Raw genomic sequence first — 57671 nt, 5'->3', positions numbered from 1 at the left:
CAGATCCAACGTCACCGACAGCTACCTTTTCTGATTTCGAGGAAGATGGAGAATATAATTTTATCTGGCTGAATGGCGAAGTAACAGACACGGCCAAAGTAATAGTAAGCAGACCTTTTGCAGGAATTGACCTTTCCATATGCGGTGTTCATAGCGGAGTTTTAGAGGGCAATTATGATCAGGGCACCTGGACAGCCATGGCCGGAAATCCGGCAGGTGCTACCCTGGGCGGCACGGTAAATGGTGTGGCGGATATTGACTTTACACCTGCTGCTGATGGTAATTTCTTTTATATTTATACTATTAACAGCTGCCCGGATACCGTTAAGCTCTCCAAGGCTCCTAAACCGGTTGCAGGGAATGCCAGCAGCGAATTATATGATTGTACTTATCAGCAATCTTATTTCGGTGAACTAATTGCACCCGGCGCATCACCCAATACAGGCGCATGGTCAATATATTCCGGACCGGGTTCAATCACCACTCCGACAGACTCTGTTACAGGGATAGGTTCATTGTCACAAACCGGAGACAGTACGGTAGCCATATGGGTGGTTACAAATGCTAAGGGGTGTCGTGATACTGCCTATACAATAATTAAACCTATCATATACGATACTGCAATGGTTTCAAAATATGGGAACGAATATTGTCTGACATGTCCGGTGCAAAACAGCGGAATGTTTAGTTATTATGATTTAAACGGAAAATTACTGGCAAGGGTAACTGACAGTGCTGACGCAGTTTCAATAGGGAATACTACCTTTTGCGGACAACTCCCCTATAATGTAGCGGGAGATCCGCAGGTAAGCGATGTAGGATCGGTGGAAACATGGCTGACCGGTGTGGGTGAATTGCCGCAACCATTCCTGCCGCGTGCTTGGAATATAAATACCACAACGGATGCTCCAATGGAAATCAAATTGTATTTCACAGACCAGGAAGTGGCAGCTTTACAGGGTGCAACTTTGAGCAACGGGTCGTATTTCTATTTTGAAACAGCGCCTGAATTATTACTGATTGCTTATCCAAACAACAGTGATACATTTATTCCGGCGGGTTCTCCAAACGGGGTTGTTTATCATCCGACATTTACAAGAGTGGATGGGTACTGGCAGGCTGCTTTCAGAACAGGACAGGCAGGAACATTTTATCTGTATCCTTCATATTATGAAAATACCGGATTGCCGGTAGAATTAATCAGTTTGCAGGCAACCGGGCTGGAAAAGGAAATACGAATAGATTGGGCAACTGCTTCTGAAAAGAATAACCTGAGATTTGAAATTGAAAGAAGTGCTGACGCCATCAATTTTAAAAAAATAGGAGAGATTGCCGGTGCCGGAAATTATAAAGGCTTTCATAACTATTACTATATTGATGAATATGTAGAATTTGGAAAACGATATTATTATAGATTAAAACAGGTAGATTTTGACGGTGCTTTCACCAGAACTAAGATAGTTTCGGCAATGATAAACGCTGAAATAAAAGTCAAGTTGAGCGAGTTTATGCCAAATCCATCCAGGGGGCATTCAACAATACGATTTAACAGTGTAGAAGATATGGATATCAACGTAAAAATATTTACGGTGGAGGGAAATATGGTGCAGCAGTCCGTTTATTCAGTAAACAAGGGTGATTCAGAACTACGATTTGATTTAAGTTCATTGGTAAAAGGATTGTACCTGGTTCAGTTTAACTATCTTGATAACATAGAAACCAGAAAATTGATAAAAATAGAGTAGGGGCTGTATCTGAAAACAGAGGTATTGAGAGATAATTTGATTGATATGTACAAATTAAAATTATTTCACATATCACCACATATATTTTTCCATATCTTTATTCTTATGCTATTTGTATTTCCTTGGTTTCTGATCGCGCTGTTGTCTCTTGCTGTTCCGGTTATCATTCATCTTTTCTATTTCAGAAGATTCAAGAAAGTCTATTTCTCCGATATCCGGTTTCTGAAACAGGTGCAGGAGGAAAAATCGACCATCGAAAAACTCAAGAAGCGGCTGATACTCGCTTCCCGCTTGCTGGCGTTATTGTTTTTAATCCTGGCATTCGCGCAGCCGTTCATTAGCAGCCATAAGAATAAGCTGAATCAGGGAGATGCTGCCGTTTGTGTCTATATAGATAATTCCTATTCGATGGGACTGAAGACCGGCGGCGAGGCTGCCCTGGGTGTGGCGAAGGCGAAGGCTAAAGAAATTGTAAATGCCTTCAACTCCGGCGATAAATTCGCGCTGCTCACTAACGACCTCGAGGGTGCCCACCAGCGCTGGATGCAAAAACAGGATTTTCTCGATGCGGTGGACAAGGTTGAATTGAGCCCGAATACCAAAACCGTGGATGAAATCTCCCAAAAACAGGCCGCCTTATTTCAGTCGCTGGGGACCAAAAATAAATTGGGTTTCTTCATTTCCGACTTTCAGAAAAACATGCTGACCAAGGCGGAGGATACCACCTATACTGCGCACTTTCTCGATATACAGGGCAATCCCGAAAAGAATATTTATGTGGATTCCTGCTGGTTCGAGCAGCCGGTGTTTACGATGAACGCCAACAATAAGCTGATTGTCCGTTTAAAGAATTCCGGCAATACGCAGGCCGATAAGATGCGGGTTTCCGTCAAGATCAATGACGCCGTCAAGGCCATTGATGATGTCAGCATCCCTGCCGGCGGCGCTGTGGTGGATTCGTTCAACATTGCCGTAATACAGCCGGGCTGGCAGCGCGGCGAAATCTCCTTCAATGATTATCCGATTACATTTGATGATAAGTTCTTTTTTGCCTTCAACGTGGATGTGAATGAAAAAGTATTGTCGATAGAGGACACGGAAACACCGGATAATATTGCGGCTGTCTTTTCCAATGATGCACATTTCGTTTTTGACAAAACCAACAAGGGGCAGATTGATTACTCAGCGTTTAAAAATTATTCCCTGATTATCCTCAATCAACTTGGCGAAATCAGTTCGGGGCTGTCGGCGTCATTAAAAGAGTATCTGGAGAATGGCGGCAATATCTATGTCATTCCGGCGGTGAATGCGAATATAGTGTCGTATAACGCATTCTTGTCGGGCAGCAATACAGGCACCTACGGTGAAGTGCAGACAAGGCAAGGTGAAGTCACCCGGATAAATCTGAATGAAGATGTATTTAAAGGGGTTTTCAATCAGCTCCCGAAAAATGTGGAGACACCCAAAATAAAGAAATACTATCCTGTGGTGGCTGCCTCCGGTGCCAATCAGCGCGAACTGCTGTCAACGACGCTGAATACGCCGCTGGTATCTAAGTTTGACGCGGGCAAGGGTTTCATTTACCTGCAGGCGGTGCCTTTGCAGGCGGACTTTTCCGATCTGCAGGCCAAGGCCATATTTGCACCGATGGTGTATAACTGTGCCGTGTACAAAAAAAATAATCAGCCGGTTTACCATGTCATCGGCAGGGATAATTTACTGGAGCTGAAGAATGAGTATGCCAACGGCGAAAGTGTCTATAAGCTGTCCAACGGCAAAAATGAATTCATTCCGGAAAACCGTTCGGTGGGAAACACCGTATTGCTGAGGGTGAATACCACGCTGGCTTCCGACGGGCACTATGTCATCTCTGCCGGCAATAAAAATCTCGGTATCGCCGCCTTTAATTTTGACCGTACAGAATCCAATCTGGTGTTTGCTGCAGTATCGGATCTAAAAGCGATGTTCAGCCGGAAAAACCAGCTGGTGCTGGACAATACACGGGCGAATCTGTCTGCTTCCGTAAAACAAATAAAAGACGGCATCTTATTATGGAAACTTTGCGTAATTTTGTCCTTAGTATTCCTGCTTGTAGAAATTTTACTGATTAGATTCTGGAAATGAACCGATACCTGCTCAAAAATATCACCATCCTGGACCCTTCCTCTGAATATAATGGGAAAACGACAGATGTGCTGATAGAGCATGGTAAAATCAAAATTACTGCCGATTCGAAAGATGCAGAAGCAATCGACTTTTCCGGCTGTCATCTCGCTCCGGGATTCTGTGACCTGTATGTCCATATCGGCGATCCGGGCTTTGAATACCGCGAAGATATCGGGTCGGTGGCTGAAGCGGCACTGTCGGGCGGTTTTACCACCATTTGCGCCATGGCGGATAATCATCCGATCACCCAAACCAAAGCCCAGGTGGAATACATCCTGAATAAGGCGAAACATACTGCGATAACCATATTGCCGGTAGGTGCCGTTACTGAAAATTTCGACGGCAAGACGCCAACGGAAATGCTCGACATGCACCATGCCGGTGCGGTGGCATTTTCAGATATTCCACACAGCATTAAAGACAGCGGAGTCATGCTGCGGGCATTGCAGTATGTGCAGCCGTTTGGCGGTCTGGTGATGACATTGCCGTTTGATCAGACGCTGGTAGGTGACGGACAGGTGAATGAGAGTGAAATTTCCGTACGTATGGGCATGAAGGGTATAACGAACCTTTCTGAATATGCCGCCGTGCAGCGCGATATTGAACTGCTGAAATATACGGGTGGCAAGCTGCATTTTGCGGGCATCTCCACCAGGGAAAGTGTGGATAGCATCCGACAGGCGAAGAAAGACGGACTGAAAGTAACCTGTTCGGTATTCGTGCATCATCTGGTAAGCGATGAGAATGCCGTGAAAGGTTTTGATTCCGGCTATAAGGTATTTCCACCTTTGAGAACGGCGCACGACCAGGCCGCATTGGTAGAAGGGCTGAAAGACGGTACCATAGACTGTATTTCGACACAGCATACGCCGCTTAATATCGATGGGAAGAATGAGGAGTTTGAAGTGGCTTCTTTCGGGATGATTGGATTGGAAACCGCATTCGGGCTTTTGAACAAAAAACTGGAAGGTGTGATCACCAAAGAGAGGCTGGTGGATGTATTGTCCGTCCATCCTGCGGAAATCATACGGCCCGATAAGAAGAACGAGGATTTTGCAATACTGGATTTTAATACGGAGTGGACGTTTACGGAGAAAGATATACATTCCAAATCAAAGAATACGCCGTATATAAACCAACCCTTGAAAGGAAAGGTAAAGGCCGTTTATGCCAAAGGGAAATTCACTTTACTTTCCTGATGACCGGATAATGAGATATGAACGAACTACCCCAAAATAACACAAGAGGTGTATTGAGCGGCATCACCATTACGTTGTTTTCAGCATTGGTATCTGCCCTGTTCTTTGCTGCCTTTTTCACACTGGCTTATGTAAAGAAACTACCGTACGGACGTCCGCAGGCTATGATTCTGCAGATGACTTCCATTGTGGTAGTGGTGGGCATGACACAGTTTCTTTCGAGGAAAATACAGGGGAATAAACTTTCCCTTATGCAGGGATTTTTAGGCGGCTGGATGGCCAGTCTGGTATTGGCCATTTTTATCAGTACATTTTACACCATATTTTCTAAGATGACGGGAACCCAACTGATGCCCAAAGGAGCTTTTGCCATTGTGATGATGTTATACAGCGGGATAGGAATAATATTTTCACTACTTTTAGCCATTGTTTTAAAGAAAGAATAAACTTGAATATCAGTATCGTCATACCGTTGTTGAATGAAGATGAATCGCTGCCGGAATTATTTGCCTGGATAGAGAGGGTGATGGCCGAGCATCATTTCTCCTACGAAGTGATTGCAGTAGACGATGGCAGTAAGGACAATTCCTGGCAGGTGATAAAAACGGCATCTGAAAAGAATCCGGCTATCAGAGGAATACGCTTTCAGCGCAATTACGGCAAGTCGGCCGCCTTACAGGTGGGCTTTGAAGCGGCGCAGGGCGATGTGGTCATCACGATGGATGCGGACCTGCAGGATTCGCCGGATGAAATACCGGAGCTGTATAGGATGATTGCGGAGGATGGTTATCACCTCGTTTCCGGATGGAAGAAAAAACGCTACGATCCCATAACCAAAACGCTACCGACTAAATTATTCAATGCGGTTACCCGTTCCGTGTCCGGTATTCATAACCTCCACGATTTTAACTGCGGGCTGAAAGCCTACCAGAAGAAAGTGGTAAAGAGTATTGAAGTGTACGGCGAAATGCACCGCTATATTCCGGTCATCGCCAAATGGGCGGGATTTGACAGGATAACGGAAAAGCCCGTACTGCACCGCGAACGCAAATACGGAACCACCAAATTTGGCATCGAACGTTTTGTGAACGGGTTCCTGGATCTAATGAGCATTACTTTTGTAGGAAGGTATGGAAAACGTCCGATGCATATATTCGGAACATTGGGCGTATTGTCCTTCTTCTTTGGTATTCTAATTCTGATATACCTGACGATTACAAAAACCATTTTTGGTATTGTCGGTATGACGAACAGGCCTATCTTTTACTTGGGTATCTTAACGATAATCGTCGGTACGCAGTTATTTGTTGCCGGATTCCTGGGCGAGCTGGTGGCGCGCAACGGAGCCGACAGAAACCATTATCCCGTCAGCGATAAGGTTAATATGTAGACAGTTCTGCATACACCGGAAAATGATCTGAAATAGTATTGTTCACTTTCTCAAATTGGTGCACTTCGATGTACGGAGACGTAAGGATATAGTCGATTCTCAGAAACGGAATCTTTCCGTTATAGGTACGTCCAATCCCAAACCCGTAATCCAGGAAGGCGTCTTTCAGATTCTTCGAAATGGTGTTGGAGACATACGAATTAGGCAGGTCGTTGAAATCTCCGCACAGGATGACAGGCTTTGTTTGTGCATTTAAAAACGCTCTTAATTCGTCTGCCTGCTGTGCTCTTCTTTCAAACGCTCTCTTTAGTTTCAGGATAATACTTTTTGCCCCATGCTCATTGACATTTTGCGTCGAACGGAATTCTTCAATCGTCTCATAATCCCGGCTGCCAAAGTAGATGGACTGCAGATGGACATTCACAAACCGGATAACGGTATCGCCGATTTCAATATCGGCATACTGGCCTCTGAACGGCCTTTTCCCGTAGCCGGTTTTAAAGGATTGTTTGATGATTTCCCCATGATTTTTAATGGGAAATTTGGAAAACAAGGCGATGCCCCATTCATCGGTGTTGCGCAGCACGAGTTCTTTGGTAAAATAGTAGTGTGTATATCCCATCTGTATCAAATGCTGTATGGTGCTGAACTCTGCCGTGGTATCGTTATAGAATTCCTGGAAACAGATGACATCCGGATTCTTTTCATGGATGGTTTCAAATATCTTTTCTTTGGAATGGATGTTCTCACTCCAGTTGTACAAATCAAAATCACGCACGTTGTAGGACATTACTTTAATATTGTGTGCAGATTTGCTTTTTTTAGGTTTCCCGATGTTGGTTGCCGTCAGTCTTAGTATCTGAGGCATGCAGGCTGCAAGTGCCAGGCAGGAAATCACGGCAAAATATCTTTTTCTCAAGATCCAGATGATGATGAAAAGGATATTGACAAATAGCAAGAATGGCAGCAGCATGCCGACAAATGGAAAGAACCATATCTTTTCAGGACTGATATAAGAAGCTGAAAGGCTTATCAGCAGAAGCACCACAAAGACAACATTGGCAGTTCGGGAGGAGAAGGATAATAGCCATTTTAAAAACTTCATTCGATCGTTTGAAACTGAAATATAATCAAAAATTGATATGCAAACTCAGTCCTCCTGGCTGATTTTAAATAAAAAATCTTTTTCTTCCTTGGTCAGGCTATCGTAGGTGGAACGATTGATCTTATCCAAAATGGCATCTAATCGTTCCTGTTTACTGATGGTATCCAGATGCGTCTTGTTTTTTTGTGTATTCACTTTTTCTTTGTTGTGTTGTCCTGAAGTAAACGCATATTCTTTCTTATGTACGACTTTCAGTTTGGATTTCTTTTTAAATAAGTTGGGAAGAAAATCTGTTGCCATGTAAAATGATTTGGATAAATCATTTCCATTCTGCAGCTGTTTGATGAAAATGAATCCGAACAATGCGCCGCCTAAATGTGCGATATGCCCGCCGGCATTCCCGTTCTGGATATTTATAATGTCCAGCACCACATAAACCAATGCAATCCATTTTATTTTTACAGAGCCGAATAAGAACAGCATCAGTTCCATATTCGGTGCAATGGTCGCCGCGGCAAGTACGACAGCCATAACGGCTGCAGAAGCCCCGATACAGGTAGCGCTTCCCAGCACGGTATTAAAGACCGGAAAGATATTGTAAAACAGGATGTACAGCAAGCCGCCAAAGATGCCTCCGAAAAGATACAAAGGCAATAGTTTAGGTTTGTCGATCATATCCTGCAATATCTGGCCGAACCAATACAAGCCCAGCATATTCCATAAGATATGCCAGAAACTTTCATGCACAAACATATAGGTAAGGATACCCCACGGCTGATGTGCTAACTTCGGGAAGGACGCATAAAGCGATAGCCAATGGGTTAATTCAAAGGCACCCTGTTTTTGTGCAAAAAACAAAACCAGCTGGACAAGGTTGATCACCAGAAACACGGCGATATTGACAAGGATTAATTTGATTAAATCCGTGCCGTACCTGAACTGCCATTTTATATCGTCCCAAACGGAATTTCCGTACATAGGCTGTTGGTTAACTCCTGATTAAAATAATTAGTAAAAAGTTTCCTTACTGGTTTTATTCCAAAATAAAATTAATAAAAATCCAAAGACCGCGCCACCGATATGCGCATAATGCGCCACATTATCCAGTCCATATTGTGCAAAAGCGATATCATACGCTATGATGACCAATGGGATCATATATTTTGCCTTGATAGGCACCGGAATGAACAGGAACATCAGAGGCGTATTGGGGAATAAGTAGCCGAATGCTGCCAGCAGGCCATAAATGGCTCCGGAAGCACCCACCACACCGGAATAATAGATGGCGGACAGATTCTTGATGGCGTCTGCGCTTAAGGTTAAGTTGGCGATACTCTCATTGTTGAACATGATCGTACCGGTATAGTTATACGCCATGATCGCGTTGATGGCTAAATGAAAGAAAATGGCTCCAAAACCGGAAAATAAGTATAGGAACGCAAATCGCTTGCTGCCCAGTACGCGGTCATTTTCTAATAAGGCACCAAAGTTAAACAGGGCATACATGTTAAAGAAAATGTGCAGGAGCCCGCCATGCGTAAACATGTGCGTCACCAACTGCCAGGGCTTGAAATCCGGGTTGGACGGATAGTGCATGGCAAACAGTCCTGTCAGGTTCGGATATAACAAACAGGCGACAAACACCAGTACATTCAAGAGTATCAGGTTCTTCACAACAGGACTCATGTCCATTATTCCGCCAAATCGTCTGAATTGATTCATCTTCGTAGTATAAAATAGTTCACTTTAGGGATTAGGAATTAAATTTTCGTTCAATTTCATCAAAAGAATATTGTGTAAAAGTAGCTAATCCAACCGGATTGATGTTGGGCTGCTCGCAGGCAAACAATTCATCTATCAGTTGCTGCATGGACGCCTTGTCCAACAATTGGCCCGACTTAACGGCGGTCTGATAGGCTAATGTTTTTGCAATATTCTTTCTTTTGTCAAAGCTGTCCGTTTTACTGCTGTTTTTATAGTCTTCTAACAATCTTTCTATCAGTTGGTTTTCGTTCTCATCTTTCAGATCACCCGGCATGCCGTGTATCACAAAAGTAGTTCCGCCAAAAAATTCAATGTCAAATCCCAAAACTCTCAGTTCCGGCAATATTTCCTGCAACATTGCAGCATCGCTGCCGCTTAATTCCAGTGTCTTGGGAAATAAGGTCTGTTGGGAAGCTGCCGGCTGATTGGATAAGTTCTGCAGGTATTGCTCGTACAATACACGCTGATGTGCCTTGTGCTGGTCTATCAGGATAAATCCGCTGCGAATTTGGGTTAAAATATAGCGTTCGTGTAATTGTATCGGCTCGAAACGTTCATTTTTAAAGGGGTTATTGGAGATCTCATTCTCACTTTCCAACGCCTCCAGCTGATCCATCTTACTGCGTATCGTTACGGTTCTTTCTGCCGTTTCTTCGTCGATTTCATATAGTTTTTTCCAGCCATCAAAACCTCCCGTTCTTTCCCTCGGAAAATCCTTCTGATGTGTGGCGGGAATATCTTTATCAAACGGCGAATGATACGAGCCTCTGGTGTTCGTGTCCGAGTTTAATTTGGACTGCACTACTTTAAACGGTTGTTCGTTATACACTCGTTCATCCACCAGTTGATTGAAATTAGATTCGTGTTCGAAATCTATGGTCGGCATTACACTGTATTGGGAAAGTCCGTGTTTGGCAGCGGCGTTCAGCAGTAACCAGATGGATTTTTCATCTTCAAACTTTATTTCCTGTTTGGTAGGATGTACATTGATATCAATGGCACCCGGTTCAATGTCAATGAAAAGGCAATAGAAGGGAAAGTTTTTATCCGTTATCAAACCATCGTATGCCTTTGAAATGGCATGATTTAAGAAATTATTTTTGATGAACCGGTTGTTCACAAAGAAGAACTGCTCTCCCCGTGTTTTCTTACTGAGTTCCGGTTTCCCAATAAAGCCCCGAACACTTACATAATCTGTCAGTTCTTCTATCGGGACTAATTTTTCATTGTAACTTTTCCCAAAGATGCCCACTATCCGCTGACGAAGATTACCGGGATTGAGGTGATAGATTTCTATGCCGTTGTGGTGCAAGGTAAAGAAGATGTCCGGATTGGCCAATGCCACATGGATAAATTCATCCAGTATGTGCTTGGTTTCTATCGGATTCGATTTCAGGAAATTCCGGCGTGCCGGAACATTATAAAATAGATTTTTGACGGAAATTGAGGTGCCTGCATTGTGCGAACAAGGTTCCTGTAATACCACTTTTGAACCCTCGGCAATCAGTATCGTTCCAATTTCTTTGGTATGTAATTTTGTTTTGAGTTCTACCTGCGCCACAGCTGCGATGGATGCCATCGCTTCTCCCCGGAATCCAAAGGTATGCAGGGCGAACAAATCTTCAATTTTGGTGATTTTTGAAGTGGCGTGCCGTTCGAAGCACATACGGGCATCGGTTTCACTCATGCCACAGCCGTCATCCACCACCTGTATGAGTGCACGGCCGGCGTCTTTTACAATTAACTGAATGTTTTTAGCGCCTGAATCCACACTGTTTTCCAGCAATTCTTTCACCACAGATGCCGGGCGCTGAATCACTTCACCGGCGGCAATCTGGTTGGCAATGGCATCGGGCAATAATCGTATGATATCAGACATATAGTTCACACAATATTACAAAATTGTAAGCGTTACCACGTGTTAAATGCTGTTATTTGGGGCATTAAATTATCATCAAAACAGGTGTTTCCACCAAAGTGTAAAGTTTGCCGGCAGGAAAGAAATGAATTTTAGTATGTTTGGGCAACTTTAGGACTGATTATTGTAACGGTTTATAAGATGCAAGGATTGAAATGTAAAATACTGTTTACCGTTTACTGTTTACTGTTTATCGCCTGCTCTTATGCAGCCGATCCTCCTTATTTAAAAGATACATCGAATGCCTGGGTAGATTCCCTGCTGAAAAATATGACGCTGGATGAAAAAATCGGCCAGTTGTTTATGGTGGCCGCCTATTCCAATAAGGATGAAGCCAGTTATCAGTCAGTAGACAAGTACATTAAAGACTACAAGGTGGGTGGGCTGATATTTTTTCAGGGAACGCCCCAAAAACAGGCAGAGCTGACCAATCGTTACCAGGCGGAAAGCAAATCACCGCTTTGGATAGGGTTTGACGGGGAATGGGGTTTAGGCATGCGTCTGGATAATACCATTTCGTATCCTCGGCAGCTGACCCTTGGAGCCATTGATAATACGGAGCTGATTTATGATATGGGTAAAGAAATTGCCCGTCAGATGAAACGCATCGGTATCCATATCAATTTCGCGCCGGATATTGACGTCAACAGCAATCCGAATAATCCGGTGATCAATGACCGTGCATTCGGAGATAACAAGTTCGGCGTCGTGCGCAGAGGAATTGCCTACATGCAGGGATTACAGGATAATACTATCCTCGCAAGCGGTAAGCATTTTCCGGGACACGGAGATACCGACGTGGATTCTCATAAAGATTTACCCGTAGTCAAACATTCGATGGAACGATTGGAAGCTGTCGAATTATATCCCTTTACACAATTTATCCGTTATGGTGTCGGCAGCATCATGGTATCGCACCTGAATGTGCTGGCGCTTGATGCGGCACCTAATTTCCCTGCAACGTTATCCCCGCAGATTGTTCAGCAAAAATTAATCGATTCGATGGGATTCAAAGGGTTGATTTTTACAGATGCCATGAACATGAAGGGCATTACCAAATATTACCCTTCCGGTACCGCAGAGGTGATGGCCATTCTGGCAGGTAATGATATGATGCTGTTTCCAGATAATATCGATAAAACCATGGAAAAAATTCATTGTACAATATTACAGGATTCCATTATTCCGGAAGAACTGATTAACCGGCGGGTGCGCAAAATATTGGCAGCTAAATACTGGTTGGGACTGAACCGATATGAACCGATAAAGCTCGAGGGTATTAACGAGGATATCAACAGCGAGCAGTCTAAATTCCTGAAGTATAGACTGATGGAGAACGCCATAACAGTAGCCCGGGACAGCGGATATATACTTCCGATATTAAACCTGCAAAAGCGCATAGCACATGTAGGCGTTGGCAGCGGTAAAGAGACGGTTTTCTCCAATACGCTCGATAAATACACACAGGTAGATCATTTTTATATTCCCAAAAGTGAAAGTGCTGCAACATTCAAGGACGTATTGGATACTTTGAAAGGTTACCATCTCGTCATAGCGGATATACAGGATATGAGCCGTTTTGCTTCCAAGAATTTTGGATTAACGGATAACGCTGTTGCATTCTTAAAGCAGCTCAACAGGCAAACCCAGACCATACTGACTGTATTTGGTTCGCCGTACAGTTTAAAATATTTTCAGGATTTCAATACCGTGATTGTCGGGTATAACGAAGAAGAGGAAGCGGAGTCGATAACGGCACAAATCATTTTCGGAGCGCGAGGAGCGGAAGGGATTTTGCCGGTGACCGTCGGGAAGTTTCAATACGGTGACGGCGAATGTACGCAGTCTGATATGCGTCTGAAATACGGCAGCCCGCTCGAAGTGAATATGAACGGCAAAACGCTGCAAAAGGCGGATGCCATCATTTACAAAGCCATTGATGACAAAATATTTCCGGGCGCACAGCTGCTGGTCGCTAAAGACGGCAATGTTGTCTACGAGAAAGCATACGGGTTTCATACGTACGACAATACCATAGCCACCAAAACCACCGATTTGTTTGATATCGCATCGGTGACCAAAGTAACGGCGACCTTGCCCATGATAATGAAAATGCAGGAGCAGGGGAAGCTGGATGTCAATAGAAGACTGGGAGATTACCATTCCTACCCGGAAGGCTGCAATAAAAAAGATATCATCATAAAGGAAATGTTGTGTCACCAGGCGGGTTTGCCGGCGTGGATTCCGTTTTACAAGAATTCATTGGATGCAGCAGGAAATCCCGACAGTTTATGGTATTCCAAGACACAGGATTTGTTGTTTTCCGTCAGAATTTCAGACAGTCTCTTTCTGAAAAAATCGTTTCAGGATTCCGTCTGGAGCATGATTTATAATTGCGCATTATCCGGAAAGGAATACAAATACAGTGACCTGGGCTATTATTTATTGAAACAAATCATTGAGAAAATATATAATGATTCGTTGCAGAACCTGACAAAGAGATATCTGTATGCACCGTTAGGTATGTATCATACACAATACAATCCGAAATGGAATGGATATGATGTCAATAAAATCATGCCGACAGAAATCGAGAAAAATTTCAGGCAGTCGCTGTTGCTTGGAACGGTCCATGACCAGGGCGCCGCTTTGCTGGGCGGTGTTGCCGGGCATGCAGGTGTATTTTCGAATGCAAACGATCTGGCAAAATACTTTCAGCTGTTGCTGAACAGAGGAGTGTATGGCGGATACCGGTATTATCAGCCGTATACGGTAAAGAGTTTTACGTCCAAACAGTTTCCGAACAATCGCCGTGCAATAGGCTTTGATAAACCAACTCCTCCCGGACAGGATGGCCCCACCTGTGACGCCGCGTCACCGGAATCATTCGGGCATACCGGTTTTACAGGCACTATCGCCTGGGCGGACCCGGTGAATAATTTGATTTTCATATTTCTCTGCAATCGGGTATATCCAAGTGCGGAAGTCAACAATTTGGCCAAACAGAACATCCGGCCAAAAATACAACAGGTACTCTATGATGCGATACTAAAATAAATTTAGTACTGAATCACAATCTTTTTATTGAATACCTGATTGCCTTTTTTCATCACCAGCAAATAGAAACCAGGTGAAATATCTCCTACATCCAACTGAGCCGTTCGTTGTCCGGATGTTAATTTTACTTCCCGTATAATTTGTCCGTTCGTTCCTAAAAGCGTCAGTGAGCAGTCTTTAGAATTGTCTGACAGATTCTCGATGATGAGTATGTCTTTGGCCGGGTTGGGAAATACTTTCATGCCATCTAATTCCAACAGTTCAGCCGTGTTGTTGTTACGGATGTCCGTGTAGAATCCGTCAAAACTTAGCTTATCCACAAATAGGGCTGAACCGGCTGCATTTCTGTTGTTCTTCCTGGTGTTGTTCAATGAGATGGCGGCACTATCCGGATAAAGGTCATTATTGTAGAATATGGGAAGTGTGAACGGTATAAACCCCGGAGTGGCATCCGAGCTGATAAATGAGCCGCCACCGATACTCTGTCCGTTCTTTTTCATGTCGATGTTTATCTCCAACGTATCACCGGCTGCCGGGATGTATTTATAATATCCGTTTAGAGAAACATGACGTCCTCTTACCGGGAATCCCCCGCTTTTGTCATTAATAAATGTATTGGTAGACAGGTTGCCTCCTGCTTTCAAGGTATTAAAAGTTATAGTGTTAATCTCTGCAGCATAGTCCTGCGGTGCATTAAAATATGCTTTGGAAACCATGTGTTTGGTGGAGGGATTATCATCCAATCCAATGTATTTTATATAAAACCATCCTCTTGGATTTTCAATGACTTGGGGAAACCATGCTTCAAAATTACTGTTTGCAAATGTCAGGTTGCCCGGATTTAGTATAATATCGTCAATAATCAGGTAGTTGTTGGTAAATCGGCTATAGCCGGAAAACAAATTAGTACTGGCAAAGCCCGAGATGATACTGTCTGCAGTCAATGAGGAGGTGTTATCCAATTTGTGCGAAAATCTTTTAAATATTCCGCCGGAGTTTCCCGTAATCGGAATCATATTATTGCTGATTATTTGCCCGTCCTTCTTCAGGAAAATCAGCATAAAGGCAGAATCTCCGGCTTCGACATAATAATTCAGATAGGCCACTACCGAGTCAGGGCGTCCGACTAGCGGATAGCCTCCTAAGAAACCCAGGTAATCATCCGGAAAACCATTTAATGCAAAGGTCTGGCCGCTGAGCTTGAGTGCGTAATTTCCGGAATGTCCCTGCACACGGCTGAATGAGTCCAGGCCGACATTCCAGTATCGGAGAATATTGACGGTATCCGTTTCCCAATCCTGAAAATCCCAGTTGGGTATTTCCGGGTATCCTGTATAGAATTGGTAGGTATCACCAAAAATAGCTGCATTGCTGTTTGTTCCTTTGAGCCTGAAATAATAAAGACGGTTATTCTCTAATCCATTAACGGTTGCACTGACATAATGCAGCAACGTGTCGTTGATCAGGTTAGGGTTTGCATCCATTGGTACCGGATGAAAAAAGTTTGCCGTAGTGTCGTATTGAAAGCTGAGATTCAGCGGAGCGCTTAATTTATTTGTCACCCCATTTAATGTTGCAGAAGAACTGGTGATTCCCGTTGCAGCGAGTGTTTTGAAAAGGGTGTAATTGATATCTGAATTGAAAGAAATGATCTCCCCGTAATAGGTTCCGGTTGTTGTTTCCGCAATTAATCGGTAATAATATTGGGTTGCCGGTGAAAGATTGGTGATGACTGTGCTGCAGGTGTGGTATAAGGTATCATTTACGGTATATGGCGTGGCGGCAACAACAGTACCTAGAGCAGGAGAGGTGCCGTATTCAAATTTTAAATTCACCGGAAGTAAGAATTTATCAATAGCGCCATTCAGTGTGGCGGATTGGTTTTGGACATATGTAGGGTATAGTGTCTGAACGGTTTTATAGACAACACCGGTAAAAAATGTTACTGTTTCTCCAAATAACAACTCTGTCCTTGCATTTACTTTTAACCGGTAGTAGTAGGTTTTATTAGGCTGCAGGTTTGAGAGTACAGCTGTGATACTGTGTAACAGGGAATCATTCAAGTTGGACGGAACTGCGCTGACCTCACTGCCCAGTAAGGGTGTTGTACCATATTCAAAGCTAAGCGTAACGGGACTTGTAAATTTATTGATTGAACCTGATAATGTGGCGCCCGTTGAGGAAACACTGGTTGGTGATAATGTCTGGTAAGAATACCTCGGCGGATGGGAGAAAAAATTTAAGGTGTCTCCATATACTGTGTCGGACAGTGTCCATGACTTGATGGTAAAATAATGGGTTGTGTCCCGAATCAAATCAAAAGTGATGTATTGGACGGGTAAATAGGAATTGCTGAGAACAGGTTCCGGATAGGATTCTGTATAAGACGCAAATGAGGAATCAGTAGAATACAGGAATGAAAAAAGGCCGGGATAGCCATGTGTATTAATTACAGCCTTAAGCGTGGCCGTTGTGTCTGATGTAACAATGGCTCCGGAGGTGGCAGCGGATGGGGCTTGTATATAGGTGTAAATATGCATAGCGCCAAACTGACCTCCGATAGCTCCAAAGGTTTCATTGGTGAATGCCACCGAATTGAATGTTTGTGACAGATTGGAATGGTTGACCGTGTCAGCTTTCCATGTCATACCGGCGTTTCTGGTTTTAAGAAAAGTAGATTGGTCTCCTGCGATGTAGCCGACAGAATCATTCAGGAAGAATACATCATTCAGGATGCCGCCTGCGGTGTCTTTGATAACAGACCATGACAGGCCTCCGTCAGAACTTCTTAATATGGTGGCATTGATGATATCGCCGCCGCACAGAATGGCTTTGGTGGAACTGATACATTTTACCGCATTAAAATTTCGCCTGACAGGAGCTGTGATTTGGGTCCATGAGTTTCCACCGTCAGTTGTCCGTAAGATGATGCCGCTGTCTCCAACGGCCAGTCCGTTCAGCGCATCTGCAAAACTGATAGATCTCAGCCAATATCCTTTCCGATCCAGTTTTACCGTCCAGGTGGCTCCGCCGTCAATGCTCTTCAGAATGGTTTGAAGGGTATCTGCATCTGTACCGGGTTTCGTTCCGCCCGCAATGAAAAGTGTAGCCGGAGACGTATAGATGATTTTATTAAACTGGCGGTTAATGGGTGCCGGCATCTTTGTCCACGAAACGCAGCCGTTGACAGTTTTAAAGATGGAACCGCTGAAACCAGCCGCATATCCCGTCATACTGTCTTTCAATGCGGTGGATTTAATCCAGGGAGCGATGGCATTATAGCTGAAGTCCCAGAAAAGCCCACCGTTATTGGATAAAAATATATCTGCCAGAGAGTCATTGAATTCGTTGCCTCCGGAAATTTCTATGCGCGTCGTATCGATGATCTTTATATCATTGACATGTCTGCCGCGTGGAACAAATGAGGAATACCATTTTTGCTGTGCTTGTATGAAATTCGAAGTTGATAGGAATAAAAGGAGGAGGAATTTTGTATAATTTTTTTTCATTTGCAATCAGATGTAACAGGTTATCAAAAACGCAATAAGGAAGCATCTATTTCAATACAATAAACTTTTTGGTGTATATTTTCTCTTCATTTTCTAATAGTAAAAAATAGCTTCCAACGGCCAGTTCGCCAACTCTTATCTGAATGTATTTTTGGTTTCTTTCTAACCTGATCTCTTTCAGTACCTGACCCTGGATATTCACAATGGAAATGGTGTAGGCGGATTTGATATTATCACATTCCGCTACAATATAATCACGTGACGGGTTGGGGTAAATCTTTATGCCGGCCTCTTCGAACAGTTCAGGGGGTGTAATCTTGCTCGTTATATCGGTCAGCACAAATCCGTCAAAACTTAGCTTGTCAACTATCAGTGTTGATCCGATGACGGGTGATTTGCTATTGCTGCTTCGAAGGATTATATCTGCAGAGTCCGGCACAGAACTGCTTGTGTAGGTAATCGGTACACGGAATGGGGTAAATTCGGGAACAGAATCCCAGTGGATTATCTGTCCGGATCCGACTAGTGAATCTCCTTTGTACATCCCGACCAGGATGGTCATGGAGTCTTTCCAGACAGGAATGTATTTATAATATCCATTTAGTGTGGTATGTTTCCCCTTAACCGGGAACCCGCCCCAGGAACCACCAATCAGTCCGTTCCGGAGAGATAATTCGCCGCCTACTGTTAAGTTTTGATACCAGGATATATTTCTAATGCTGGCTGCATAATCTTCCGGTTCTTCAAAAAATACCTTTGAAACCATATGGTTTTGAGACGGATCAAGGGTGTCTAAGCCAAAGTACCTTAGGTTAAACCATGAAACCGGACTTTCCACATAGGAAATAAACCAATCCTCAAAATTACTGTTTCTGAATGTGGCGTGTTCCGGCAGAAAAGCAATATCATCAACCGTTATCTCGTTGTTGGTACGGATGGTGTTTTTTTCAAAAAGGTATATCGTTGGCGTAGTTAATATAAAGACAGTGTCGGGTATCACGAATGAATCATAATTGATTTTTGTCACTATTCTCTGGAATGTTCCCGCTGAGTTTCCTGTTACAGGGCAAATTGTCGTCGAAATGGCAATACCTCCTTTCTTTAAGATGACCATCATGCCCGCTGAATCACCGGGTTCAACGTTATATCTTATATACGCTTCAATAGAGTCTGGTATGGTGTTCAGGAAAAGTGAGGTGCCGCCGAAAAACCCATCCCCGATAGAACCAATTACGGCAAAGGTCTGTTTGGATAATTTCAGCGCATAATTACCGGAATGGCCTTGAACGCGTTCAAAGTCTTCATCTATAAGGTTCCATATTTTAGGAACGGTGACGGTATCTCTTTTCCAATGCTGAAAATCCCAATTCGGAATTTCAGATGCACCGGTATACAACTGTCTGGTGTCACCATATGTGGTAATTCCGCCGCTGACGGCCTTCAGCCGGAAATAATATATCTGTTCCTGCTGTAATCCGGATAGATTGGCAGAAATCAGATAAGATCCGGTATCTGTAATGGTCGAAGGGCTGGCCGTTACGGAATTGCCTAATGCCGGTGTAAGTCCATATTCGAAACTTAAGATAACCGGACTAGACAAATGTCTTGCACTTGCATTTAACTGTGCGGAGGTATTGGTGATACGGGTTGCATCCTCTGTATTTAGATAAACATAAGAAAGCCCTGAACGGAAAACAAGTATTTCTCCGTAAAACGGAGATACGGATGTCAATCCCTTTAATCGGAAATAAAATAATTCATTGGGTGGAAGATTTGCCAGCGTGGCTGTAACGGCATGTGGTAAAGAATCGTTTACAGAGGTTGGATTTGCTGTTACTTCCTGACCTAAGAAGGTGGAGGGGCCATACTCAAAACTCAATGTAACCGGAAGCAAGAATTTGTCGATGAAACCGTTTATTGTTACCACTGAATCAATGATATTGGTAGCTGACAGGGTTTGTAATGTCTTAAAGACGGTTCCGGAGAAGAATGTTTGGACTTTTCCATAATAGGTGTTATTGTTGAAAGTACCCTTTAACCGGAAATAATAGACTGTGTTGGAATCCAGGTTGGTGATGTTTGCATATACAGGATGAGAGAATGTATCACTGACAGTTGCCGGAATGGCCGTTATTTCGTTTCCGAAATCCGGACTTGTTCCATATTCAAAGTTGACATTTACCGAAGACGGGAATTTATCTATTTGACCGAATAAAGTAGCAGCAGAAGAGGTGATGTTGGTGGCAGGCAAGGTCTGAAAGGTATATGCGGTCCTAACCGTCCGAAAACTCAGTGTGTCTCCATATGATGTACCGGCTAGTGTACGTGCTGACACATAATAGTAATAAGTCGTATCCGGCAGCAGGAAACTATCCGTGACGGCTAAATTTATAAGGGCAAGTGCATTATTCCTGATGTTATCCGGGAAATAGAATGCATTGTTAAAGGTGCTGAACGTAGAGTCGGGAGAGTAGCTGAAATTGTAGGCGGCAATTTCATGGTGTGTGTCAATACCTGCGCTGAACAATAGATTGAAAGTATCGGTATATCCGGCACCTAATGTATAAGCCGTTGCCAGCTCAGATACGGTATAAACATGTAAATATCCGTCATTGGCACCAATCATACCAAGATTATTATTGTAAAACTCCACACAGTTGAATGTTTGATTGGGAGATGCCCCGGGAACGATTATTTCAGACCAGTTTAATCCGCCATCAGTTGTTTTAAGCAATGTGGAACTGTCGCCCACTATATAGCCGATGGTACTGCCGGTGAATGTAATGTCTTTTAAGATTCCCCCGGCTTCATCATTCAGGACAGCCCAGCTGATGCCACCGTTAGTTGTCCGTAAGATAGTTCTCTTAGAATCCGGATAGTTGCTGCCGCCAACGATGTATCCGGTAGTTGCATTGATAAATCTGACCGCATTGAAATTTCTCATTACCGGCGCTGTAACGGTATTCCAGGTGTTGCCGCCATCCGTTGTTTTCAGGATGGTTCCGTTGTCTCCCACTGCTACTCCAATCAATGTGTCTGTGAAACTAATCCTGTTTAGCCAAAACCCTTTCCTGTCCAGTTTTATATCCCAGGTGTTGCCGCCATCCGTACTCTTTAAAATGGTTTGGACGGTATCTGCCAATGGGATACTGCCTCCGACAATGAAGAGTATTTGCGGCGTGATATAAATTATTTTATTAAGCTCCCTGTTTTGTATAGGTTTTGGAATGACGGTCCAAAATCGGGCGGAATTTTCTGTCTTTAGTATGGTAGCCGAATCACCAACGGCAAATCCTTTTATAGTATCCAGAAATGCCATCGATTTTATCCAGGGCTGCCCCGCTATGTTGTTTACATTTTCCCATTCCATCCCCTTATTACGGGATATCCATAACTCCTGCAGCGATGCGTTGAATTCGTTGCCTCCGCCAAACAAGATATCATCGGGACTTAGGAATTTAAGTGCATTAATATGTCTGCTTCGGGGAACGTTCGTCGAATACCATTGTTGGGCAGATGCCATTTGTGAAACAGCATTACAGATCAGTAGCAGGAAAACTAAAGATTTAATATGCTGTTTTAGATAAACTACATTATCGGAGCATGCTTTCTCGAAGGATAAATCTCTGAAAGGATTCATAAAGATTAATACAAAATTTACAGCTTGTAATTCTAAACAAAGATATCGGATATTTAGTTTAGTTTCTCCTGGATTTGAATACGAATCTGTAAGTTAGACAGATCCGAAACCAAATAAGATGATTTAAGTCAATTTTATGGCAGCTCGGATTGAATTTATAAACGTATATGGATAAATACAGTTCAATTTTTATCATAACATTTGCGTGGTATTCAAAAGATTACGTACATTTATGATATTGCTGACTTTAAATTATTTGTATGAAAAAATTATTACTTTCTGTTCTTTTACTTTTCACCCTTTGCGGATTATTTGCACAGACTTCTTTCAAGTCATATGATTTGGGCGGAGACGATTATGGCAATAACATCGCAAAAGGTAGTGCTGCTGCCTATGTATGCGGAAGCACCAACCTGGCGGGTGCGGGTAGCTATGATCAGTTCCTTGTCAAGGTTGACCCTTCCGGTGTACCCTTATGGCAGGCGCAGTTTGGCGGTGCAGCCCTCGAAATTGGACGAGCATTGGCCGTTAACAAAACCAACGATGGCTTATTCGTTGCGGGAACCACCAACAGTTATTCTACCTCCGGTAAGAGTGATATCAGTGTCACGCTGGTTGATACAGCCGGAAACTATCAGGGAAGCATTGTTTTGGGATTCGACAGCTTGGTGGAATTTGCGAATGATGTCATCGCTACCAGTGACTCTGGATTCCTGATTGTTGGCCAGACACAGGCGAATGGCGACAACAACCACAACAATGTGTTCGCTGTGAAATTCAGCGGACAAGGTGCCCCGCAGTGGATGAAAACCTTTGGAACGCCGTTTGGCGATGATGTAGCATTGAGAGCCGTGGAGATTCCGGGCTTAGGTTACTTTTTGTGCGGCAGCTCTGATGCAGGTACCGCCGGTATGCGGGATGGTTATTTTGTGGCTGTAGATCCATCCGGTGTATTGCAGGGGCAGTTATTGGTTGGAACAGCAGGTGATGATGACGGACGATTTGTAACATTAGCTGATAACAAGCTGATATTTTCCGGTATTACAGGCAGTACCAGCGGGCCTAACAGAAGTAATATTTATATTACTGCATTGAATCCTGAAGACCTGAGCATAGCCTGGTCCAAAGTATATGGAGGTGATTCAGCTACGGCGGTCAGCGGGTTGCGTACAGATCCGTTAGATGGAAATCTGGTGGTTGCCGGACAGTCCAATGCATTTGGCAATGGCGAACAAGGACTCTTGTTTAAAGTCAATGTTACAGATGGAAGTATCGTATGGTCGAAAACATGGGGGACATCCGGTAATGAATTTTTGCAGGGATCTGAAATATTGGATGATGGTACCAACCTGATTACGGGATTCGGTTCTTTCGGATCATCTCCGAGTGACTTCTATGTGGCGCATTCTGATGCGAACGGGGATTTCTGTAATTTTTCCGCCAACACAACCATAAGAGTTTCTGATTACACCCCAACAGTTGCAGGTCCGAGTTTGACAGAGCAGAGAGATTCAATTGTAGAATTTCCTGTTCAGGGACCACTGCTTATGACAAACAGCACGCATAGCGTGACTGTCTTAACGGAATGCAGTACCAGCGCAAGTGAGTACACAGTATCTACCTCTTCTAACCCAATAGCAGGCGGTTCAACTTCCGGCGGCGGAATATATTCGACCGGCAGCAGCGTAACGGTAACAGCTACGGCTAACAGCGGATTTATATTTGTGAACTGGACAGATAATGGGTCTGAGGTAAGTACCGATTCAAGTTACACCTTCACTATTTCTTCCAACAAAAGTCTGGTGGCTAATTTTATGGCCACCTATACGGTATCCACATCCTCCAATCCGCTTGCCGGTGGCAGTACATCCGGAGACGGAACGTATCCGGACGGTAGCAGTGTAACGGTAACAGCTACTGCCAACAGTGATTATACTTTCGCTAACTGGACTGAAAACGGATCAGAGGTTAATACCAATCCTAGCTATACATTCTCTATCACCTCTAATAAGACGTTGGTGGCAAACTTTAATGCCATCACCTATAATATATCCACTTCCTCCAACCCTCCTGCGGGGGGTACCACCTCCGGTGGCGGTACAATTAACAGTGGCAGCAGTGTGACGGTAACAGCTATGGCTAACAGCGGTTATAACTTTGTCAACTGGACCGAAAACGGATCGGAAGTGAGTACTAATACAAGCTATACTTTCACGGCAGCAGCTAACAGGTCTCTGGTGGCAAACTTTGAATCTACTTCCGGGCAGCATCTTCCAACCAGCTTCAAAGCCTATGATTTAGGAGCCGATGACTATGGCAACAACATTGCGCTGGGAGATTTTTCAGCCTATGTCTGTGGAAGTACAAGCCTTGCAGGAGCAGGCGGGTACGATCAATTCTTAGTGAAAGTGGATACAGTGGGTAATCCATTGTGGCAGGCACAGTTTGGCGGATCAGCACTGGAGATTGGAAGGGCATTGGCGGTTAGCAAAACCAACGATGGCTTATTCGTTGCGGGAACCACCAACAGTTATTCTACCTCCGGTAAGAGTGATATCAGTGTCACGCTGGTTGATACAGCCGGAAACTATCAGGGAAGTATTGTATTGGGATTTGATAGCCTGGTGGAATTTGCGAATGATGTCATAGCTACCAGCGATTCGGGATTCCTGCTTGTTGGTCAGACACAGGCGAATGGCGACAACAACCACAACAATGTGTTCGCTGTGAAATTCAGCGGACAAGGTGCCCCGCAGTGGATGAAAACTTTTGGAACACCGTTTGGTAATGATGTTGGACTGAGAGCCGTGGAAATCCCGGGGTTAGGTTACTTTTTATGCGGCAGCTCTGATGCAGGTACCGCCGGTATGCGGGATGGTTATTTCGTGGCGGTGGATCCTTCCGGTGTCGTACAGGGGCAGTTGCTCATCGGTGCAGCCGGTGATGATGACGGGAGATTTGTAACGTTTGCTGACAACAAGCTGATTTTTTCCGGTATAACCGGCAATACCAGCGGCCCGAACAGAAATAATATCTATATCACTGCATTAAACCCTGAAAACCTGAGCATAGCCTGGTCAAAGGTATATGGAGGTGATTCGGCGACTGTAGTGAATGGATTGAATGTAGATCAGACAGACGGTAATCTGGTGGTTGCCGGACAGTCCAATGCATTTGGCAATGGCGAACAAGGACTCTTGTTTAAGGTTAATTCCGCAGATGGAAGTATCGTGTGGGCGAAGAGCTGGGGAACTACAGGCAGTGAGTTCTTGCAGGGGTCTGCTATTATGGAAGACGGCAGCAGCCTGATTACAGGATTCGGTTCATTCGGAGCCTCTCCGAGCGACTTCTTTGTGGCGTACTCTGATGCCAACGGGGATTTCTGTGATTTTTCCGCAAACATTTCCATAAGAGTGTCCGATTATACCCCAACGGTTGCCGGTCCAAGCCTGGCTGAACAAAGAGATTCTGTCGTAGAATTCCCTGTCCAAGGCCCGTTAGAGATGACACACAGCACAAATACCGTGACGGTTCTGGCACAATGTGTATCTACTTCCATCCAACCGAAAGATATAAGCAGGAATATCACATTATACCCAAATCCTACCGATGGCAGATTGTTCATCCGAACGGATGCTCCTCTGACCGCCAACATGAAAGTATCAGTATTCAATATGTTGGGTGCGGAAGTGAAAACGGTAACAATTTCTCCCAATACGAAAGAATTTGTACTGGATATTTCCGGCAATGCGGCAGGTATGTACCTCATTACCTTCAACGACGGTACTACAACTAAAGCAGCGAAAGTGCTGCTGAAATAATCAAATATTGTTGAAGTATAAAAAACGGGATGCACATGCATCCCGTTTTTTATATTAGGAAGCAAGATAGCTCAAACTTCATAATTGAAATTCACCTCACAGCCTTCGCTGCAGTTCGTGCAGATGTCGATTTCTTTTCTGCCTTTCACCAGTTTTGCCCGGAAGTCTTTGTACAGATCATTGTCCCAGATTTCCGAAAACGAATGCGTTTGCAAATCACCCAGCTGATGCTGTGCGTCTTTGTCAAAACAGCAGGGCACCACCTTGCCGTCCCAGGTTATGACACAACTGTGCCATAATTTCCAGCAAGAATTTTCTAAGCTGTTTTTGATGGAATACGTACCATCGCTGTTTTTTTTATAGCGTGAATAGTATTCGTTTTCCGGAATCAGCTCATTTCCGTTTTTGTAATCGTACACCTGAGCCGTTTTCAGGATCACTTCATCCACACCGATCTCTCTGGCCAGCACTTTCAATTCATCTATCTGGTGTTCGTTGGGTTTCACCACCAGAAACTGAAAAATTATGTATGGTGTCTTTGACTGCATTTCTTTTTTCCATTTCACGATGTTTCGCGCACCTTCAATGACTTTGTCCAGTTGCCCGCCCACCCGGTAACTTTGATAGGTTTCCTGTGTGGTGCCGTCGATGGAAATAATCAGCCTGTCCAGTCCGCTTTCAATGGTTTGTTTTGACACAGCATCCGTCAGGTAATGGGCATTGGTGGAAGTGGCGGTATAGATTTTTTTAGACCTGGCATACGTTACCATTTCCAGGAAATTTTTATTGAGATAAGGCTCTCCCTGAAAATAGAAGGTCAGGTAAATCAGTTCTTTGGAAAGTTCATCTATCGTTTTACGAAAGAAACCGGGCTCCAGCATGCCGACGGGCCGGGTAAAGGAACGAAGGCCGCTCGGACATTCCGGACAACGAAGGTTGCACGATGTCGTAGGTTCAAATGAGATGGAAAACGGCTTGCCCAGCTGGATGGGTTTCTTCCGGTATTTGGTGAGGTAAAAAGAACCATAAACCAACCCCATATTCCACACCCTTCGAATGGTCAGTTTCGACAGGAAATTAAGGGTGTTCTGTGCGGATGCGTTCATCGTTTAGAGTCGGGAATCAGGACACAAGATACAAGACATTTGAAGTTTCTTCAAACAAAAAATCGGATGTCAAAACCGGTTTCTTACCGGTTCGTCCGGCAATTTACTGTCTTGGGGCGGGTAATGATTCCTTTTTCGGGATATGCCGTTTGAAATAACGGATAACGAAAAACAGGAACACCACAATTAGTATGCAGATGATGGTGGCGATAATGAATGGAATGATCAGACTCAGGATGCTGCCGGCGATTGCCAGAATATGCTCAACGGTAGCCACCAACGGATTGGCGGTGCCTGCAGTGGTGACGGTGGAGGTAGCCCGTGTCATGGCGGTTCCGGCCTGTATGATGCCGGCACTGCCGCCTCCGACAATGATGGCAAGCCCCCACTTCAGCATCGGGTCTATATCCGGCAGGATGGCGGAAGCCGTTAACAAGGTACCGGCCAGAACCGACGCGGGAGTAGTGATGGTATCCAGGATATTGTCGACAAAGGGAATATAATACCCGCCAATCTCAAAGACAGTAGCCGCCCCGAAACAGATGATGGCAGGGGTACTGCCCATCCACTGGAATCCATCACCTAAGTGCAGGATGCCCATTTTAGTGGCAATTCCCGCTATCAGCAACGGCACAAACACGCGGAACCCGCAGCTGGCACTCAGACCCAGCCCCATTACAAGGCTCAGTAATACTTTGTTGTCGCTGAAAAAATGCAGGGCATCTTTAGAAACGAAATGCATGATGGTGGTATCCATAGTATAAAATTACATTTAAAAGCTATAAACATCAAATGATGCGCCAACATTCCCAAAACGTGTTATCAATAGATTAAGAGAGGTGTTATTAATTTACACTTGAGATGAAAAAGCAAAACTTTTATATTGCTATATTTGTAAAAAATAGTAAGTCATGGAATTGAAAGGAAAAATTTACAAAGTGAATCCCGTACAGACTGGAGAAGGAAAAAACGGCGTTTGGAAAAAGCAGGAAGTGGTGATAGAAACGGAAAACGGTAAATTCCCCAGGAAAGTTTGTGTTGTCTTCTGGACAGAATTGGTCAATGATAATGCTTTTCAGGAAGGAAACGACATTTCAGTGGAAGCGGATGTCGAAAGCCGGGAATATAACGGCAAATGGTATACGGATGTAAAGGCATGGAGAGTGAATAAAACGGAACAGTCTGCCGCGCCACGCAGAGAAAATACACCGCCGCCTGCCTACACCGAAACAGATGTGCCCAATGAGCAGATAGAAGACGACCTGCCGTTTTAGAGAGCGGTATTTGTTTATCAAACTAATTTTGTATTTATCCGGATGTTGGTCGCCTGACCAACTGAAATATTTTTCTTGCCAGTTGCGACAGATCGTTAAAACAGAATTTCTGAACCCTGCTGTTTTCTAACTATCAAATAGAGATTAGAGGTGTTACTTCCAAAAGAAACTTCAATTACATTTTTCACTGAAGTAGGTAATGAAGTAGAATTATTTGGAAGAATGTTAGCCTATGTTTTTATTAATGAAGAATCTTGTATCAAGGAAATTCAAATAAAGACGGATTGTAAGCCAAATAACATGTATTCAACATAAAACGTGATAAATATAAACAATTAAACTTTGTAGCTAAGTTAGAATGCAAAGGATTATATGCAACTGTAAATGTTTTTTGAGAATGTTTACCCTATGTTTACCCCAAAACTAAAAAACGCCTGCAATCCTCTGATATGCAAGCGTTTGGGTTTGGCACCTGTGATCCCGCTGGGATTCGAACCCAGGACCCATACATTAAAAGTGTATTGCTCTACCAACTGAGCTACGGAATCCTGCTTTTTTACAAAAGCGAGTGCAAAGATAGCTTTTTTTCAGGAAATGCCAAGAAACCGAACTAAAAATAACGGGGTTAACGGTTATTTAAACCTCATACCTCTTACAGAAATATTGTAAGGCTCTTCATCTGATTTGGCAGAACTGTTTTTTACGGCATCCGCCAGCACAATGACGGTCTGTCCCGGACTGTTGGTCGGCACCTTGAACGACTTGTCTTTGATATCCAGTAATATCTCCGTACCGTCAGCATCTTTGATGGTAAACCAACACCCTTCGCTCATGCAGCTTTTCGCTACCGTGCCTTCAATCTGGATGTCTGTAGCCGACGGAATACTGTCCAGTTGTTTGGTCAGGGCATCGATGGACACCGGTGATTTCACTTCAAACTGTTCTCCCATATTCCTGGTGGTGCTTTGGCAGGCGAACAGGATACATGCGGTTAATACGTAAATAATCTTTTTCATACACTTAATTTATTGCTTCTTTGCTGATTTGTCTTCCTTTGTCGTAGACTAAAACCTTCACTAAGGTACCTAAAGAATCATACACTTGCACCTTGCCGTCATAAACATCTACTCCGTCACCGATTTCTATCTTGTTGCCTTCGGCAATGAGCGTTCCGTTCGCATGGTATTCCTTTGCATGGCCGTTAACCAGATTGTCCTTAAAGGTCGCTTCTTGTTTAACGGCATTTTTAGGCGATTCATAATATACTTTCCAAACACCATCCCGGGCATTGTCCCTGAACTGTCCCTCAGATTCCAGCCCGCCGTTCTCAAAATAAGATTTGTATGCGCCTTCGTAGTTGCCGACTTTGTAGTTTTCCACTACCATGATCTTGCCGCTTTCAAAATACAGGGTACGCTTTCCTTCCGGTTTCCCATCTGTAAAATTGCTCAGCTCTTTTATCTTACCGCTTTCGTAATAGGAGGTGTAGTTGCCTGTCTTCTGATCCGGCTTATCTTTCAGGGTATAATATTCCTCCAGAACCCTGCCGGCATTGTCTTTGATGACGACCTTCTTTTTATTGCTGCACCCGGCAAAAGTTATTAACACCAACAAAAGGAAAAACCATTTTGTGCTTACATTTAATTTATCTTTAACCTCGTTCATATCTTTTAATATTTATTTTTGACGACTCAAATTTCGTAATAAAATGACAGCAATACAACAAATCATTGAAAATGCCTGGGATAACAGAACGCTGCTGCAGGAATCCGCCACTTTAGCTGCTGTCAATGAGGTGATAACGCTGCTGGACACGGGAAGATTGCGTGTGGCGGAGCCAAAGGATGCCGGCTGGAAAGTGAACGACTGGGTAAAGAAGGCGGTGATTTTATATTTCCCGACTCAGAAAATGGAAACGATAGAAGTCGGCCCGTTTGAGTTTTATGATAAAATCCCATTGAAACGCAATTATGCTGAACTGGGAGTGCGGGTGGTGCCACATGCCATTGCCCGTCGCGGCGCTTTTATTGAGCGGGGGGTGGTGCTGATGCCGTCCTACGTGAATATTGGTGCGTATGTGGACAGCGGGACGATGGTGGATACCTGGGCAACGGTAGGCAGCTGTGCTCAAATCGGAAAGAACGTACATTTAAGCGGTGGTGTCGGAATTGGCGGTGTGCTGGAGCCTGTGCAGGCAGCTCCGGTTATCATAGAGGACAATTGTTTTATCGGTTCCCGTTGTATCGTCGTGGAAGGTGTCCGGGTGGAAGCGGAAGCAGTATTGGGGGCGAATGTCGTGCTGACGATGTCCACTAAAATCATCGATGTATCCGGAAGTGAGCCGAAAGAATACAGAGGGGTGGTGCCGGCACGAAGCGTGGTGATTCCCGGAACGATTCCGAAAGAATTTCCGGCCGGAACCTACCAGGTGCCTTGTGCCCTCATCATTGGCAAACGTAAGGCAAGCACGGATACGAAAACTTCTTTAAACGATGCACTACGTGACTTTAATGTGGCAGTGTAAAGACTAATACAGAGGAGAAGAAGAAAGAGAGGCAAAAATCTCCGCTCTCAAATCTAAATAGCAGATATGACAATTGGTTTTGACGGTAAAAGGTTATACGACAATAAAACCGGTTTGGGAAATTACAGCCGGACACTGCTGCATCGTCTGCTGAATTTTTATCCCGATGAGGAATACAAAATCTTTGTACATCAGAAATATTTTGAAGACAGCCCCTATAAGTATGAATATTTTGTAGAGCGTACCGTCATCTCCGACGCATTCAGCGCGGATTTGTGGCGTTTCAAAGGGGTCGAGAATGATATTCTGCAGCAGGGAATAAACGTCTATCACGGTTTGAGCAATGAAGTGCCTGAACTTCCTTCCACCATTAAAAAGGTTGTGACGATTCACGATGTTATTTTTCATAAACTGCCCAAAACATTTCCGTTCATCGACCGGCAGATGTATGCGTACAAGACCAAGAAAGCCTGTCATATCGCAGATGTCGTGGTGGCGGTGAGCGAACAGACAAAAGCGGATTTGATAGAATCGCTTAAGATTCAGGAAGATAAGATTCAGGTGGTTTATCCGACGTGGAACAGGGAATACGAACATGAATGCAATTATGTGTTAAAGGATGAATATTTTGCGCGCTATGGCCTGCCCAGAGATTTTGTGCTGTATGTGGGAGCCATCAGCAAACGTAAAAATTTCCTGCGGTTGCTGGAAGCGATGACATTGCCGGAAAACCAGGATAAGAACCTGGTAGCGGTTTCCAATGGCGGCGATGAATATGGCGTTGCGGAGAGTTTTATTTATGAAAAGGAGCTGGAAGGAAGGGTATTTTTTCTGAAAGACTTGCCGTGGTACGAGTTGCCGATTATCTACCACATGTCGCAGGGGTTGGTGTATCCAAGTTTGTATGAAGGTTTTGGTTTGCCTATTCTGGAAGCGTTGCGCTGCGGCAAGCCGGTTATCACCAGCAATATTTCTTCCATGCCGGAAGTGGGCGGTGATGCCTGTATCTTCATTGACCCTACGAATGTGGAGGAAATCTCAGCAGCCATCAACTTTATTTATTACAACCTGGATTTGGCGGCTGAAATAAAAATAAAATCACAGGAACAGATTCAGAAATTCAGTCCGGAAAAAATGACGGAGAAGATGATGAATATTTACAAAAGTCTTTAAAACTCCTATTAATCCATTCTGTGGGTGTTAAACACAAAGATATAGAAGCAGCGGTTTCGGCTCTCCAAAACGGACAAACCATTTTGTATCCAACCGATACCATCTGGGGAATCGGCTGTGATGCAACGAATGAAGCTGCTGTCGATAAAATCTTCGCCATCAAACATCGCCCCAAAGAAAAAAGCCTGATAGTATTGGTGGATTCATTGGAAATGCTGAAACGATATGCAGATATCGATGAAGATACCGCCACACTGCTGGATTCAGCGGAGCTGCCCACTACCGTCATTTATTCCTGTCCCAGAAATATGGCCCCCAATGCGGTGAATGCGGATGATACCATTGCGATACGGATTGTCCGCCATCCGTTTTGCCAGGCAATGATAAAAGCATTCGGCAAGCCTGTTGTCAGCACCTCTGCCAATATTTCCGGGCAACCCGCACCTGCTGTATTCAGTGATATCGCCCCCGGAATTATGCAGGCTGCTGACCTGGTGATTGATGAACGATACGATACATCTGTTTATAAATATCCGTCTAAGCTGATAAAAATACTGGACGATAACTCCATTCAGTATTTGAGATAACTTTTCCTGCTACTTGTCTTATATTTACAGCCATGCAATTACAGTTTTCAGAAAGGGAGGTGGAATTACTGCAAATTATTGCCAAAAGCGCTGCGGCGTTGAATGTAGAAGCATTTGCCGTCGGGGGATTTGTGCGCGATAAGATACTCGGCAGAGACTGCAAGGATATTGACATCGTATGCGTGGGAAGCGGTATTGAGCTGGCGATGAAAGCAGCAGACAGTATTATTCCGAGACCCCATGTTTCGTATTTCAAAAATTTCGGGACGGCGCAAATCCGTTTATACGATATTGAGCTGGAGTTTGTCGGCGCCCGAAAGGAATCTTATCAGAGAGATTCCCGCAAGCCCATTGTCGAAGACGGAACCCTGGAAGATGACCAGAATCGCAGGGACTTTACCATCAATGCTCTGGCCATCTGTTTATCGGAAAATAGATTTGGGGAAATTATTGACCCGTTTAACGGGCTGGAAGATTTGAAAAACGGTATCCTGCGTACACCGCTGGATCCGAATATCACATTTGATGATGACCCGCTCCGCATGATGCGGGCGGTGCGTTTTGCCGCCCAGTTGAATTTCAGGATAGAAGATAGAACGTATCAGTGCATCGGGCCGCTGGCGAACAGGTTACAAATCATTTCACAGGAAAGGATTACGGATGAACTCAACAAGATAATTTTATCCGGACAGCCTTCCATTGGTTTTAAATTGTTATTCAATACCAGACTCCTGCATCAGTTTTTCCCCGAAATGGTCAGGCTGCAGGGTGTTTCTGTACAGGATAATTACGGACACAAGGATAATTTCTACCATACCCTGAAAGTACTCGATAATTTATCGGAAAACTCCAATGATTTATGGCTGCGATGGGCCGCCATCCTGCACGATATTGCCAAACCGGCCACCCAGCGTTTTGAAGACGGCCACGGCTGGACCTTTCACGGGCATGAGGTGGTAGGCGCAAAATGGACACCCAAAATTTTTGCGCGTCTGAAACTGCCGTTAGATGAAAAGATGAAGTTTGTACAGAAGATGGTCATGCTGCACTTGCGCCCTATTTCATTAACCAAAGAAAATATCACCGATTCCGCGATACGCAGGATACTGTTTGACGCCGGTGAGGATTTGGAGAGCCTGTTGTTGTTGTGCGATGCAGACATCACCTCCAAGAATGAAGAGAAAGTGAAACGGTATAAGGAGAACCTGAAAATGGTGCTTCAGAAAATAAAGGAAGTGGAGGAGCGCGATCATATCCGCAACTGGCAGCCTCCGATAGACGGTGAACTGATCATGAAGACTTTCGGAATCAAACCATCCCGGGAAGTCGGTGTCATTAAAGAATATATCAGGGACTGTATTTTAGACGGTATCATTCCCAATGATTTTGATGCCGCCTATCTGCGGATGCTGGAAAAAGGAAGGGAGATGGATTTGTCTCCAAATGTCATTTCGAACGATAGTGAGAAATCTTAATCATGATAGATTCCTGTTCGAAATACCTGATCGTCATTGCCGGACCAACGGCAGTTGGAAAGACAGCCGTTGCCATACAGTTGGCCAAACAGTATCATACGGAAATCATTTCAGCAGATTCCCGCCAACTGTTTAAAGAATTGAATATCGGAGTGGCGCGCCCGGGTGTGGAAGAACTGGCTGAAGTACAGCATCATTTTATTGCGAATAAAAGTATTTCAGAAAATGTATCTGCCGGCGAATATGAACGGGAGGTGCTGGCGCTGCTGCAGGAATTATACAAAAAAAAAGATGTGGTGGTGTTGTGCGGCGGAACCGGATTCTATATCAATGCGCTCTTGTATGGATTTGATGAAATTCCATCTGTAGATCCGGCAATCAGAGAAATGCTGAATCAGCGGGTTAAAGAAAAGGGCATTGAACCATTACAGCAGCAGTTAGGCGAACTGGATCCGGAGACTTTTCATGCGATGGACATCCATAATCCCCAACGGGTCATTCGTGCGCTGGAAGTCTGTATCGGAACGGGACAGAAGTTTTCTTCGTTCAAGAAATCAGCCGACGAAAGAGAATCCTCCTTAATTCGCTTAGGGATTATTCCGATAAAAATCGGATTGAAGGTGTCAAAAGAACAGCTGCACCACAACATCCACACCCGAGTGGACGAAATGATGCGTCGCGGATTTCTGGAAGAGGCAAAATCGGTATATCCTTTCAGAAACCATAATGCCCTGCAAACGGTTGGCTATAAGGAACTGTTTGACTGTATAGAAGGGAAAACCACCCTCGAGGCAGCCGTGGAATTGATTAAACTGCATACCCGTCAGTATGCCAAACGGCAGCTTACCTTTTTTCATAAGAACAGCGACTATACCTGGTTTGAGCCCGCCCAGATCCGCAAAATCATAGATTTTATTGATGGAGTGATAAAGTAATTTCATTCAATGTTTACCGACAGATACTTACTTTTAGATCAGTTATGATTGCAAATGCCATCCGATATTATTTGAGAGCCTACAAGGGACTTTCCCGGGAAATCTGGTTGCTGGCACTGGTGAATCTGATCAACCGCTGCGGCACGATGGTCATTCCGTTCCTGATGCTATACCTTACCTCCCAGTTGGGTTGCAGCATCAGTCAGGCGGGCGTGGTGATGAGCTTATGGGGAATCGGTGCGTTTATCGGCAGTTATTTCGGAGGCAGGCTGACGGATAACATCGGGTTTTATAAAATCCAATTGTTGAGTTTGTTCTTTGGTGGTATCGGATTTATCATCTTAGGCCAGCTCGGAAACTATTATGCCATCTGTATCTTTACTTTTTTACTGGCAATGGTCAATGAGGCTTTCCGTCCGGCTAACTCTGCGGCGATGGGTAAATTCAGCACGGAAGAAAACCGTATGCGATCCTTTACATTGATGCGCCTGTCTTTCAATTTAGGTTGGGCTGTCGGTGCCGGGCTGGGAGGATTTATCGCACACCATTCTTATCAGTTATTGTTTTGGATAGATGGCATCACCAATATACTTGCGGCCATCATGTTATGGTATTTGTTGCCGGATAAATACACGAGGGAAATTAAGGAAATGGTAAAAGACAGCACACAAAAGGTTTCGGTATTTGCAGACAAGGTGTTTGTACAGTTTATCCTGGTATCGGTGATTTATCTGAGTTGCTTCGTTCAGTTGTTTACCAACCTGCCTGTCTTCTTCAAAAAAGACCTGCACCTTGAAGAGAATCTCATCGGCTATCTCGCATCGTGGAATGGAATCCTGATTGTCCTCATAGAAATGACCGTCATTTACTGGGTAGAGCGAAACTGGTCGAAGCGGAGAGCCATCATTCTGGGCGTTTCCTTTCATGTTGCCGCTTATCTGTTTGCATCCTTTTTTCATCTGAACTTTCTCGGCGCGTTTATGATGATGACGATGATTACCCTGAGTGAGATGTTTGCCTTCTCCGTGCTGGTCAACTTCTGGATGAGCCGTACCGACGATACCAACCGCGGACAGTATGCCGCCATCTGGACGATGGTGTGGGCGTTTTCGCAAACAGTCGGCCCGTTTCTGGGTTCTGTAACGGCACAGCACACCGGATTTAAGGTTTTATGGTTGGGTATTGCTATCTTGAGTACGATAGCAACCTTCCTTTATGCTAAAATTATCAGAAATTAGATGACACGTATCGGTATATTATCGGACACACACGGCTTTCTGGACGAGCAGGTCTTCGAACATTTTAAAGATGTGGACATGATCTGGCATGCCGGTGATATCGGTACACAGGAAGTGACGGATAAGCTTAAAGCCTTCAAGCCGCTGTATGCCGTTTATGGAAATATAGACGGGCATGAGCTGCGCGCCGAATTCCCCGAAACCCGGCTGATAAAGGTGGAAGGGAGCAAGGTTATGATCACCCATATTGCCGGTGCCGTGGGAAAATACAATGCCTATGTCAACGCACTTCTGAGACACGAAAAACCCGATATCCTCGTCTGCGGGCATTCGCATATCGTCAAGGTGATGAAAGACCCGAAGCATGGTTTCTTATATGTCAATCCGGGTGCGGCCGGAATACACGGATTCCACAAAACCAAAACCATTATCCGTTTTGAGATAGAAAACGGCAAGCCTCAAAAGATGGAGTTGATAGAATTGGGATTAAGGGGAAAATTGTAATACTTTCTCCCTAACTTTAATCTAAATCTTATACCATGTTTCGAACGGCGATCAGTCTGCTTTTTACGGGCCTGTCCTTTCTTTTAAACGCAAAGCCAGCCTTCCATAAGGAACCCTTTGCCCATACCTTTTCCATCGTCGCCCGCGATGAAAAAACCGGGGAGATGGCGGTAGGCGTGCAATCACACTGGTTCAGTGTCGGAACGGTGGTTTCCTGGGCGGAAGCCGGTGTCGGTGCTGTGGCGACGCAGTCATTCGTCAATGTCTCCTTTGGCATGCGCGGCCTGGATTTACTGAAACAGGGCAAATCACCGCAGGAAGCGCTGGACAGTCTATTGTCAGGTGACTCCGGCCGGGAAGTCCGTCAGGTCGCCATCATAGACACTTTTGGCCGGGTGGCCACGCATACCGGCAAGAATTGCATACAGTTTGCCGACCATCAGAACGGACAGGATTTTTCCGTGCAGGCCAATATGATGCTGACGGATAAGGTGGTGCCGGCTATGGAAAAGGCGTGGCGGACGTCTGCCGGAAAACCATTGCCGGAAAGAATCATCGACGTGATGAAAGCGGCGCAGGCGGCGGGTGGTGATATCCGCGGCAAACAATCGGCGGCTCTGCTTGTGGTGAAGCCCCGCAGTTCCGGCAAACCCTGGGAAGACCGTCTAATTGACCTGCGCGTGGACGACGGCAAGGAACCGATTCTGGAATTGCAGCGTTTGTTAAAAGTTTTCAGAGCCTACGAACACATGAACACCGGCGACCTGCTCACGGAAAAAAATGATATGAAAGGTGCGATGGAGGAATACAGCGCTGCCATGAAAATGCTTCCTTCCAATCTGGAGATGCAGTACTGGACAGCCATCACGCTGGCAAACAATAAAAGAATTACAGAAGCGGCGGCGATTCTGCAAAAGATCTATGAAAAAGATGCCAACTGGCGGGAACTGACGAAACGTTTGGTGCCCTGCGGATTGCTCACCGTTACGGATAAAGAATTACCCCTTTTAATAAAATAAACGACACTATGAGAACACCTAAAAACTGGCATGAAGTACATGTAAGTTCGTCCACGTTCGGACAAAAACTGGCCGACAAGGTAGCAAGCGGAATGGGCTCCTGGAGATTCATTGTTATACAAACGATCATTGTCGCGGTTTGGATGGGATTAAATATACTGGGCTTTGTCCGTCACTGGGATCCGTATCCCTTTATCCTGCTGAATCTGTTATTCTCCACTCAGGCGGCCTATGCCGCACCCATCATCATGATGGCGCAAAACAGGCAGTCAGACCGCGACCGGGCCCAGGCGTATGACGACTATCAGACCAACCTGGAGGCAAAGTTTGAAATCGAATCGCTGCAAAAACAACTCAACAAGATCGAGGTGGAAAAACTGGATAAGATCCTTGCGATGCTGGAGGAGATGAAATCAGGGAAATAAAAGTGTAAAAATCGGGTTTTATACATTGTATTTATTTTACACAAAGACGTCAGGAACACAATCCGCTCTCTTTTGCATCCTGTCATTTCGACGAGGAACGAGGAGAAATATTGCTATTATTTTATGAAACCCTGCCAACGTTTGCCAGACTAAAAAGGGTGAATGAAAAGTAAAATGAATTTGTGTATGTAGTAAGCGATTGTAATAGTAGCTGCAATCATTTTTATATTGCTTTTTATCTTTTGATACACACTGTCTGCTCTCCTTTTTAGTTGTTGTTTTATAGAGATAATTCTTGGGTATTTTAATTCAATGAATTTTTTGACATCATCTTCTAAAAATAAATAAATTTTGTCACCTATTTCATAATTTATTCTGTCATCAAGCGATTTCCCTTTCTTGTATTCTTGAATTTGAAAATACAGGTCATCATTTTTATCCATGTATGTCCTCTTTATATACTGATTCCAGCATATTTGCATCCTGTTTGATTTGTCATTAAGGTGCCTAATTAGATGATAATAATCATATTCAAAGTATTTTAAATAATACTGAAAGTCGTAGCATAGAAATCCTTCTGGGTTCTTGTTGTTTATAAACTCAAGGATTGTTTTCATTTTGGGTGAGATCATAAAACTATTTTTTGTAAAAGTATACTATTAATTTAATTTGTAATTATGATTTTTCCCTTTCTGTTCTTACAATCTTTAATCTCTATACTGATAGAAAGAGTAGATATAAATGATTAGAGGGTCGTATGGCAACCAATGTAGGTTAAGAATTACGATGTTTAGTCCAGATAGCCGTATGTCTGCATCCTTTCCCGCCTCGGAACTGACTAAAATTTTCGACGGTAGTACCAATAATCATCCCACTTCCTTTTGTTGAAGTCCGTTGAATTCCATTAATAGTCTGGTATGTAATCATTTCTTCACTAGGGATACCGTTAGGACAGTATTCATTTAAGATAGATTCTAATTGATTAAGTGTAAGCCTTCCATTATAAGTTTCTTTTATATGAGTACAAATTGGTCGTGAATCTGCACAGGTATTTCCGATATATAACAGATCATTAAATTCAAAAGCCTGTCTGGTGGCATCATTCATTGCTCCGTCATATTGACTTAAACAATCGGATATTAATAATTTAAGTTCCTCTTTCTTTAATGTAATATCTTTATTGAGGTTTTGTTTAACTAACTTAATGGCTGAAGTTAAATCTAAGGAGAAAAAATCACTCTTTTCTGATATTTCTTTTATTGTATTTATTACGTTTTCATCAGTATTGAGTAACAGTAGGTCATTTAATACTTTATTAATTAGAAACTGTTTGAATTTTTTTGTGTGCAGATTATCTATTTTACTTAATCTTTGTTTATTTCTATTTGCTTGCTCATGATCCATTTTGTTGTAAACCTTATCAATAATTTCATTGAACTTATTATAGTTAGAATCATCTAAGGTTGGCATTGTCCCTCTTTTGACGATATTCTCTAAAAAGTCTATTTCTTCAGAGGTTATTTTTATAACTCCCTTACGAGATAATTCAATAATCAGTTTTAACCCATCTATTTCTTCTGAATTCATTAGGAGTGTTTTACTGTTCTTTATTGGATAAAAACCAAGATGCAACAAAGCCAGAAAATGTTCCAAATAAACCAACACCAACTGTCATTAGTAAGGCACCAATTATTCTTCCTTCTGTTGTTACTGGAAACCTATCTCCGTAACCGACTGTTGTAACAATAACATATGCCCACCACAATGCATCTTCAGCTGTTTTAATGTTACTGTTCGGATCAGTTTCAACTTGTAATATAGCTATTGCAGAAAAAATAACCATTAGAATAGCAATAACTGATACAGTTGTAAAAGCACCCTGTGGTCTATTTCGGTAAATATGACTTACTAAATGTTTGGTTGAGCGAAATGCTCTTAATATTCTCAATAGTCTTATTAGTCTCAATGCTCTGCCAGCCCTTAAAAAATTAAAAGTTGGAATACTTGAAATAAGATCAATCCATCCCCATTTCATAAATACCAACTTTTTTTGTGCCTTAATAAATCGAATAAGAAATTCTAATAAGAAGAAAATGCAGATTGCATTATCAACTTGGTCGAGGAGCCTTGATGTTTCAGTAGGTAGTTTAAAGAATGTATCAACTAACAATGCGAGTAAAACATAGATGGACAATACAATGACAACTATATTCAAGGCACCAATAGTTTTTTCTTCTTGTAAGTCTGATTGATTTTTCATCGGTTTTTCATGATTTGCATCTAAAAATAATGGTTGAAAATAGTAAATATAAGTAGTTTGAGATAACATTTTTAGATTATTGAATCATTGACCGCCTGACCAATAGAGAGTGTAAAAACCCCACACTGGTTTAACATCTCGCAAAGACCACAAATAAATAAACATCCCGCATTCATTAGCCATCATTGTCGATGAACGATAGGAGAGTAATAGATGATAAAAGATGGGATAAGTTAATCCGGCTGCCTACAACGGCATTTCCCAAAAAACCAAAATAAAAAAATCCGAACCTCATGGATTCGGATTTCAGTTGCTGTGAAGGTAGGACTCGAACCTACACAAGGCGATTAGGAACAGGACAAAAAGTTGGTGGTCAACCCCTGCACATTAAAGTGCTCTACCCTGTCTTTATTTCGAACTCCCCACCCCCGAGACAAGAGGGCATGGCTGCCAAATTTCATCACCTCACAATTTTAAGTATCGTTTGTTTAAAGAACTTTCGAATACAAATTTAATAAAATGTATGATTCTATGCAAATAATACAATAAATTAAACTAAAAAATGAATTATCGTTAATTATTATCCTTTTTATTGGTAAAATAGAAATTATCACACCGTAAAACCCTCGTTTTTTAATAGATTTACAGCGGGTGGGGGCTTAATAAAGCGGAAAATTGGGTTTTAGCTGCTCCCATTCGTGTTTCAGTATCGAAAAATAGACCGTATTTCTGCGGAAATCATCGCTCATCACGGTATGGCTGCGCAGTATGCCTTCTTTGGTGGCGCCTAATCGGTGCACTGCCGTCTGGGAAATGGTATTCCGCTCATCTATCTTGAATTCCACCCGTTCAAATTGCAGGGTATCAAATGCATAATTCAGCAACAGCCATTTGCAATGCCGGTTTAATCCGGTACGCTGGAATTTTTTGCCATACCAGGTATAACCGATTTCCAGCCGTTTGTCAAAATTGGAAACCGCACAGATACTGGTGGAGCCGGCATATTCCTGTGTGCTCTTGTCAAAGATGATAAACGGGTAACGAACAGCGCTTGCCTTCCCATGCAGGGCATCCTGTATATACTGCTGCAGCAATTCAGGGGTGTGTATCTGACGGGGAGAAAACCGGATGATGTCCTTATCTGCCAGTGCGATGGGCGCCAACACATCATCATCTTCCCGCACCAGTGGGCGCAGCAGGACACGGCTATCTTCCAGCAGCAGATTTTGGTGGAAGTCGAAATCAGGCATCCCCAAAATCCGTTTCCGCCAATTCCAGCATGCCGCCTTTCATGTTGTATAATTGTTCAAAGCCCTGTGTGGCCATATACCGGCAGGCTTGCCCGCTTCGGTTGCCGCTTCGGCAATAAATGAAATAGGCTTTGTCCTTCGGGAGTTCCGCCACTTTTTCCGTAAATCCGGGGCGTTGAATGTCAATGGCGATATGTCCGTCGATGCTGCCATCCGCAATTTCTGCAGCTGTCCGTACATCTATCAGTATTGCATTGTCGCTGCTGTTATAAGCGGCTAGAAATTCTTTAGGTCCTAAATCCTGATATGCCATATTTAAATTGATTTTAGATGGTAGAATGATGATTTCAGATTTATATGCAATGCAATATTAATTCATTTTTCGTAATAATCGGCAGACTTAATGAGGTAGTTTTTCTTTTACAACACCATAGAGAAAGGTGCCAAGCAGTGCCCCGATAAGCACCACTGTAAATACCCAGAATCCCGCACCGATGAGGATATAAATGGGTCCCGGGCAGGCGCCGACCAGTGCCCACCCCAATCCGAAAAGGATGCCGCCGAAAATGCTGGTCTTATAGGTTTTTGGCTTCGGGTCAATGGTGATGGGGATTCCGTCGACGGACTTTAAATGACTGCGTTTGATGTATTGTATAATCAACGCGCCCAGCACGACCGCACTGCCGATGATGCCGTACATGTGAAAGGACTCAAAGCGGAACATTTCATAGATGCGGAACCAGGAAATGACCTGCGCCTTTGTCAATACGATGCCGAAGAAGATACCGAGCAGAAAGAATTTCAGATTGCGCATGTTATTTGAAAATTAGGGGGATGAAAAAATGAGTCATGGCCAGGCCGCCGATAAAGAAACCGATAACCGCCACTAAGGACGGAAGCTGAAAATCACTCAGTCCGGAAATGGCGTGGCCGGAGGTGCAGCCGTTAGCCCAGCGCGTGCCGAATCCAATCAGCATGCCGCCGCCTAAAAGGATTGCCCAGCCCCTGAATGTCAGCAATTGCTGCACCGCAAAGATTTCTGCGGGTTCAAAGGAGCGATTGGCTTCGATATGCAATGCCTGCAATGCCGCTGCGGTTTTTTCAGATACTTCCACGGGAGCGCCGGCGTTCATAAATTCAACGGCAATCAGTCCGCCGATGATACTTCCGGCAAGATACATCAGCAGCCATGCTTCTTCTTTCCAGTTATAATTAAAGAACGGAACTTTTTTGCCGGCACCTAAGGCCGCACAGGTGGTTTTCATGCCGGTCGATACTCCGAATCTTTTTCCGAAATAAATCAGCAGGAACAGGTTGACGGCAATCAGCGGTCCTGCGATATACCAGCTGAAGGGTTGTTGTAGAAAATCCATACAGTATTCTATTTACAGATTGAAGATAACAAAAGTTTTGTTGCAGGTAAATAAAAAATCCCGAATGAATTCATTCGGGATTTTTTGAGTTAGTAAGGGAAAATTTCTAGCTCCCGCACATTTCACATTCTCCGGGATTCTCTAAGGAACAAACCTTTTGGGCCTGCGCAAATTCTTCCACGGTCATGCCAAATTCTGCGGCTCTTTCTTCCATAGATTTTTCTATAACAACAGGTTCCGCTATGGTAAACATTTCCTGTTGTGCATTGGCTACACTTTCATAAATTGGAGCGACATCGCTGGCGCTTACTTTTTCCGAACGGTGGTAATGACCGTCTTTAGCAATGATTTCTGTGGCTTTCTTGGCTTTCTCCATGTCCACGGTAAATTGAACCGGATCCATGGCAGGACGGGAACGCAGATAGTACATACCTGTTTTCAATCCTTTTTCCCAGGCATAAAAATGGGCGGACGTCAGTGTCTTGTAGTTCGGGCTTTCCATGAACAGGTTCAAACTCTGGCTCTGGTCGATGAAGGCGCCGCGGTCAGCCGCCATATCAATGATCACCCGTTGTTTGATTTCCCAGGCTGTTTTATATAAATCTTTTATTTCCTGCGGAATGCCGTTGATGGCCTGGATTGAACCTTTGTTGGCTACAATCGCATTCTTCATTTCGTCGCTCCACAAACCTATCTCAATCAGGTCTTTCAATAAGTGCTTGTTCACCACCATAAATTCACCGCTCAATACACGTCTGGTATACAGGTTGGATGTATAGGGTTCGAAACATTCGTTATTGCCTAAAATCTGAGAAGTGGAGGCGGTCGGCATCGGCGCTACCAGCAAACTGTTGCGAACGCCGTGTTGCAGGATTTCCTGACGCAATCCGTCCCAGTCCCAGCGGTCAGTCGGGTTTACCTTCCACATATCAAACTGGAAGATGCCCTGTGAAATGGGTGAACCTTTAAAGCTCTGGTAAGGGCCTTCTTTCTTGGCCAGATCATTGGACGCGCACAGCGCTGCGTAATAGATGGTCTCGAAAATATTCTTATTCAATACTGCCGCCTCTTCGCTGTCAAACGGATGTCGCAGCAACATGAAGGCATCTGCCAGCCCCTGCACGCCCAGTCCGATCGGCCGGTGGCGCATGTTGCTGTTTTTCGCTTCCTCTACCGGATAGAAATTGATGTCGATGACCTTATTCAGGTTCTTCGTGACGATGTAAGTGATTTCGTATAATCGCTGGAAGTCAAACGTCAGTTTCTCGCTGTCGACAAATCGTGTCAGGTTGATGGAGGCGAGATTACATACCGCAATCTCATCGGCAGAGGTGTACTCCATGATTTCCGTGCATAAATTGCTCGAACGGATAACACCCAGGTTCTTCTGGTTGGATTTACGGTTGACATGGTCTTTATACAGCATGTATGGTGTGCCTGTTTCCGTCTGGCTGTCCAGGATATGGAACCACAGTTCCTGCGCCTTGATGGTTTTGCGTGCTTTGCCTTCCGCTTCGTATTTGGTATACAGCGCTTCGAATTCTTCTCCGTAGGTATCACACAATCCCGGGCACTCGTATGGGCACATCAGCGACCAGTCTGCGTTCTCTTTTACGCGTTTCATGAATAAATCCGGAATCCACAGCGCATAGAACAGGTCCCGTGCGCGCATTTCTTCTTTCCCGTGGTTCTTTTTCAGCTCCAGGAAATCGAACACATCGGCATGCCACGGTTCGAGGTAGATGGCAAAAGCACCTTTTCGTTTTCCGCCGCCCTGGTCCACATAACGTGCCGTCGAGTTAAATACCTGCAGCATCGGAATCAGGCCGTTGCTTTCTCCGCCGGTGCCTCTGATGTAACTGCCTTTGGCGCGGATATTATGGATGCTCAGCCCTATACCACCTGCTGACTGGGATATTTCGGCGGTGTTTTTCAATGTATCATAAATGCCTTTGATGCTGTCGTCTTTCATGGTCAGCAGGAAGCAGGAAGACAACTGCGGTTTCGGTGTACCGGCATTGTATAAAGTAGGGGTGGCATGTGTAAACCATTTTTCCGACATCAGGTCGTAGGTTTCGATGGCCGCGTCGATATCGTCGCGGTGTATGCCTACGGAAACACGCATCAGCATGTGCTGCGGGCGTTCCACCACTTTGCCGTGCATCTTCAGCAGATAGGATTTTTCCAGTGTCTTGAATCCAAAATAATCGTAATTGTAGTCACGGTGGTGTACGATGGCCGCATCCAGGCGGTCTTTGTTTGCCATTATGATTTCAAATACATCATCGGCAATCAGCGGCGCCTGTTTGTTGGTTTTCGGGTCAATATAATTGTACAATTCCTCCACGATGCGGGAGAAATTCTTTTTGGTGTTTTTGTGCAGGTTGGATACCGCGATGCGGGCTGCCAGTACCGCGTAGTCGGGGTGTATGACTGTCATGCTGGCGCTGGTACGTGCTGCCAGTTCATCCAGTTCGGTGGTGGTGACACCGTCATACAGGCCCTGAATCACATTTTGCGCCACACGGTGTGGTACGACAAAGGTGGAGTTTAGTCCGAATGAAAGTTTGTTGATGCGTGCGGTGATTTTGTCAAAGTGAACAGGTTCCTTTCTGCCATCGCGCTTAATTACGAACATAGTCTTATCTTTTTATTTATGGTAATAGAATGGAATGATTAATTACTTAAAAAAATCTTCTCTTTTCCGGGAATTACAGTTCAACTTAGAAATCGGAGGTAAAGCCAAATTGTTGTTCTTCTTTCTTGATGCCCACTCCTGCTTTCTTATATTCGGATACTCTGCGTTCAAAGAAGTTTGTTTTTCCTTCCATGGAAATGGATTCCATGAACGGGAACGGATTGGTGGCGTTATATACTTTAGGATAACCTAAGGATTGTATCCAGCGGTCAGCGACAAATTCTATATACTGACACATTAAATCAGCGTTCATGCCGATTAGCGCCACCGGAATGGAGTCTCTGACAAAGTCCTTTTCACATTCTACGGCATCGCAGATGATGGAGTAGATGTCTTCCTGGCTGAGTTTATTTTCCAGCATGGAGTATAACAGGCAGGCGAACTGGCAATGCAGGCCTTCGTCGCGGCTGATGAGCTCGTTGGAATGCCCCAGGCCCGGCATAAGCCCTCTTTCCTTTAGCCAGAAGATGGAGCAGAAGCTGCCGCTGAAGAAAATTCCCTCTACTGCGCAGAAGGCCACGAGGCGGTGTGCGAAAGAAGGGGCGCTTTCAATCCACTTCAAAGCCCAGTTGGCTTTTTTCTTTACACAGTCCAGTGTTTCGATGGCGTTGAAGAGTTTTGTCTTCTCCGCATCATTCTTAATATAGGTATCTATTAAAAGGGAGTACGTTTCAGAGTGGATGTTTTCCATGGCAATCTGAAATCCGTAGAAGCAACGAGCTTCCGGGATGGTTACATCCTGCATGAAATTGACCACCAGGTTCTCATTGACGATACCGTCGCTTGCCGCAAAAAATGCCAATACGTGTTTGATGAAATGTCTTTCATCGTCATTTAATTTTTCCCAGTGCACCTGGTCCTGGCTCAGGTCTATTTCTTCCGCTACCCAAAAAGCCTGTACATGCTGTTTGTACATTTCCCAGATTTCCTTGTGTTTGATAGGGAAAAGCACAAACCGATTGTCGCTTTCCTGCAGTATTCTTTCAGTAGCCAATACGGTATTCATTTTAATGTTAAAATTTAAACGTTTTTATAAAAAATAAGTATAGAAAAGCAGGATTTTTGTGTTTCTTCGCTTCTGACATCTTAAAGCTACTTCAATGATTTAGAAATTCAGTTTTAACTTTTCCACAAGTTGTTTATTCGATATGTGAATAATAGGTTAGGTGTTGATTTTTAATTGATTAACATCAATACCAACAGTGCTCTAAAATTTCAACAAGCATGTGTACATCCCGTGAAAAAAAAGTGTAAAAAAGAGTTGCATAAATGAGATTTATTGCAATTCGGCAGTTTGAAACAAAATAAAAAAACATCCTTCTTTATTAGGTGCTTTCGGATTTTTTTATATTGTTTGGGAGATTTTTTACCTGAAGAGTCCCATCTGTTTATCGCTTTTCTCGTTCCCTAGCCGCTTAAATTAAACTCAGATGGAATGCAGCAGGTACCCGCTCAAAAATTAAGTATGAGTGAAAGATGGCCTTATTCCGGGTTTTTACTGTCGATGAAAATGGTAACGGGACCGTCGTTCAGTAATTCCACTTTCATATCAGCGCCAAAAACACCTTTTTGAACAGCCTTACCCAGCTTCTGTTCGGCAACCGCAATAAAACGCCCGTAAAGCGGGATTGCGATGTCGGGTTTGGCAGAACGTGTAAACCCCGGACGGTTGCCTTTCTTCGTGGAGGCGAATAAGGTAAACTGAGAGATGATTAAAAGGTCTCCGTTGGTGTCCTGTACCGACAGATTCATTTTTCCTTCCGTATCGGAAAAGATACGCATCTGAACAATCTTGCTGCTCAGCCATTCGATGTCCTGTTCGGTGTCGTCTTCTTCGATTCCCAGCAAAACCAGCAGTCCGTGTCGGATGCTGCCGCTTACAGTTCCGTCTGTTGCGACGGATGCCCGGGTGACTCGTTGAAGGATGGCGCGCATGGTGTAAAAGTAGTGAGTATTGAGTAATAAGTAGTGAGATTTTTGAGGTAAAATGATGCGGTCACAATTTGTGACCGCATCCTAATATGCGGCACTTATGAACTCAAAAAAGTTAGCAACTATTTATGGAAAATGACATCATTTTGTATCTCAATAGTAAAACACAAGAATGCAACTACAACAAGTACACAATAAAATTTATGAAATCAGAGGTGTAAAAGTGATGCTGGATTATGATTTGGCAAAATTATATGAGGTTGAAACTCGTGTCTTAAATCAGTCCGTTAAACGCAATATGGAAAGATTTCCACCAGACTTTATGTTTCAGCTCACTCAAAAAGAACTAGAATCTTTGATATCACAATTTGTGATGTCAAACGATGTAAACTCATCACAGTTTGCGATAAATTCTAAAAAACGCGGAGGTAATCGAAAGTTACCTTATGCCTTTACAGAACAAGGTCTGGCAATGCTCAGCGGTATCCTGAATTCAGAAAAAGCGATACAGGTGAATATAGCCATCATGCGTGCTTTTGTTTACATCCGTCAGTTTGCGCTGACGCATAAGGAGCTGACCGAAAAGCTGAAAGCATTGGAAAGAAAAACAAACAAAAAATTTGAAGACGTTTATGAGGCCCTGGATTATCTGCTGCAAAAAGATAAAGTGGAAACAGAACAGCAATCAAGAGTGAGAATCGGGTATAAAAAAGATTGTTAGATTTATTTATGGGTAAAGACAGACTGTTCCAAATCGTGGTTTTTCAGAAAATGCAGATACAACAACGCGCAGGCTCTCGCATCCGATAAGGCCTCATGGTGCTGCAGTGGAATGTTTAACCGGGCGCAGCAGTCGCTCAGTTTGTTGTGCTGATAGCCCAGGCTGCGGTAGAGTTTTACCGTACACTGCCATTGCTTATGCAGTGACAATCCTTTGGAGGATAGGCCATAATGGCTGATACAGCCTTTCAGTACATTGCGGTCGAAACTTTCGTTGTGTGCGACCACACTTTTGTGCAGCAGCCGTTTGTAGATTTCAGGATATAATTCGTCAAATGTTTCCACCTCCGCTGTGTGCCGGGAGGTAATGCCATGTACCCGGATATTGTGATAGGAATAGAAATTATCCGGAGGCTGAATGAGGGAGTGGGTATTCATCCGTGATGATGCCCTGCTCCACCGTCACGATGCCCACGGCACAGGCAGAATGTGCCTTATAGGTAGCGGTTTCGAAGTCGATGGCGGTGAAGGTCATTGGGATAGAAACTTTAAAATACTAAATTAATGGTTATTGAATTCAAATTTAATTTTTCCTGCAGACAAAAGGTGTCGTACGAAATGCAATAAAAAAGATTGCTTCGTCGTTCCTCCTCGCAATGACGGGTAAATAATGGCAGTGAATTACTTCCGTTCCCAGTAATTGATGTCTTTAATATTCTGGATGATGTTGAGATAATTCTCGTAGCGGGTAGGCGCTATCAGGGAGTTTTCGACCGCCTCTTTTACCGCGCAGTTGGGTTCGTTCTGATGCAGGCAGTTGTTGAACTGGCAGCCTTCCGCATATCTTTTGATATCAATGAAATAGCCGGAGACCTCTTCCGGCTCTACCTGCAGCATCATAAATTCCTTGATGCCGGGTGTGTCAATAATAAACGAGTTTTCCAGGATTTTGTACATGGTCGCAAAGGTGGTGGTATGCATTCCTTTGCCCCATTTTTCAGATATCTTGCCGGTTTTTAGATTCAGCTCCGGATTGATGGCATTGAGCAGGGTGGACTTCCCGACACCGGAGTGCCCGGCCACCAGCGTGGTCTTGTTTTCAAGACAATGCCTTACTTTTTTGATGCCTTCTTTTGTTTGAGCGGAAGTTTCCAGCACCTCATAGTCCAGGTGATTATAAACGATGCGGAGGTATTCCTGCTGCTCCGTTTCTTTTTCTTTTTGCAGTAAATCTGTTTTGTTCAGCACGATTTTTACCGGAATATGAAACGATTCGGCTGCGGCAATGAAGCGGTCAATGAATCCTAATGAAGTGCGGGGATGGGCAATTGTGACCACCAGCATCGCCTGGTCGATATTCGAAGCGATGATGTGCCGCTGGTGTTTATTGCGCGGCGACTGACGGATGATATAATTGGTTCTGGGAAGTATTTCATCAATAACAAATTCGTGGCGGTCGGTTTCTTCGAGGGAAACAAGATCGCCTACCGCAATCGGGTTGGTGGTATCGGTATCTTCCAGTTTGAATTTCCCTTTCAGGCGTGCGGTGATGATCTTATCGTCGGATAAAACCTGGTACCAGGAGCCGGTGGTTTGTATGATTCTTCCTTTCATAGATGCTGACGACCTCGAGGGTTAACCGACCCTCGAGGTGTGCTTTAGTTCGTTTAGAAAAGTAATATCATTTTCAATGGCTGTTCCTATCACTACGATATCTGCGCCGGCGGAGAACGCCTCTTCTACCTGAAAGGCACTGCGGATACCGCCTCCTACCATCAGCGGAATCTTTACCATCTTCCGTACGGCTTTTATCATTTCTTTCGAAACCGGGTTTTGCGCCCCGCTGCCCGCTTCCAGATAAATGGTTTTAAGGCCAAGCTGCTCACCGGCCAGTGCCGTACAGGCGGCAATTTCGGGCTTATCGGCAGGTATGGGTGTCGTGTTGGAAATATAGGATACGGTGGTGGCTTTTCCACTTTCTATCAGCATGTATCCGGTCGGGATGATGTTCAGTTTGCTTTGCTTTAACAGAGGTGCAGCCTGCACATGTGCGCCTATCAGCAAATCGGGATTCCTGCCGGAAATCAAACTCAGCAACAAAATGCCGTCCACCCTCGAGGTGATTTGCATCGGATTGCCGGGAAACAGGTATACTTTCTTCTTAGAGTGTTTTTTGATGACAGCAACCGTTTCATCCAGATTATTTTTCAGTAATAAACTGCCGCCAACCAGAAAAAAATCAACGGATGCTTTTTCCGCGGCAACAATTATGCGCTGTAATTTCACGGCATTGGTCTTGTCAGGGTCAATCAGGACGGCGATCTGCTTTTTGGCTTTGTCTAACTTCATTCCTGTAAAAGTAATAAGTTATCGGCTATAATTTATCAAAAAGCAATAAGTAATCTGTCTGCCATTCACCTTCACAACTGATAACATTTAACTAATAGCAATACAGTAAGGGATTGTGTATTTTTGTGTCAAACAATCTCTGTGAAGAATAAACTGGTACTGGAAATAATTTATGAATTGGGTTGGTTTGCCTTTGCTGCCGTTGCCGCTTATTTACTGGTACTGCCGGTTGTTCCCAAAATCAGCAGTGCATTGTACCTGTATATGTATGGTACGTTGTTTTTAATCGTCACGTTCTTCCGTTTCACCGCATTTCTGTCGCATTCTGTCTTACTGGAGAATGTATTTGTAAAGATTCTGTTGTTTATTGTAAATGTCCCTTTGTTCTTTTATTTATTAAACGAATACTACACATATGGTAGGGTGTTTGACAACTACGATTATACCCTGGCTTCCAATATATTTCAGCACATTAAATCGGGTACGGAGCTGGAAGACCTGACATATATTAAAAAGCTGGTGACCTTCTGCGGTATTGCATCTCTGATGCTGGTGGTATTGCTGCAGGTACGGATTGTTTATGCGCTATTCAAACTGCGCCAGCTGGATAAATACCTAGTACGCAATTAGCTCCACGTGTTTGGAGTATTTTCGGATGTAATTCTGAATAATCTTCTTATTTTCCGATATTTCCAGGTTTGTCCGGATGCTGTTTTTCAGTTCTTCCGGATGCTGAATGAAGGAGGGTTCAAAAAATCCATACCCTTTAAATTCACCGTTTTCAATCTGAACGGCAGAGCGTTCGGTACCGCCTCTTCCGGCATCGATGATAAAGAAATTAGTATGCGGATAGACAAATTTAGCGAGTATTTCCTGCATACGCTGGTTGTACTGCCAGGCAGCATCAATCTTTTTGAACGTTGGCTCTAAGCGGAAGCTGGTCAGAATGGAATGCATCATTTTTTCCGCCTTGAATTTGGAAGAAAACTTCAGCAACGGATTTTCGTCGCGGTCAGTTCAAAGCTGATATCATGTGCTTCTTGATGCAGTTGCTGTTTATATTTTTCCGTTGGTTTCTTTGAAAAGAAGGTAAAGATATGCTCACGGATATTTTTGGTTTTATCCAGATACAATACATTTCCATGTTCGTCGTGCAGGTAAAACAATCCCACTTCTTCCGGCAGCGATTCAATCACTCTCGGATGCAAGTTTTTGGGTAGATGGATCTTATGGATATCATCTGCCAGGTATTCCTGAATCAATTGTCTGGTGTCATTCTCGATGAGTTTTTCCAGCAAAAGTGCTGTTGCAGCAGCATCTCCAAAAGCACGGTGCCGGTTGTCAACGGCAATACCCAGGTCTCTGCAGATATTGCCTAAGCTATGCGATTTGTATTCCGGAAATATTTTCCGGCTGAGTTGTACGGTACAGATATTCTTTTTAGTGAAAGAGATGTTCAGTCTCCTGAATTCGCTTTTAATAAAATTATAATCAAATCTTGCATTGTGTGCTACCACCACTTTTCCTTCTAATAATTCAAGAATGGTGTCTGCTACTTCCACAAATTTGGGTGCGTTTTTTACCATAGCATTGGTAATGCCGGTGAACGTGGAAATAAAGGCGCTGATTTCTTTTCAGGATTAATTAAGTGTTGTATACTCGCCGATTTTATGTCTGCCGTCGTGCAATACAATCCCAATCTCGATAATGCGTTCCGAGTTTGGATTGCCGCCCGTGGTTTCTAAATCAATTACTGCAAACATACTTTTTTGCTTTATCTCAAATCCAGTTCTGTATTATCACCAATGTTTAGACTTTGACTGCTGCCCCAAATGAAGGAGTCGCTGCCAATTAGAGAATTAAATAAAACAACATCATTCAGTTTGGTATAGTTCCCTATTATAGAATCTCTTATGATTGAATCATTTAAATTCGCATAATCACCTATCGTTACATTGGGACCAATAATAGAGTTTTTAATCACGGTATTTTTACCAATGTGAATAGGTTCTATTACAATGCAATTATGCAAATTCTTTTTGTAAGATGCAACTTTTTCGTTTGTTTAGCAGTAATGCATTGGTTTTCAACAGGATTTCCTTTTGACCACAGTCATACCAGTTGTCTACTTTAAAACCTTCTACTTTCACACCACGTTGAATCATTTCCTGCAGACCATCTGTTAAATAAAACTCATTATTGCTGCGAATATTGTTTTTTATATTATGCTCAATAGATTTTAAAAGAATATCAAAGTCTTTGATTTTATACAAACCAACCAATGCCATATTTGACTTTGGAATCGTTGGTTTTTCCACCACCTGAATAATGTTTCCTTCTGCATCAAATTCAGCAACGCCAAATTTCCTGGGATCGTTTACTTTTTTTACGCCTAATGCGGAAGTATTTAATCCGATAAATTTTTCCAGTCTACATCTATAATAGTATCACCTAAAACAATCATTACTTCACTCTTCTTTGGAATCACATTTTTCGTCAACCAGATAGCATGTCCTAAGCCTTCGCGGGTTTCCTGTGTAACGTATTTTTTTTTGATATTCGGATAGGTGTGCTCTACATATTCCTTGATTTTTTCACCCAGATAGCCAATTATAAAAACAAATTCCTGAATACCATTTTCCAGCAACTGATCAATTATAAACCCCAAAATAGGTTTTCCGGCTACAGGAATCAAAGATTTTGGTTGCGTATAAGTGTGTGGTCGTAAATTTGTGCCGGCACCAGCTACCGGAATAATCGCTATCATATGTTAAAGATAAAAGTTATTAGATTAAAGTGATAAGTCTTACTTAAAATATTAACACTAAAAGCGTCGTTTATATAATAATAATATAAAATCTGTATACGCATCACGAACTACTCATTACAAATTGTTATTTTAGCGACATGGAACGCGACAAAAAATATTTTCACTGATTAACGATGAGTTGCACAGGCAAACAGTTGGAATTGAGTTAATTGCATCTGAAAACTTTACAGCTAAACAGGTAATGGAAGCAATGGGCACTTGTTTAACCAATAAATATGCGGAAGGTTATCCCGGAAAGCGATATTATGGTGGTTGTGAAATAGTTGACCAGATTGAGCAAATTGCCATTGATAGATTATGTGCACTATTTGGTGCAGAATATGCCAATGTGCAGCCACATTCCGGTGCTCAGGCAAATGCAGCAGTTTTTTTAGCTTGCCTTAAGCCTGGTGATTCTATTCTTGGGTTTAATTTATCGCATGGCGGACACTTATCTCATGGTTCACCGGTGAATTTCTCAGGAAAACACTTTGTTCCGCATTTTTATGGAGTAGAGCAGGAAACAGGTTTAGTGGATATGGATAAAGTGGAACAGATTGCTTTAGCAACAAAACCGAAATTAATTGTATGCGGTGCTTCTGCATATGCACGTGATTGGGATTATAAGCGTTTCCGTGAGATTGCCGATAAGGTAGGTGCATTATTATTAGCTGATATTGCGCATCCGGCAGGTTTGATAGCTAAGAAAAAGCTTAATGATCCGATGCCGCATTGCCATATTGTTACTTCTACTACACATAAGACATTACGAGGACCACGTGGTGGAATTATTATGATGGGAAAGGATTTTGAAAATCCATTTGGTGAGAAAACACCCAAAGGTGAGTTGAAGATGATGTCTGCTGTTTTGAACTCTGGTGTTTTTCCCGGAATGCAGGGTGGTCCATTAGAACATGTGATTGCTGCAAAAGCGGTAGCATTTGGTGAGGCATTAACCGATGATTTTGGCAAATATGCCGATCAGGTAATGCTGAATGCACGTGTGATGGCCAATGAATTTACCAAAAGAGGCTATAATTTAGTGTCTGGAGGAACAGACAACCATTTAATGCTTATAGATTTAAGAAATAAAAATATTTCAGGCAAAGAGGCAGATGCCGCTTTAGGGAAAGCCGAAAATTACAGTAAATAAAATATGGTTCCTTTTGATGATAAGTCTCCTTTATTACATCTGGTATCAGAATCGGAACAGCAGCTATAACTACACGCGGCCTAAATGAGCAAGATTGCCTACAAGTAGTGGAGTGGATAGATTTGATTATTAAAGAACCAACCAACGCTGGTTTAATTTCAGAGTTGAAAGAAAATGTAAATAAATTTATGTCGCAATTTCCTTTGTATTAAAATCTAATTTGTTTTGTAGTTATTTTTTGGTTGATTATTATCAATTTATAAACTTTAACAAAATTATTTTTTGTCACAAAACAACACAACATACTATTTTATAATCTGTTAAAAATGAACTAAATAGTTCATTTTTTTTATTTATTCTAGTTCATTTTTACTTTTAGTAGTGTCACAATCAATAGGCAATCAGTATTGCGGTCAGTCTAGATGTTATTTAATATTGAATTAACATTTAAACCCTACATCATGAAACCCTATTTACACACGTTGTGTGTTATGCTTATTCTTATAGGCATATCATACTCTAATTCAGCTGAAGCACAAACTATTGCCATAACAGAAACCAATCCATCAGAGTTATTGTGTTCAGGACAACCTATAGAAGTTAGCTATAATTTAAATGGAACTTTTAATGCTGGTAATGTCTTTCAAATTCAATTAAGCGATAAAACTGGTTCGTTTACGGCACCAACGTCAATTGGTTCGTATACATGGTCAGGAGTTGCAGCGGCACAAAATCTGACTACTACTTGTGTTATACCAACGAATATAGCAGCAGGAACTGGCTACAGAATCCGAATTGTTAGTACAAGTCCTGCCATTACAGGTGCCAATACGTTTAAACAATTTATTATTAGCAACAGATGTGGCTGTAATACAGATTTAATTCAAAAAGATTGGGAATTATCTTTAGGTGGTTCAGGATCAGATCAACTTCTAAAAATTGTGAGTGTCAGAGATGGTGGTTTTTTATTAGCAGGAACTTCTTCATCAATGGCAAGTGGAAATAAAACAGTAAGCACAAATGGATTAGGTGATTACTACGTCGCAAAAATTGATAGCAATAGAAATATTTTATGGCAATTCTCTTATGGTGGCACACAACACGAAGAACTAAAATCAGCTATACAAACTGCAGATGGTGGTTATTTATTAGTAGGCATCTCACAATCTGGTATTAGTGGAAATAAAACAGCTAGTAACAATGGTAATTTTGATATTTGGGTAGTTAAACTAACATCGAGCGGTGCAAAATCATGGGATAGAACATTTGGTGGTACACTAGCAGATTATGCGTATGATGTAAAACAACAGAAGATGGTAGCTATTTAATTGTAGGTTCGTCTTTATCTTCAGCAGACGCTAATAAAACTTCACCTAATTATGGTGGTTATGATTATTGGATTATTAAAGTAAATACATCAGGTGTGAAAATTTGGGAAAATACCTATGGTGGCTCTGCTGAAGATGTTGCATTAAGAGTTTTAACAAAACAAAATGGAAATATTATTTTAGGTGGTTACTCGCGTTCAGCATCTGGTTCAGGTGTAAAGACCAGTACAATTTGGCTTAGCAGATTATTGGTTAGTAGAAATTAATGCAACAGGTACATTAATTAGTCAAAATTCTTTTGGTGGTGCGCAGGATGATATTTTTCAGGATATGATTTCTAACCTCTGATGATAATATTATTCTAACAGGTACTTCTGAGTCTGGTATTAGTGGAAATAAAACCACCGTAAATTATGGACTAAAAGATATGTGGATTGTTAAAGCAAATGGTGCAGCTATTGGTTGGCAAAAAACCTATGGTACCACTTCGTGGATCCAAGTATGTCTTTAAAAGAAGCTAGTGATGGAAGCTACCTTATTAGTGGAAGTGCAGCAGGAATATCAGGAAACAAAACATCTGTTGCTTTTGGTGGTAGTGATATGTGGGTAATCAGCTTAGAAGCAAATGGCGATGAAATTATTCAGGAATCGTTTGGTGGTAGTGGTGGCGAGCAAGCAAATGCAATGACCTATACTTGATGGTGGATTTATTATTGCAGGTTTTTCTCAATCTACAGCATCTGGAAATAAAACAACTGCCAATTATGGTGCAGAAGATTATTGGATTGTGAAATTGAAAATACTTCCAATGAAGTACACGTTAAACCAAACAGTATTATGCCGTGCTGCTATTGATACCACTAAAGTTAAAATAAACTGTAATAATTTAGGAACCAATCCAATTCAGGTGCAATTAAGTGATGCATCAGGTAATTTTTCGTCACCTACTATCTTAGGTACAAGTTTACCTTCTGCCACAAATGTCGATATTCCATATTCAATACCTAACTCGGTAGCACCAGGCACCTACAAAATCCGTGTCATTATAAATTCTTCACCATCTTTTATTGGTGATACCATTTCTAATATTATTGTAAACGAATCGCCAACACTTTCTGGCGTCAATCAAGTTTGTAATATTGGTAAAAACTTTCAAGCAGTTGGATTGCAATCTTACGCAACAAAACAATGGCAATTAAATGGCAGCAATATAAGTGGCGAAACAAATGATTTTATTTATCCAACTAATTTTGGAACCTATAAATTAACGTCAACAGTTGGGGCTTGCTTAGTAAATTCTAATCCATTTACGGTAGCACCGGCAAATACAAATGCTACTACTTCATTAAGTATTGCAGATGGCGCAGAAAGATTTTTAGCGACAATACTACAGCTGAAGTGATTGCTAAAGTAAAGGACAATGTTGGTGGAAATGTTTTAGGTGCAACTACAGCAGATCTATTTATTGATGCAACTTTACAGTCAGCGTTGGGCCAGCCTTATGCTCGCCGTCATTGGGACATCACACCGGTATCTTCTGGTGCTGCAAAAGTTACTATTTATATTCAACAATCAGATTTTAACATTACAATACGAATGTACATCCAAGTTTTAATAAGATGCCAGCAAGTATGTGATATTGTTGGGATGAACAACCTGGATAGTGATGCAATGCCATGGCACTTCCGTTTCTAAATTACCAGGTACGTATTCTCGGGCAACAGAATTTTTCGATAAATCAAAATTTACTTTAACATGGAATGCCGCTATAGAATATGTGGAACTTTAACTTTAAAGGGCAAGAGCATTTAGTGGTATCTTTTAATTACTATGCTACCTTCAACATTACCTGTTGAATTCAATTTCTTTAGTTAGGAAATTTCATCGAACCGAAAAGCGTCATTCAGTTAAATTGTGCAACAGCTTCAGAATCGAATTATCAAATTTTGAAGTAGAGAGAATGGATGAAATAATCAATTTATGCAATTGGTGAAGTGAAAGGTAGTGTAAATTCATCGTCATTAAAAATATACGTTTGAAGATAAGAGAGTATGTAAATGGCGATAACTACTATCGTTTAAAATAAAATGATTTCTAATGCACAAACTATCAGTATCCGATACTACCGTATTAATAAGAGTAACTAAAGAGGTGACAACAACAAATACGATTAAAGCATCGATGAGCCAGCAAACATTAAATATTACAGCGACTTTGCCGGTAAA

At 43.0% G+C, this 57671-nt stretch carries 49 protein-coding genes, 1 tRNA gene and 3 pseudogenes (1 of these 53 running past the window's edge); 25 read left to right on the top strand and 28 right to left on the bottom strand.

Annotated elements, in window-relative coordinates:
• The 5 genes from IPM95_13625 to IPM95_13605 form a co-directional block, all read left to right on the top strand.
• Window positions 1-1745 carry the final stretch of a T9SS type A sorting domain-containing protein gene (locus IPM95_13625; GenBank protein ID MBK9330308.1) on the top strand. It extends 4714 nt beyond the left edge of the window, so only the last 1745 of its 6459 coding nucleotides appear in the window; its start codon lies beyond the left edge, outside the window; its stop codon occupies window positions 1743-1745.
• Window positions 1746-1850: 105 nt separating this feature from the next.
• On the top strand, window positions 1851-3869 hold the full coding sequence (locus IPM95_13620) for a BatA domain-containing protein (protein ID MBK9330307.1): 2019 nt from the start codon (window positions 1851-1853) through the stop codon (window positions 3867-3869).
• Window positions 3866-5110, top strand: a complete 1245-nt coding sequence (locus tag IPM95_13615) for a dihydroorotase (GenBank protein ID MBK9330306.1) — start codon at window positions 3866-3868, stop codon at window positions 5108-5110. Before IPM95_13620 ends, IPM95_13615 begins: the two co-directional genes overlap by 4 nt.
• Before the next feature lie 17 nt (window positions 5111-5127).
• Complete coding sequence (locus tag IPM95_13610; protein MBK9330305.1) at window positions 5128-5556, top strand: hypothetical protein; 429 nt, start codon at window positions 5128-5130, stop codon at window positions 5554-5556.
• A gap of 2 nt (window positions 5557-5558) precedes the next feature.
• Window positions 5559-6500 (top strand): glycosyltransferase, encoded by a 942-nt coding sequence (locus IPM95_13605; protein MBK9330304.1) that lies wholly within the window; start codon window positions 5559-5561, stop codon window positions 6498-6500.
• Here the strand turns inward: IPM95_13605 and IPM95_13600 are convergent.
• From IPM95_13600 to mutL, 4 genes are read right to left on the bottom strand one after another with little or no spacing between them, the layout of a single operon-like run.
• A complete protein-coding gene (locus IPM95_13600; GenBank protein MBK9330303.1) occupies window positions 6490-7605 on the bottom strand; it encodes an endonuclease/exonuclease/phosphatase family protein in 1116 nt (371 codons plus the stop codon). The genes IPM95_13605 and IPM95_13600 overlap by 11 nt on opposite strands.
• Window positions 7606-7650: 45 nt before the next feature.
• Window positions 7651-8583: a rhomboid family intramembrane serine protease gene (locus IPM95_13595; GenBank protein ID MBK9330302.1), complete on the bottom strand. Its 933-nt coding sequence runs from the start codon at window positions 8581-8583 to the stop codon at window positions 7651-7653.
• 30 nt (window positions 8584-8613) lie between these two features.
• A complete protein-coding gene (locus tag IPM95_13590) occupies window positions 8614-9327 on the bottom strand; it encodes a rhomboid family intramembrane serine protease (protein ID MBK9330301.1) in 714 nt (237 codons plus the stop codon).
• A 31-nt stretch (window positions 9328-9358) separates the two neighbouring features.
• Window positions 9359-11248, bottom strand: a complete 1890-nt coding sequence (gene mutL / locus IPM95_13585; protein ID MBK9330300.1) for a DNA mismatch repair endonuclease MutL — start codon at window positions 11246-11248, stop codon at window positions 9359-9361.
• Window positions 11249-11428: 180 nt separating this feature from the next.
• On the opposite strand from mutL, the gene IPM95_13580 reads away from it, so the two are divergent.
• Window positions 11429-14344: a serine hydrolase gene (locus IPM95_13580; GenBank protein MBK9330299.1), complete on the top strand. Its 2916-nt coding sequence runs from the start codon at window positions 11429-11431 to the stop codon at window positions 14342-14344.
• A gap of 2 nt (window positions 14345-14346) precedes the next feature.
• Here IPM95_13580 and IPM95_13575 read toward each other — a convergent pair whose 3' ends face one another.
• Window positions 14347-17853: a T9SS type A sorting domain-containing protein gene (locus IPM95_13575; GenBank protein MBK9330298.1), complete on the bottom strand. Its 3507-nt coding sequence runs from the start codon at window positions 17851-17853 to the stop codon at window positions 14347-14349.
• A 46-nt stretch (window positions 17854-17899) separates the two neighbouring features.
• The gene (locus tag IPM95_13570) at window positions 17900-21493 is read right to left on the bottom strand and encodes a T9SS type A sorting domain-containing protein (protein ID MBK9330297.1); all 3594 of its coding nucleotides are present in this window, start codon (window positions 21491-21493) and stop codon (window positions 17900-17902) included.
• Between the two features lie 260 nt (window positions 21494-21753).
• Between IPM95_13570 and IPM95_13565 the strand changes: the two genes are divergently transcribed.
• The gene (locus IPM95_13565; protein MBK9330296.1) at window positions 21754-25314 is read left to right on the top strand and encodes a T9SS type A sorting domain-containing protein; all 3561 of its coding nucleotides are present in this window, start codon (window positions 21754-21756) and stop codon (window positions 25312-25314) included.
• 71 nt (window positions 25315-25385) lie between these two features.
• Here IPM95_13565 and IPM95_13560 read toward each other — a convergent pair whose 3' ends face one another.
• Both IPM95_13560 and IPM95_13555 read right to left on the bottom strand, forming a co-directional pair.
• Window positions 25386-26420 (bottom strand): SPASM domain-containing protein, encoded by a 1035-nt coding sequence (locus IPM95_13560; GenBank protein MBK9330295.1) that lies wholly within the window; start codon window positions 26418-26420, stop codon window positions 25386-25388.
• Window positions 26421-26523: 103 nt separating this feature from the next.
• Window positions 26524-27162 carry a DUF4126 domain-containing protein gene (locus IPM95_13555; GenBank protein MBK9330294.1) on the bottom strand — a complete coding sequence of 213 codons (639 nt, stop codon included), beginning with the start codon at window positions 27160-27162 and terminating at the stop codon, window positions 26524-26526.
• A gap of 169 nt (window positions 27163-27331) precedes the next feature.
• Here IPM95_13555 and IPM95_13550 point away from each other — a divergent pair, with 169 nt between their 5' ends.
• Window positions 27332-27694: a DUF3127 domain-containing protein gene (locus IPM95_13550; GenBank protein ID MBK9330293.1), complete on the top strand. Its 363-nt coding sequence runs from the start codon at window positions 27332-27334 to the stop codon at window positions 27692-27694.
• Window positions 27695-28169: 475 nt separating this feature from the next.
• Here IPM95_13550 and IPM95_13545 read toward each other — a convergent pair.
• The 3 genes from IPM95_13545 to IPM95_13535 form a co-directional block, all read right to left on the bottom strand.
• A tRNA-Lys gene (locus IPM95_13545) sits at window positions 28170-28242 on the bottom strand.
• 84 nt (window positions 28243-28326) lie between these two features.
• Window positions 28327-28710, bottom strand: a complete 384-nt coding sequence (locus IPM95_13540; protein MBK9330292.1) for a DUF4920 domain-containing protein — start codon at window positions 28708-28710, stop codon at window positions 28327-28329.
• A 4-nt stretch (window positions 28711-28714) separates the two neighbouring features.
• Complete coding sequence (locus tag IPM95_13535) at window positions 28715-29359, bottom strand: toxin-antitoxin system YwqK family antitoxin (GenBank protein MBK9330291.1); 645 nt, start codon at window positions 29357-29359, stop codon at window positions 28715-28717.
• Between the two features lie 43 nt (window positions 29360-29402).
• On the opposite strand from IPM95_13535, the gene IPM95_13530 reads away from it, so the two are divergent.
• The 9 genes from IPM95_13530 to IPM95_13490 all read left to right on the top strand — a co-directional run bounded on the left by IPM95_13530 (window position 29403) and on the right by IPM95_13490 (window position 37574).
• Complete coding sequence (locus IPM95_13530; protein ID MBK9330290.1) at window positions 29403-30218, top strand: 2,3,4,5-tetrahydropyridine-2,6-dicarboxylate N-succinyltransferase; 816 nt, start codon at window positions 29403-29405, stop codon at window positions 30216-30218.
• A gap of 66 nt (window positions 30219-30284) precedes the next feature.
• Window positions 30285-31391 carry a glycosyltransferase family 4 protein gene (locus IPM95_13525; protein ID MBK9330289.1) on the top strand — a complete coding sequence of 369 codons (1107 nt, stop codon included), beginning with the start codon at window positions 30285-30287 and terminating at the stop codon, window positions 31389-31391.
• A 41-nt stretch (window positions 31392-31432) separates the two neighbouring features.
• Window positions 31433-31978 (top strand): threonylcarbamoyl-AMP synthase, encoded by a 546-nt coding sequence (locus tag IPM95_13520; GenBank protein MBK9330288.1) that lies wholly within the window; start codon window positions 31433-31435, stop codon window positions 31976-31978.
• Window positions 31979-32010: 32 nt separating this feature from the next.
• Window positions 32011-33453, top strand: coding sequence for an HD domain-containing protein (locus IPM95_13515; GenBank protein ID MBK9330287.1), 1443 nt, complete (start codon window positions 32011-32013; stop codon window positions 33451-33453).
• A gap of 2 nt (window positions 33454-33455) precedes the next feature.
• Window positions 33456-34388, top strand: coding sequence for a tRNA (adenosine(37)-N6)-dimethylallyltransferase MiaA (gene miaA / locus IPM95_13510; GenBank protein ID MBK9330286.1), 933 nt, complete (start codon window positions 33456-33458; stop codon window positions 34386-34388).
• Between the two features lie 44 nt (window positions 34389-34432).
• On the top strand, window positions 34433-35626 hold the full coding sequence (locus IPM95_13505; protein ID MBK9330285.1) for an MFS transporter: 1194 nt from the start codon (window positions 34433-34435) through the stop codon (window positions 35624-35626).
• Window positions 35627-36130, top strand: coding sequence for a metallophosphoesterase family protein (locus tag IPM95_13500; protein ID MBK9330284.1), 504 nt, complete (start codon window positions 35627-35629; stop codon window positions 36128-36130).
• 35 nt (window positions 36131-36165) lie between these two features.
• Complete coding sequence (locus IPM95_13495; GenBank protein MBK9330283.1) at window positions 36166-37149, top strand: DUF1028 domain-containing protein; 984 nt, start codon at window positions 36166-36168, stop codon at window positions 37147-37149.
• An 8-nt stretch (window positions 37150-37157) separates the two neighbouring features.
• The gene (locus tag IPM95_13490) at window positions 37158-37574 is read left to right on the top strand and encodes a DUF1003 domain-containing protein (GenBank protein ID MBK9330282.1); all 417 of its coding nucleotides are present in this window, start codon (window positions 37158-37160) and stop codon (window positions 37572-37574) included.
• Window positions 37575-37723: 149 nt separating this feature from the next.
• On the opposite strand, the gene IPM95_13485 is transcribed toward IPM95_13490, so the two are convergent.
• The 10 genes from IPM95_13485 to IPM95_13440 all read right to left on the bottom strand — a co-directional run bounded on the left by IPM95_13485 (window position 37724) and on the right by IPM95_13440 (window position 47090).
• Window positions 37724-38017, bottom strand: coding sequence for a hypothetical protein (locus IPM95_13485; GenBank protein MBK9330281.1), 294 nt, complete (start codon window positions 38015-38017; stop codon window positions 37724-37726).
• A gap of 331 nt (window positions 38018-38348) precedes the next feature.
• Window positions 38349-39161, bottom strand: coding sequence for a hypothetical protein (locus IPM95_13480; protein MBK9330280.1), 813 nt, complete (start codon window positions 39159-39161; stop codon window positions 38349-38351).
• Window positions 39162-39171: 10 nt separating this feature from the next.
• The gene (locus IPM95_13475; protein MBK9330279.1) at window positions 39172-39903 is read right to left on the bottom strand and encodes a potassium channel family protein; all 732 of its coding nucleotides are present in this window, start codon (window positions 39901-39903) and stop codon (window positions 39172-39174) included.
• 590 nt (window positions 39904-40493) lie between these two features.
• Window positions 40494-41084: a GNAT family N-acetyltransferase gene (locus IPM95_13470; GenBank protein MBK9330278.1), complete on the bottom strand. Its 591-nt coding sequence runs from the start codon at window positions 41082-41084 to the stop codon at window positions 40494-40496.
• Complete coding sequence (locus tag IPM95_13465; GenBank protein MBK9330277.1) at window positions 41077-41397, bottom strand: rhodanese-like domain-containing protein; 321 nt, start codon at window positions 41395-41397, stop codon at window positions 41077-41079. The genes IPM95_13470 and IPM95_13465 overlap by 8 nt, the downstream gene beginning before the upstream one ends.
• Window positions 41398-41484: 87 nt before the next feature.
• Window positions 41485-41898, bottom strand: coding sequence for a YeeE/YedE family protein (locus tag IPM95_13460; GenBank protein MBK9330276.1), 414 nt, complete (start codon window positions 41896-41898; stop codon window positions 41485-41487).
• Window position 41899: 1 nt separating this feature from the next.
• Window positions 41900-42457, bottom strand: a complete 558-nt coding sequence (locus IPM95_13455) for a YeeE/YedE family protein (GenBank protein ID MBK9330275.1) — start codon at window positions 42455-42457, stop codon at window positions 41900-41902.
• A gap of 106 nt (window positions 42458-42563) precedes the next feature.
• Complete coding sequence (locus IPM95_13450) at window positions 42564-45095, bottom strand: ribonucleoside-diphosphate reductase subunit alpha (protein MBK9330274.1); 2532 nt, start codon at window positions 45093-45095, stop codon at window positions 42564-42566.
• An 85-nt stretch (window positions 45096-45180) separates the two neighbouring features.
• Window positions 45181-46161, bottom strand: a complete 981-nt coding sequence (locus IPM95_13445) for a ribonucleotide-diphosphate reductase subunit beta (protein ID MBK9330273.1) — start codon at window positions 46159-46161, stop codon at window positions 45181-45183.
• A 476-nt stretch (window positions 46162-46637) separates the two neighbouring features.
• The gene (locus IPM95_13440; GenBank protein MBK9330272.1) at window positions 46638-47090 is read right to left on the bottom strand and encodes a D-tyrosyl-tRNA(Tyr) deacylase; all 453 of its coding nucleotides are present in this window, start codon (window positions 47088-47090) and stop codon (window positions 46638-46640) included.
• 169 nt (window positions 47091-47259) lie between these two features.
• Between IPM95_13440 and IPM95_13435 the strand changes: the two genes are divergently transcribed.
• Window positions 47260-47808 (top strand): ORF6N domain-containing protein, encoded by a 549-nt coding sequence (locus IPM95_13435; protein MBK9330271.1) that lies wholly within the window; start codon window positions 47260-47262, stop codon window positions 47806-47808.
• A gap of 2 nt (window positions 47809-47810) precedes the next feature.
• On the opposite strand, the pseudogene IPM95_13430 reads toward IPM95_13435, so the two are convergent.
• From IPM95_13430 to IPM95_13420, 3 genes and pseudogenes are all read right to left on the bottom strand, one after another.
• Window positions 47811-48348 (bottom strand): annotated as a pseudogene (locus tag IPM95_13430) (3'-5' exonuclease).
• Window positions 48349-48488: 140 nt separating this feature from the next.
• Window positions 48489-49421: a ribosome small subunit-dependent GTPase A gene (gene rsgA / locus IPM95_13425; GenBank protein ID MBK9330270.1), complete on the bottom strand. Its 933-nt coding sequence runs from the start codon at window positions 49419-49421 to the stop codon at window positions 48489-48491.
• 21 nt (window positions 49422-49442) lie between these two features.
• Entirely contained in the window at window positions 49443-50156 is a 714-nt protein-coding gene (locus tag IPM95_13420) for a geranylgeranylglyceryl/heptaprenylglyceryl phosphate synthase (GenBank protein MBK9330269.1), read from the bottom strand.
• A gap of 141 nt (window positions 50157-50297) precedes the next feature.
• Between IPM95_13420 and IPM95_13415 the strand changes: the two genes are divergently transcribed.
• Window positions 50298-50786 (top strand): hypothetical protein, encoded by a 489-nt coding sequence (locus IPM95_13415; protein ID MBK9330268.1) that lies wholly within the window; start codon window positions 50298-50300, stop codon window positions 50784-50786.
• Here IPM95_13415 and IPM95_13410 read toward each other — a convergent pair.
• The 4 genes and pseudogenes from IPM95_13410 to IPM95_13395 all read right to left on the bottom strand — a co-directional run bounded on the left by IPM95_13410 (window position 50772) and on the right by IPM95_13395 (window position 52923).
• Window positions 50772-51152, bottom strand: coding sequence for a hypothetical protein (locus IPM95_13410; protein MBK9330267.1), 381 nt, complete (start codon window positions 51150-51152; stop codon window positions 50772-50774). The two genes, IPM95_13415 and IPM95_13410, sit on opposite strands and share 15 nt — an antisense overlap.
• Window positions 51146-51742: a hypothetical protein gene (locus IPM95_13405; protein ID MBK9330266.1), complete on the bottom strand. Its 597-nt coding sequence runs from the start codon at window positions 51740-51742 to the stop codon at window positions 51146-51148. Before IPM95_13405 ends, IPM95_13410 begins: the two co-directional genes overlap by 7 nt.
• 54 nt (window positions 51743-51796) lie before the next feature.
• The gene (locus tag IPM95_13400; protein ID MBK9330265.1) at window positions 51797-51919 is read right to left on the bottom strand and encodes a hypothetical protein; all 123 of its coding nucleotides are present in this window, start codon (window positions 51917-51919) and stop codon (window positions 51797-51799) included.
• 11 nt (window positions 51920-51930) lie between these two features.
• Window positions 51931-52923, bottom strand: a pseudogene (locus IPM95_13395) (glucose-1-phosphate thymidylyltransferase).
• Window positions 52924-53167: 244 nt separating this feature from the next.
• Between IPM95_13395 and IPM95_13390 the strand changes: the two are divergent.
• From IPM95_13390 to IPM95_13365, 6 genes and pseudogenes are all read left to right on the top strand, one after another.
• Window positions 53168-54330: pseudogene (locus IPM95_13390) on the top strand (serine hydroxymethyltransferase).
• Between the two features lie 249 nt (window positions 54331-54579).
• Entirely contained in the window at window positions 54580-55446 is an 867-nt protein-coding gene (locus IPM95_13385) for a hypothetical protein (GenBank protein MBK9330264.1), read from the top strand.
• Between the two features lie 95 nt (window positions 55447-55541).
• Entirely contained in the window at window positions 55542-55712 is a 171-nt protein-coding gene (locus IPM95_13380; GenBank protein ID MBK9330263.1) for a hypothetical protein, read from the top strand.
• 235 nt (window positions 55713-55947) lie between these two features.
• Window positions 55948-56145 (top strand): hypothetical protein, encoded by a 198-nt coding sequence (locus IPM95_13375; GenBank protein ID MBK9330262.1) that lies wholly within the window; start codon window positions 55948-55950, stop codon window positions 56143-56145.
• 109 nt (window positions 56146-56254) lie between these two features.
• Window positions 56255-56848: a hypothetical protein gene (locus IPM95_13370; GenBank protein ID MBK9330261.1), complete on the top strand. Its 594-nt coding sequence runs from the start codon at window positions 56255-56257 to the stop codon at window positions 56846-56848.
• On the top strand, window positions 56845-57141 hold the full coding sequence (locus IPM95_13365) for a hypothetical protein (GenBank protein MBK9330260.1): 297 nt from the start codon (window positions 56845-56847) through the stop codon (window positions 57139-57141). Before IPM95_13370 ends, IPM95_13365 begins: the two co-directional genes overlap by 4 nt.
• Window positions 57142-57671 lie beyond the last annotated feature (530 nt).

The sequence above is a fragment of the Sphingobacteriales bacterium genome (assembly GCA_016719635.1).
Lineage (GTDB): Bacteria > Bacteroidota > Bacteroidia > Chitinophagales > JADIYW01 > JADJSS01.
The sequence above is the reverse complement of the archived record's forward strand: the minus strand, read 5'-3'. Positions and strand labels throughout refer to the sequence as shown.

Excerpts from the sequence above, each read along its gene's own strand:
- IPM95_13600 (MBK9330303.1), bottom strand. The coding sequence starts at position 7,605 with ATGAAGTTTTTAAAATGGCTATTATCCTTCTCCTCCCGAACTGCCAAT.
- IPM95_13465 (MBK9330277.1), bottom strand. The coding sequence starts at position 41,397 with ATGGCATATCAGGATTTAGGACCTAAAGAATTTCTAGCCGCTTATAAC.
- IPM95_13590 (MBK9330301.1), bottom strand. The coding sequence starts at position 9,327 with ATGAATCAATTCAGACGATTTGGCGGAATAATGGACATGAGTCCTGTT.
- rsgA (MBK9330270.1), bottom strand. The coding sequence starts at position 49,421 with ATGAAAGGAAGAATCATACAAACCACCGGCTCCTGGTACCAGGTTTTA.
- IPM95_13610 (MBK9330305.1), top strand. The coding sequence starts at position 5,128 with ATGAACGAACTACCCCAAAATAACACAAGAGGTGTATTGAGCGGCATC.
- IPM95_13570 (MBK9330297.1), bottom strand. The coding sequence starts at position 21,493 with ATGAATCCTTTCAGAGATTTATCCTTCGAGAAAGCATGCTCCGATAAT.
- IPM95_13375 (MBK9330262.1), top strand. The coding sequence starts at position 55,948 with ATGTCTTTAAAAGAAGCTAGTGATGGAAGCTACCTTATTAGTGGAAGT.
- miaA (MBK9330286.1), top strand. The coding sequence starts at position 33,456 with ATGATAGATTCCTGTTCGAAATACCTGATCGTCATTGCCGGACCAACG.
- IPM95_13450 (MBK9330274.1), bottom strand. The coding sequence starts at position 45,095 with ATGTTCGTAATTAAGCGCGATGGCAGAAAGGAACCTGTTCACTTTGAC.
- IPM95_13385 (MBK9330264.1), top strand. The coding sequence starts at position 54,580 with ATGAAACCCTATTTACACACGTTGTGTGTTATGCTTATTCTTATAGGC.
- IPM95_13560 (MBK9330295.1), bottom strand. The coding sequence starts at position 26,420 with ATGAACGCATCCGCACAGAACACCCTTAATTTCCTGTCGAAACTGACC.
- IPM95_13440 (MBK9330272.1), bottom strand. The coding sequence starts at position 47,090 with ATGCGCGCCATCCTTCAACGAGTCACCCGGGCATCCGTCGCAACAGAC.
- IPM95_13495 (MBK9330283.1), top strand. The coding sequence starts at position 36,166 with ATGTTTCGAACGGCGATCAGTCTGCTTTTTACGGGCCTGTCCTTTCTT.
- IPM95_13575 (MBK9330298.1), bottom strand. The coding sequence starts at position 17,853 with ATGAAAAAAAATTATACAAAATTCCTCCTCCTTTTATTCCTATCAACT.
- IPM95_13620 (MBK9330307.1), top strand. The coding sequence starts at position 1,851 with ATGCTATTTGTATTTCCTTGGTTTCTGATCGCGCTGTTGTCTCTTGCT.
- IPM95_13455 (MBK9330275.1), bottom strand. The coding sequence starts at position 42,457 with ATGGATTTTCTACAACAACCCTTCAGCTGGTATATCGCAGGACCGCTG.
- mutL (MBK9330300.1), bottom strand. The coding sequence starts at position 11,248 with ATGTCTGATATCATACGATTATTGCCCGATGCCATTGCCAACCAGATT.
- IPM95_13535 (MBK9330291.1), bottom strand. The coding sequence starts at position 29,359 with ATGAACGAGGTTAAAGATAAATTAAATGTAAGCACAAAATGGTTTTTC.
- IPM95_13490 (MBK9330282.1), top strand. The coding sequence starts at position 37,158 with ATGAGAACACCTAAAAACTGGCATGAAGTACATGTAAGTTCGTCCACG.
- IPM95_13475 (MBK9330279.1), bottom strand. The coding sequence starts at position 39,903 with ATGTTATCTCAAACTACTTATATTTACTATTTTCAACCATTATTTTTA.
- IPM95_13500 (MBK9330284.1), top strand. The coding sequence starts at position 35,627 with ATGACACGTATCGGTATATTATCGGACACACACGGCTTTCTGGACGAG.
- IPM95_13615 (MBK9330306.1), top strand. The coding sequence starts at position 3,866 with ATGAACCGATACCTGCTCAAAAATATCACCATCCTGGACCCTTCCTCT.
- IPM95_13485 (MBK9330281.1), bottom strand. The coding sequence starts at position 38,017 with ATGGATAAAAATGATGACCTGTATTTTCAAATTCAAGAATACAAGAAA.
- IPM95_13480 (MBK9330280.1), bottom strand. The coding sequence starts at position 39,161 with ATGAATTCAGAAGAAATAGATGGGTTAAAACTGATTATTGAATTATCT.
- IPM95_13525 (MBK9330289.1), top strand. The coding sequence starts at position 30,285 with ATGACAATTGGTTTTGACGGTAAAAGGTTATACGACAATAAAACCGGT.
- IPM95_13540 (MBK9330292.1), bottom strand. The coding sequence starts at position 28,710 with ATGAAAAAGATTATTTACGTATTAACCGCATGTATCCTGTTCGCCTGC.
- IPM95_13405 (MBK9330266.1), bottom strand. The coding sequence starts at position 51,742 with ATGGTAAAAAACGCACCCAAATTTGTGGAAGTAGCAGACACCATTCTT.
- IPM95_13515 (MBK9330287.1), top strand. The coding sequence starts at position 32,011 with ATGCAATTACAGTTTTCAGAAAGGGAGGTGGAATTACTGCAAATTATT.
- IPM95_13470 (MBK9330278.1), bottom strand. The coding sequence starts at position 41,084 with ATGCCTGATTTCGACTTCCACCAAAATCTGCTGCTGGAAGATAGCCGT.
- IPM95_13505 (MBK9330285.1), top strand. The coding sequence starts at position 34,433 with ATGATTGCAAATGCCATCCGATATTATTTGAGAGCCTACAAGGGACTT.
- IPM95_13550 (MBK9330293.1), top strand. The coding sequence starts at position 27,332 with ATGGAATTGAAAGGAAAAATTTACAAAGTGAATCCCGTACAGACTGGA.
- IPM95_13435 (MBK9330271.1), top strand. The coding sequence starts at position 47,260 with ATGCAACTACAACAAGTACACAATAAAATTTATGAAATCAGAGGTGTA.
- IPM95_13530 (MBK9330290.1), top strand. The coding sequence starts at position 29,403 with ATGACAGCAATACAACAAATCATTGAAAATGCCTGGGATAACAGAACG.
- IPM95_13460 (MBK9330276.1), bottom strand. The coding sequence starts at position 41,898 with ATGCGCAATCTGAAATTCTTTCTGCTCGGTATCTTCTTCGGCATCGTA.
- IPM95_13400 (MBK9330265.1), bottom strand. The coding sequence starts at position 51,919 with ATGTTTGCAGTAATTGATTTAGAAACCACGGGCGGCAATCCAAACTCG.
- IPM95_13595 (MBK9330302.1), bottom strand. The coding sequence starts at position 8,583 with ATGTACGGAAATTCCGTTTGGGACGATATAAAATGGCAGTTCAGGTAC.
- IPM95_13565 (MBK9330296.1), top strand. The coding sequence starts at position 21,754 with ATGAAAAAATTATTACTTTCTGTTCTTTTACTTTTCACCCTTTGCGGA.
- IPM95_13420 (MBK9330269.1), bottom strand. The coding sequence starts at position 50,156 with ATGAAGTTAGACAAAGCCAAAAAGCAGATCGCCGTCCTGATTGACCCT.
- IPM95_13555 (MBK9330294.1), bottom strand. The coding sequence starts at position 27,162 with ATGCATTTCGTTTCTAAAGATGCCCTGCATTTTTTCAGCGACAACAAA.
- IPM95_13580 (MBK9330299.1), top strand. The coding sequence starts at position 11,429 with ATGCAAGGATTGAAATGTAAAATACTGTTTACCGTTTACTGTTTACTG.
- IPM95_13445 (MBK9330273.1), bottom strand. The coding sequence starts at position 46,161 with ATGAATACCGTATTGGCTACTGAAAGAATACTGCAGGAAAGCGACAAT.
- IPM95_13370 (MBK9330261.1), top strand. The coding sequence starts at position 56,255 with ATGAAGTACACGTTAAACCAAACAGTATTATGCCGTGCTGCTATTGAT.